This window comes from Streptomyces sp. NPDC046915, assembly GCF_040644935.1.
GTDB lineage: Bacteria > Actinomycetota > Actinomycetes > Streptomycetales > Streptomycetaceae > Streptomyces.
The window spans coordinates 1-57,671 of record NZ_JBEYXB010000030.1 but is presented as its reverse complement, the minus strand read 5'-3'; the positions used below and the strand labels follow the sequence as shown (position 1 = coordinate 57,671).

Sequence of the window (57,671 nt, the reverse complement as noted above, 5' to 3'; positions counted from 1 at the left end):
AGTTCCGGTCGGCCCAGCGCTGGCACGCCTTCCGCGCCGCTACCACCTGACCTGCATCGACTCATTCCTCCGGCCGTAGCCGATCGGCCGGGGCTCATCGTCCCCCACCCGCTTCCTAGGGAGAGCCATGCCTGAACGCGCCCATCAGAAAGACGCCCACAGCTGGGTGAGATCCGATCCGAGCCCGACGGACGTACGGATGCCAATCAACGACCTGGAGCGGCTGATGGCCGAGGTGTGCGCCGCCGCCGGCGTACCCGCAGAAGCGTCCAGTCAGGTGGTGTGGCACTACCTGACAGGGGAACTGCGGGGCAAGCCGTCGCATGGAGTCGCGAAGTTCGTCTTCGAGTCCCGATTCTTCCCCGAGCGCCAGGCCCCGCCCGAGGTTGTCCGCCAGCGGGGCGTGTTCGCAACTATCGACGCGCACCCCGAAGTCGGGCCGCTCAGCACGGACTTCGCCGTCTCTGTGACAGTGGAGCGAGCCAGGCTGTTCGGTGCAGGCGTCGTCGGGATGATCAACACTCAGCGGTACGGCATCCTCGCCGACTGGAGTGAGGCCATCGCCCGGCGCGGACTGATCGGGATCGCCACGAATACCACGAAGAAGACGGCTGCCCGAAAGCCGACTGCGAAGAAAGCAGCTCCCGCGACGAAGACCAGCCCGAAGTGGTCTCGGGCTCATTGGCCACGACGGCACGCTCCTTATACCTCGGATGATGCTGCCGGATGCTACCCACCCGTACACCGCGATAGTTGCTGTCCAGCACAATTGCCACCCGAGCGGGATCGCGCAGGCTCCCCATCGGCACGCGGGTTGAGCATTTCGGCACTGTGCCGCCTGTGACTCCATCTCCCGCAATCACCCCGGTCCACGACCGAGTGCTTCCGTAGTACGGCTTGCGGCCCCCGTTGCACACCGTGGCACAGCAACTGCCCACGGCTTGAGAAGCGTCCCGCCTGCCCGAACGGAGTGCCGTGGCGCATATGCACCCCACGGCCGGGACACCCGTCCTGACCAGCGCAATAAAGTGGATCTGTCGTTGGTTGCGACGAGGGAGGGAAGCCATGCCGAGTTCTCAGGACCACTGGAGTGAGGACGCCGCCTGCCGAAGTTCCGACCCGGATGAGCTCTTCGTGGACGGTCCGCACCAGAAGCGGGCCAAGGCGGTCTGCACAGGGTGCCAGGTGCGCATCGAGTGCTTGGCCGAAGCCCTCGACAACGGATTTGAGTTCGGCGTCTGGGGCGGCATGACCGAACGCGAGCGCAGAGCACTGCTGCGCCGCAAGCCGAACGTCACCTCGTGGCGGAAGGTCCTGGAGGACGCCCGCCGCGAGAGCGAGCGGCCACGGGCCGGCTGAGCGATTCCGTCGCGAACCCACAACCAGAGGCACGTCCGCAACGCGGAACGCCGCGGATGTTGGCATAGCCCCAGCTCCCGCCGCAAGGGACAGCCAAGACCATAGACACCCCGGCCTTCCCCTGTGATGGTGGGCACGCGGTTATTGATCACGCGGCGAGCGTGAGTTTAGCGGTGTGGTGTCGGCGTTCGTATTCGTTTGGGCTGAGGTGGCCGTTGGCGGAGTGCCGTCGGCGGGTGCTGTAGCGGGTCAGCCAGGCGAATACGGTCCGTCTGCAGGTGTCGGCGTCGCCGTAGTCGCAGGCGCCTTGGAGCGTCTCGCGTTTCAGCGACGCGTGGAAGCTTTCGCAGGCTGCATTGTCGGCGCTGGTGCCGACCGCGCCCATCGAACGGGTGACCCCGAGCTGGTCGCAGAGGCCGGCGAAGGCCCGCGACCCGTACTGGGCTCCATGATCGGAGTGGAACACTGCCCCGTCCAGGCCGCCGCGGGTCGAGGCCGCCATCCGCAGTGCGTCGGTGACCAGGGCGGTGCGCATGTGGTCGGCGATGGACCAGCCGACGACTTTGCGGCTGAAGCAGTCCAGCACCGTCGCGAGATAGAGGAACTCGCCGTTCGCGAGGGGCAGGTAAGTGATGTCGCCCATGTACTTGCGGCCCGGTTCGGCGGCGGTGAAGTCCCGCTGGAAGAGGTCCGGGACCTGGGAGGCGGCCGGGTCCGGGACGGTGGTGCGAACCCGTCTGCGCAGGCGGATGCCGGTGATGGAGAACGTCCGCATGATCCGGGCGACCCGCTTCTCGTTGACCCGACGCCCTTTCTCACGGAGTTCGGCGGTCACGCGCGGGGAGCCGTAGGCGCCGCCGGACTCGCCGTGGACCGTGCGGATCTCCTCGGCCAGGACCTGGTCCCTGCGCTGCCGGGCGGCCCGTGCCTCGGCGCCGGCGAGCCACTTGTAGTAGCTGGACCGGTTCACGTCCAGGACGTGGCAGAGCCGCTTCACCTCGTAGGTGTCCCGGTGGTCGTCGACGAACTGGAAGCGGCTCCTCACCAGTTCGTCTCTCCGGCGAAATACTTGGCCGCCTTGCGGAGTATGTCGCGTTCGGTCGCCAGTTCGCGTTCACTCGCCTCGAGCTCCGCCACCCTCGCCTCCAGCTACCGGATCCGCTCGTCCGAAGCCTCGGACGGCGCCGGTGTCCCCGATGGGACGGCCGGCTTCGCAGCCGTGGCGGTGACACCGCGGCGTTCACGGTCCCGCAGCACCCACTCGCGCAGGGTGGCGCGGTTGATGCCCAGGTCGGCGGCGATGCTCTCGTATGTCGCCCCGGGTGTGGACTCGTACAGGGCCACGGCATCGGCCTTGAACTCGTCCGAGTAGTCCTTCATCGCCATCGGCGGTTGTCTCGCTTCCTCCGGATCAAGCAGATCCAGTATCAGCGTGTCCACCACTCAGGGGGAGGCTCCGGGGCGTTGGCGGCGTTCACCAACCCGATCTTCTTGGGGCGCGCGACCGACTGATACTCAGCCAATCACCCTCGCAGCGCCCGTGCTCTCATGACGTCCCAGAACCGCCTCAACTCCCACCGGGTCATCCTTTGCCAGGGCGCTGCGTGCCTTCGGACAGCGCCTGCTCGGCTCAGCGAGGTCCGCTGGGTCCTGCAGAATGCCGCAGGAAGCTCTGCCTGGCGGGGGAGCATTCCTGGGCTCGGATAGGGGCACAGGCTGAACTGGCATGACCTGAGACAGGTGGATCCAGCCAAGGGTAGCTCGCCCACGGCTGGGAGGTCTGGGAGAAGTGGGGACCGGTCAGATGTCAGGCATGGAGGGAGATGGTGCCCCAGCGTGCCCGACAGCCTGCTTTCGATTTCAGCAGGCCGCCCCTCTCTTTCGGTCAGGTTCAGCAGGAGCACTACGTCGGCCATGAGCTGCTGGGCCCGCCGATCGAGAGCCTTCCAGCCGGTAGACACGGGAAGCCACACGTCGCTCAGGAGGAGCGCGGGTGCCTGAGCGGACCCGACCCTTGAGAGGGTTTCCCGTTCGTCAAGCCAGATGAAGCGTGTCGGCTGACCGATTTCCAGCGCACGCACTGCGAGTTCCGCCGCCTCTCTGACGAACGGATGGAGCAATTGGGTCGGAATTCTGCGTGTCCAATCGTTGACTGTTTCCTCTGCCGCACGTCGGTCCATCCCATGGCTCTCGAGATCGTCAGGCAGTGCCCATAGGGCCAGGGCCTGAATGAGGGTTACCTGGGAGAACCAGTGGGCTGCGCCGGCGAGCATCTGGAGGGCTCGCTCCATCAGATACTCTTTCGTCTCACGCGATGTACGAGGGTGCCGAAGGCGGCGGTTCGCCGCATACTTGAACCCCTGAGCGAGTGCGATCTCTTCGGTCATCCTCAGATCCTGACCGTGAACGAGCCACTGCATGAGGTCTTCCCGTGCTCGCAGCATGACGGTCTGTGCTTCACTGTCGCCCCCGCGGCCAACAACCGAACCGGCGAGAGACGGGGCGAGCCACGCGCTCACTGTTCTGGCCCGGTGTTCTTCGTCGCTTCGCCTCTCTCGCTCCGCCGAAGCAGCGCGCCGGCGCAGGGGCGAATCGGCACTTCTCCCACCCCTGTTCTCTCGTCGTTGCCCGCAGGCGGCCCGACAAGTGGAGCCGAGGACCGAGTCCAGCGCCGCACGGGCGACATTACCTCCGTCAGCGATTTCACGTGAGGCCGCGAGACGCACGGAGGCGAGATTGTCGCGACCGCTGATGGACCACAACAGACGGTATCCCTGTCTGGCACGTTGGCCACACGTCTGTTCACTTGGCTCAGTCGCCCGCAGCGCCTCGCCGAACCGGCGCACGAACTCTAGCTTGTTTACTTCAACGTTCTCTCGGAGGCTGGAGCGGATGTCCGGCCACATCACGGCAATTTCCTGGGCGATAACGGCTAGTTGCGACCCGCCGCTCACGTTGTCGATCTCAACAGCCGTGACCCATACATCCAGGCCTCGGGCGTCCGCACGTCCGCGCGCGGCCACACGGAGCAGTTCGACCACATGGAAGTCATGCGGTGGCGCGGCCGGGTCTTCTCGCGTGGCCCGCAGGGCCACCGCCCTGGAGTGCAACACCAAGGAGATGAGGAGCTCGCGACTTGGACAGCGCAAAGCTGAGGCCATGTAGAGAGAATCACGCGTGGCGACGTCCATCAGTCGTGAGCCAAAATATGCCTGCAGGAGGCTGTTTCGGAAGCGGACGCTTGCACCTTGAATTTCCACCAGCCCGAGCGCCTCGGCGTAGGCAGCACCCATTGGGGCATCGATGTTCTCTGCCCCTTGGACCCGAAGCCTCCTCAATACTTCACCGATGATGGGCACGTCGACCTCAGACGCCATATCGAGAGAATCGAGCGGCACGGCGACTGTATCGTCTCGAAGGCCGATGCACGCATATACTGACAGCCATTCCAAGGCAGCCCAACGCTCCGCTTCACTCAGTGCGACTTCAGGATGAAGGCGACGCACCAGAGCCGACTCCCACGTCTTCCACAGACTGACTCTCACCCTCGAACGGTCGCGCCATGGGCCTTCCGCAAATTCGAAAGTACCGCTCTCAAGCAAGCCTGACCTGATAAGCTCCCCGGTGAGCCGTAGATAGAACGGCGCTTCTGCCATCTGTGCGGTTCTTACCAGCCACTCCCCTTGCAAGCGCTCATGATGCCAGTCGCTCATGTGGAGGAGCGTTGCGACCTCCCCCTCGTCGAGTGGCTCTAGTTCGGTAACGGTCACATCGATGGCCCGGAACAGAGGACCGTGAGGCAGAGACGTGACAACGAGGGGCAATCGCTGCCACCTAGCGCGCTGGAGGGCCGAGCGGACCACAGATTCACGCCCCAGCGCCCCAACGCTGCCGAGGGCCTCCTGCAAGTCATCCGCGAGAACGACAACCTTGTCATCTTCGACCAGTCTCCGCCATGCTCGTTCCCGGTCATCCTCCGGTAATTCGACGGTTGCTGCGAGAAAGCGACGGTGAGCCAGTTCGAGAAAGTCCAGCGTGGAGTCACTGCCTCCCAGTTGGACGGGTACAGGTAGCAGTCCCCGTCGGGCAAGGTTCTCTGTGAGCAGAATCAGAACCGACGTCTTTCCCGCGCCGACGCCGCCCAGCAACAGCTGCGGATTGCGGGATTTCCTGTCGCGCAATTCGCATTCGATTTCTTCGCATATACCTTCACGTCCGACGATTGCACCGACGATTTCATACGGCCCCCCTTGGCGAAGCCATTCCGAGTAGCTCTTCAGCACTCGCCCCACCTTACGGCTCTCCACAAGCTTGACGAGGAAAGCCAGTAACGCTGCGGTAAGCGCGTTTGCAGCCCCAAGGGTCTCTCCCGTGGGCCGCCACACGGGAGAGAAAGCGACAATATTGAGCAGCACCAAAATGCCGCCTGCGTACAACGCGGGCTCGTCCGTGGCACGACGCCAGAATCTGCCTGATATCATGCCGTTAGTCTTTCGTGGCGCCAGTCTGGATGCAGCGAGCAGTAATCTCTGGGAACCTACACGGTCCCGACTTCAGCACGATGGTGACTCTCGTGCAGGCGGCAGTTCCGGCACTCATGGCTCCACTGCGCGTAGAACGTAAGGTCCGTTTGGAACGTCCGCCTAGTAACCAGCCTGTAGCCGCGAATCCCGATCCGCCACTGCGGAACCGTGCGGTTGTCGACAACAGCGAACAGGGGAGGCCGCCAGCCGGGGATCTCCCGGCCCACCGCCGGGTCGCGGGCGATGGCCACCAACGCCTCCCGGACGACGTCTCGCTTCCCCTCCGTTAGGTCGCCGAACGCCTTCCTGGCGGGCGCGGCCTCCTACAACGGGACTCCATTCAGGTGCCGCCGCTCCCGGATCGCGCGTCTTCCAGCGTCGTCATGATCTCGAGCGAGTTCCGGATCAGGACCCGGTGCCACCGGCCGGACCAGGCAGTCGACATCTTGGAACGCGGCCGCGGCGGCATGCTCGGCGAGGCACTCGCCCGCGACCGCACCGACCTGTAGCACCTACTCGACGGGAACGCCGAGAAATGCGCCGCGGCCGAACGCTGCCTACCCGCCGCTGCTGCCGTCCGCGCACTTGAGGCGGGAGAAGCGGCACCTCGACGCCGAACGGCTCACCAGCCTCTGAAGCCTGCAGCCACCCGCCCAGCGAGGGCGGCTGCCACCACCGCGACTCTGATCGGCGCCGTGCGTCGCAGGGCTCGTCGCCAAGGCGCGAGTCGATTGGGCCCGGTGCACGGCGGCGGCTCTCCGGCACCGCCGAAGGGCAGCTCGCAGAAGTCGCAGGTGTGACGCATCGGTATCGCCCGTCCGTACACGCTTCACTTCGTGTGCATCCACACATCCAACGTGCCCAGGAACAGGCCCGACGTGAAGACCTAACGGAGTCCTATTAGGGCACGGTGAAGAGAACCTTATCCTCGTCCGCGGCGGGGTCCGCCTGCTTGAGCCTGGCCCTGATGCTGGATCCGAGCTGGAGATCCAGGCCGTTGGTCGAGACGACCTTGGCCAGCACGGCGGGGTCGGCCAGGAACACTTTGCCCTCGCGCGGCCTGCCCCGCTCCGCGTCGGTGTCGATGACCGCGGCGTCGAACACCTCGCCCACGCGGTCCTTGAGCACCGCGGCCTCGGCCAGGTCCACGGTCTGCCGGTCCGCCATGCCGCCCTTCCCCCGTGCCGTGTCGCACGGGATGCAGGACAGGGCGTCGAGCACCCAGTTCGGCGGGGCCTTGTCCGCGCACGCCATCACGCACAGCTCACCGGTGTACCGGTCGACCAGACGCCGCAGCGGAGCCGTGCAATGGGTGTACGGGGCCGCGATCGCTGCGTGCATCGTGTACGCCGGCTTCTGGTTGTCGCGGAAGACGGTGTACTCCGCCTTGAGCATCGTGCTCGTGGCCTCGGTGAGGAAGGCCATGTGCTGCTGGTTCTGGGGATCGAGCTTGCGGACCAGCGTGGCGTACGAGACGCCAGGCCGCCAAACGATGCCCAGGGCCTTCGCGATGTCGTGCAGGCGCTTGATCACGTTCTGATCGGCCTGCTCCTTCTGGGTCCGCAGGATGCCGGTCCCCGTGTCGAGCATGATCTGGGCCGCGGACATCCCGGTCATGAGGGAGATCTGCTCGTTCCAGCCCTCGACCGGCAGCGTCGCCACGTAGCGCAGCCGGAACGATCCGTCCTCGAGGGTGACCTCCTGGTCCGGCAGATTCACCGAGATGCCGCCGCGCGCGATTTCGACGGCCTCCCGCAGCTCGCCGATCTCGCGCAGCAGGGCGAGGGACTCCTCTGCCGTGCCGTTCTCGATGGCCTGCTGGGCGCCAGCGTAGTCGAGCTGGGCCCGACTTCGGATCACGGCCCGGCTCACGGACGAGTCGGTCAGATTGCCGTGGGCGTCGAGGTCGTGCTGCCACAACAGGGCGGGGCGGTCCTTGTTCGGCAGCAGGCTGGCCGTGCCCTCGGAGAGGACGGGCGGGTGCAGGGGCACCTTGAGGTCGGGGAAGTACAGCGTTTCGATCCTGTCGTGCGCCTCGATGTCCAGAGGGCTGCCCGCCCTGACGAAGGTCGCCACGTCCGCGATGGCGTAGTACACGCGGTAGCCGCCACCGGGCCGCCGTTCCAGGTGCATGGCCTGGTCGAGGTCCTTCGAGGTCGGCGGATCGATCGTGAAGAACGGCAGGTGGGTGGCGTCCTTGTCGGGCAAGCGCGCCTCACCCGCGGCCTTGTCGGCCGCTTTGAGTACGCGCTTGGGGAAGCTCAGGGGGACCTTCAGCTCCGCGCGGAGTTCCTCCAGCGCGGTGCGCAGAGCGTCCTGGACCTCGGCAGACATGTGCATCAGGCGGCGTTGCATGCCCCGAGCGTAGGGCGGCGGTCACGAACCGGCGCGGCGAGCGGGGCCGGGCGGCGGAGGGGACCGGGGCGACGGCGGCCGCGCGGGGAGGGGACATCGCCGGAGGGCGCGCGACGACAGCTACGACACCTCGCCGCGTTATCGGATCGCCCGAATACGCCCAGTATGAGGACGACCCTCCGCCTTGCGATGCCCCGCATCTGACGCCGCGCGCTGATCCACCGGGGATTACGGGACAGCCCCCTGGCGTTCAACGACCCGCACCGCTCGCTGCCCGCGCTGCGCGACGGTCTGCGTCCCGGCGCGCCTCCGATCCTCTCGCTCCTGCACACCGACCTGCACGGTCGCGGCCCGTCGACCGCGGTCGCACCGCGCGAGCAGATGATCCTGCTCGGGGACGATCCGCCGCTGGCCACCCAGATGTGGGTCCTGGCGCCGCAACTGTGGGAGGACCTGCTCACCGAATACGGCTTCCGCGTCGAGGCCATCGATCTGTTGCGCCATCCCGATCAGAGCACGCCGGTCGTGCAGCAGCTCATCCGAGTCCGCCACCTTGCCGCCCGTCCCGCACGCCTCTCCAGCTGTCCCCGCAGTGCCCAGCCCCCGGCGCCGCACGCGGCCGTCGGGGTCGGTGTGATCCTCCTCGGCGAGCAGGGGGTTCTTCTCGGCCGCCATCGGCGCGGCACCATCGAACTGCCCGGCGGTACCGTCGAGGCCGGGGAGTCCTTCGAAGCGACGGCGGTCCGCGAACTCCGCGAGGAGACGGGCCTGATCGCCCGCCTGGACGACGTCAAGCTACTGGGCACGCTCGTCGACCACGTCGGGGGCGTCGTGCGCGTCACGGTGGGCGCCCTGGTCCACGCGTGGCAGGGCCGGCCCGCCACACAGCCGGACGAGAGCGTCGGCGACTGGGCCTGGTATCCCCTGGACCAGCTGCCCGACGGCCTGTTCGTGTGCAGCGCGCAGATCCTCACCGCCTGGCGCCCTGGCCTGCCCATCGACCACTCCCCTGCGCACTTCGCACACCTCACTCCCGTCCGCGGCGGACGGCCTCGCGTGACAGCCACCGCAGACTCGAGCCTGTAGCGACACCGCGACTTCCGCGCCAACTGGACGGGCCAGGTCAGCACTCGACCTATCCATCCACGCCGACCGGGACCCAGGGCGGGCCGCGCAGCGCTTCGCGACGGCAGTCGCCGGGCACAGCGACGACTACGCACGCTCGCGCGGCATCTCCCGTACAAAGCTGGCTTCCCTGGTCATGGCGAAGGGCGACCCGCTGCGGGCGATCGCCATCGGCCACCAGGCGCTCGACGACGTCGGCCGGCTCACTTCGCGGAGGGCGGCCGACGGCCTTCGAGAACTTCGCCGATTCACCTCGCAGCACCGCACGTTGGACGAGGCGGCGTACCTGCGCCAGCGGATCACGGCTACCTTGCAGGCACGACGCCCCCGGCCTCACCCGCCCGCACAGCACTGGAAGAAGCCTGCGCCCTCGCAGGCTTCAGCTCCACGGGCGCCGAACCCGTCCGGATCGCCGAGAACGAAATATGGCGCCTGCCAGGCAAGATAGTCGTCCGTATCGCCCGCGCAGGCCAATGGAAGGCGGCCGTGCGTGAGGTTCGCGTGGCCCGCTGGCTCGCCGACAACCAGGTACCAGCCGTCCGCGCACTGCCCGTTGAGCAGCCCGTCGAGGCCGCCGGGCGTCCGGTGACCTTCTGGGTCGAGCTGCCGCCGCACGTGATCGGCACCGTCCGGGACGTCGTCACCCTGCTGAAAGCAGCTGCACCCGTTGCCCCTGCCGGACTTCCCGCTCGACCGGCTCGACCCGTTCGTACGGGTCACCGAGCGCATCGAGGCGGCGACATCCCTGTCCGAGGACGATCGCGGGTGGCTGCGGCGCCGCGCATCAGAACTCCGGGAGTGGTGGGAGCGCAGACCTGCAGGTCTGCCGGAGTGCGTCGTGCACGGTGACGCGTGGGTCGGCAACGTCGCCCGCATCGCGCACGGGGCGCTGCTGCTCGACTTCGAGCGGGCCTCCGTCGGACCACCGGAGTGGGATCTCGTCTCCACCGCGGTCAAGGTGACTACGACCGGCACGGTCACCGACGCCGAGTACGCAGAATTCTGTGCCGCGTACGGCGCGGACGTCACCCAATGGGAGGGGTACGAACTCCTCGCCGGGGCCCGCGAGCTACGAATGACCACCTAGGCGGCCCAGCACGCGGCCACGCGCCCCGAGTGGCAGGCAGAAGCCCAGTACCGCGTCGACTGCCTGCGCGGTCGCGTTGAGCCGCGTCCCTGGCGGTGGAAGGGGATCATGTAGGGTCCGTGCGGCCGCGACGCTCAGGCGTTGTAGCCCTTCTGGCGTACGGTCGGCCCCCACTTCACGACGGCCTTGGCGAAGCAATCGCGACACAGCGCGACCGAGCGCGGCACCCCGACGACACCCGGGGTGCCGCGCTCGGTCGGCGTCGGCCGGAAGGCGCCGTCCAGCCGAGTGCCTTCGCTGCGGCACGGTCCAGCCGATCTCGGCGACGACTCGGTGCCGTTCCCTGTTCATGATCTGCTGGGCCCTTCCTGCGGTCGGCAGGACGAGTCGGGGAGGTCGGCCAGGCGCCGCGCCCAGAAGGAGCGGTCGGTCCAGCGGGCCTCCTGGGCGTGGATGACACGGCGGCCGCGCAGATACGCGCTCCGTGCGGCCGCGACCTTGTCCGCGTATGCGGCGAGGGCCGAGTCCGCGCCGTAGGGGGCGCGACCCAGGCGGGTGTCGACGGCCAGTCCCGCGCCCAGCCCGGTGTAGAGGGCGGTCAGCACGCCCTGGGAGGAGAGCGGGTCGAACGCGACCGCCGCGTCCCCGGCGGCGGTCCAGCCGTCTCCGTACACCGTGTCCAGGTGCGCTGTGTGCGCGGCGGCCCGGCGGGGCGCGGCAGGTGATGTGGGCGGGGGTCCGTCCCGGTGGATCCATCGGGACACGTGGCGGGTGGCCGTCATCCGTCGGCGGAAGTGGAGTGCGGTGTGGGAGGCGGCGGGCAGGTCGGCGTCGGTGAAGTAGGCGACCAGTCGCCCGCCGGGGGGCTGCGGGGCGGTGTACCACCAGCCGTCCTCGTCGGACTCGACGAGGGAACGGCGGTCGGTGTCCAGCGGGTCCGCCTCCAGGGGCATGTACAGAGCTGTGAGCCGGTCCCCGACCCGCCGCCGGGCCCCGCAGCGGACGGCGATCGCGGCGGCGCGGCCGGTGGCGTCGATCACCCAGCGGCAGCGCACCGTACGTTCGCCACCGGACCGGGTACCGGGAGGGCCGGTACCGCCGCGCAGGACCAGGGTCCAGCCGCCGTCCGGCGTCCGCGCGGGGTCGCGTACGGCCGAGCCCTCGGCGACCTCGGCCCCCGCCGCGCGCGAGGCGTCGCGCAGACGCCGGTCGAACAACCGCCGGTCGAGGTGCCAGCCATGGCCGTGCGGGTCGTTGATGAAGTCCACGGCGTGCAGGTCGGCCGAACCCCACGCCGAAAGGCTGCCGTAGCAGGGCAGATGCCCCGAGTCGAGAACACGGTCGGCGACGCCGAGGTCGCCGAGCAGTACCCGCCCGGCGGGCACGAGCGTCTCGCCGACCTTGGGCGGCCCGGTGCCGGCGTCCGCGAGCAGAACCGTACGGCCGGCACGGGCGAGCACGAGCGCGGCGGCGCAGCCGGCCGGGCCGCCGCCCGCCACCACGACGTCGTAGGTGTCCGTGCCGGGAGCGAGTGCGGCGCTCATCGCGCGTCGCGGAAGGGGTCGAGTATCTCGAGATATCCGGCGGTGATCTCCTCCTCGCGGTAGCCGGTCGCCCGGGCGGCCTCGCCGATGACCCGTGCCGCGGACTCGGCCTCGGCGGTTTCGGGGGAGAGCCTTCCCTCGGGCCGGAGGCCCGCCGCCGCGGACAACACGTGCGGACCCGCCTCGGGCATGTGCAGGTTGACGAGGTTCGCCGTGTCCGGTGCCTGGTCGAGCGGTTGTCCCGGGCGTGACTCCACCAGGATCCGTTCCGGGAACTTCCCGTCGCCCACTGTGTAGTCGCGCACCTCGACGATGCCGAGCTTGGGCCAGTCCTTGATCATCTGTGTGCGCTGCTGGTTCATGGTGCCGTCGAGGCCGCGCAGCCAGGTCGCCCGCCGCTCGAACGCCTCTTCCCGGGCGCTGTCGTCGCTCCCGGTCGACGGCGTGTTGACCTTCTCGAAGTCCTCCAGCTTGAGGACATGGTTGGGTACCTGCGCAGGCCAGAAGGTCGGCAGGTAAGGGCTGTACCGGGGCCCCAGGTTGGCCAGCACCTCATAGCCGGAACGGCAGCTCGCGGTGTCCGCCTGCCAGGGGGCGGCCATCCAGCGAGTGAGGTCTCCGGGCCCCTGTGCGTGCAGGGGCCCGTTGGCGGCGACCGCCTCCTGCGGGGTGAGGGTGGGCCCGTAGTCGGGTTCCGCGGTGCCGGTGGCGCGGTGCCGGATGCGGAAGGGTTCACTGAACATGCTCGGGTGCCTGATCGGCCAGGTGACCTCGCACCCCGGGTGGAACGCGTCAGCGGCGCAGTTCTCCAGGGCCGCCCGGTCCAACAGCCCCGGCTGCTCGCCGACAGGGGCGTCGTCGACCGTGGGGCGCGGCTGCCGCAGGGGTCCGGCCAGGAAAGCCCCGTCCGCCCAGCGCTGCAGCATCCAGTCCTGGGCCGGCGACAGCACCAGGTGCTGACGCACGGACTTGGGCGTGCTGGCCATGGCGTCGCCGTAGATCCACGGCCACGGCAGCGGGGACTTTCCGTCCCGGTCGTAGTCGCGCAGGGCGGCGTACGTCTGGCGGCGCAGTTCCCGGTTCCGGCCGGACGGATCGGCGAGCCTCTTCCGCATGGCAGGCGAGAGGAAGAAGTGGGGGCCGTTCCAGCCGAACTGTGCCGCGAATCCCTGGTTGACCCACTGCAGATCGCAGAACCGGCGGAGGATCGGCTCGATGTGATCGGTGAACGAGATCCTCTGCGGGCGGGTCAGCGAACCGGCCTGGACGAAGACGTCGAAGAGCAGGTCGTGGAGGGTACGTATGGACTTCACGCCGGGGGCGTAGTGCGGAGGCCCGACCACGACCCAGGCCGGGGCGGCGGTCAGATCCTTGCCGTCGATACGGACCGTCGCCGTCACCGGGCCGTCGGACACGTCGTCGTACCAGGTGTTGTTGTTGGCGACCCCGGTGATCGGCTGGTTATTGTAGGAGGCGGAGTTTCCCCGGCCACCGAGCACCAGCAGGCGGCCGTCGGAACGGGTGGAGATCTCGCCGAGGTACACCGCCTTGCCCATGATCTTGCCGGTGTCGAACTTCTGCGTCTCGGTCTTCGAGCCGCGGACGGTGCGGCTTCCGGGGTCGTTGACCAGCTTCTTCCTCTCGGCGCCCACGACGTCGGCGTTGCGCAGAGCGTATTGCTCTGCCGCGAGCGTCTGGCCCTCGGGTATGTCCAGCGCCAGATGGAACTGGTACCAGGCGGCCTTCTTGTTGGCCAGATGCACCGTCCACTGGATCTCGGAGACACCCTCGGCGCCCGGCTTCAGCTCCCTCACCACCTCCCCCGCGGCGTTGTAGCCGTACACACGGAACCGTGCGGCCTGCCTGCGGAGCGCCCCGGAACCGTCCTTGTAGGAGCCGGGGTCCGCTGGTTTCTGGTCCGGTGATTCCGGGCCGATGAAGGGTGCTTCGAGACTGTTGCCGACCCGGGCGACACCGATGGCGGGGTGAATCTTCACCTTCACGATCTGACTGTCCATCGAAGAACCTTCCGTTGGGGCCGTCGGGATGCGGTCTCGAACGTAAGACGTGCAATTCCGCCCGGGGGTCACACTCCGACGGGGCTGATCGACGGCCGATCATCATTGACCTCCTACCAACTGCTGCCGTACGCACGCGAGTTCGCCCCGGTCGGAGGTGTGTGGCCGCACCTGAGGAGATCGTCGGCGGAAGTCACCGGACGCGGTCTCGATCAGCTCACCGCGCCGGTGAGGACCCGGCGCGCACGAAAATGCCGTACCGCCCCGCCTCATCGACGGCCTCCTCGCCACGACCTGCCTCGAGCTTCCGGCCGCCGTGACCTCGGCCATGGAGGTGGACCTGGTCGAGGAGAACGCCCTCGCGCGTCAGGGCGAAAGCCGGCACGGTACGGCGGCGCGCGCGTACTGAGAAATGAGGACTTCCATCAGCCGTCCGCACTCGCTCCTATGCGGCGAAACGCCACCGTCCAATTCCTGACCAGCCCGGACAACAGGCCTACCCGTCCGTTGCGCCACGGCGTGGTGCGCAGAAATAAACCCGGACCATGCACTGGGCGGACGAGGTCCGCAATCCGGGCAGGGAACTGCCTGTCATGTCAGCGGTGGCTGTCAGGATGACGTGCATGGCGATCAAGGATGTTGCCCGGCATGTCGTGAGCGAGCAGCGCATTGCGCAAGCGTTGGAGGGCATCGAGCGGCGGGCGCACCGCCGCTGGCACACGATGCAGTACGACTGTTACTCCGATGAGGAGCTGCAGGCGATGCGGGACGAGCTCCTAGACCACGCAGCTGCCCGCACACTCACGGACCCCCAGCTCAGCACTGCCGCGTCGCGCATAGCCCTGCGCACCGCGGCGGAGTGCGCCCTGGGTTTCTTGGAACTTGGCTGCTATCCCAACGGCGATCAGGAAATCTTCTTTCCCCTTATCGACGAGAGCATCAGCAGCGAGGACAAGGACTTCGAGGCCGTGGTGGAGCACGCATCCACCGCGAGAGACTGGCTGAGCGCCTTCGCTCTGTGTGTGATCAGCGGCATGGTCTGGGAGCGGGACCGGGCCATCGGACTACTCCTGCATGACCACGCGTCCACAATCCACGACGGGGTGCCGTACTCGCAGCTGGAGTCCAAGTCGGATCCAGCGGAACTGGCGGAGATGGACACCCTTGCCTGCTACCTGGCCAAGGCCCAAGGGCATCTGCCGGGCGACTGGCCCTCAGTGGCGATGCGCATGCCGGAGGTCGACGAGCGTCTCGATGCCGTCCTGGAGCTGAATGCTGTGGGTGCCTTGACGCCGGATCAGCAACTGCTGCGCATTCTCTTGGAGGATAACCAGCTGGCCTTCGAACAGGCCCTGGCGCACCGTCTTGTCCAGCACCAGCAGAGTGCACCCTCCGATGCGGCGCCCCGCAGCCTGCTGCCGCACAAGACCATCGCCCTGGCCGCTCTGGCAGTCCAGGTGCACGGCTGGGACTTGCACGTCCAGTCTGCCTACCTGCCGCAGGCCCTGCTGAATGCTCCGGAAGGCGCGCCGTCGGTTGAGAGGCCGACCCGGCCTGCAGCGGCGCCGCGCAGGGGCCGGACGAACCGATAGCTTGTCACCGCAGCACGCCACCGTCTGCCACGGCCACCTGATGGCGGGTTCGTTGCCGACCGCTGCACCGACACTCGAGGTCGAAAAGCGTGAGTGCCGGACGGACCGGGACAGCCGCGAGCGGCTGCCCTGGTCCGTTCTGCTGTGCACCCTGCGTGTATGGGGCCGCGCCCTCGCTCTGCTGCCGGCCCGCACGTACGCATCCCCGCTCGGCCGAAGCCGCGCGTCCGGGAGGTCGTATGGAGGTTCCAGCCGCTCCACCGCGCCCCGCTCTTCCTCCTCGGTCCGTAGCTGCGGCATCGGTTCAACCAGCCGCTGCAACCGGGTGTGAGCTGAGTCGGCATCGGCGTCCTCGCCAGCAACCTGCCCGAGCGCGCGCAGTGTCGCCCGCGCCTCTTTGCACGTGAGGTACAAGCAGTACACGCCCGCATCCGTGTCCTGACGCAACTCCTCGAAGGCTTCCTTCATCGTCTTCACGGGCGCACCAACGGGAAGAGGCGTGCCCCGTCGCGGCCTCGCCAGCGCTCCCACCCAGCCGGCCGAAGGCTCAGTAGAACTTCTTGGAGGACTGGGCCGTCGGGCTGGGGCTGCCACCGGATTCGAGTTCAGCGACGTGCTGGTTGTAGTCGTCGACGCTGCCCGGCTTCAGCACGTAGTCCTCGATCTGGCCGTCCGACTGCGGCACCTGGAGAGTGAGAGCGTCGCCGTCCAGAGTGCCGTTGAGGACCGTAGTGCCCAGCGTGAACTTCACCGTGAGGGTGACCTGGGCCCCCTTCAGCGTTCCCGTGACGATCGCACGCTGATGCTCCGGGCTGTTGTACTTCACCTCGGTGTCATCGAGGGTGCCGGTGATGGTGCCATTCTGCGTTTGGGTCTCGAGAAAGCTGACGGAGTTGTAGTCGCTGCCCACGAGGGCGTGAGGCAAGCCAGCTGCGATCGCTGGCACGATGGGATCGGCACTGTGGCCGGAGGCTTCCCCGGCGCCGCAGCCAGCGGTTGTAAGTGCGCAGACGGCAGTGGCGGCGACGGCCGCACGTTTGCTGATCATGAAGCCCCCCAGGCTGTCCCGCGAAGACTCTAGCCGCGGCAGACTCCTAACGGCCCGCCTTCCAGTCGGTGTCCAGGATCGCCGCGTGGACAGCCGCGATGATCAACGTGAATACCAGCACGCCACCCGACCAGTTCTTCGCTTTGCCCGCCAGTGAGGCGACGATCGGCGTGCCCCAGGCGAAGACGGCGTAGAGAGCGGGCACGTACATGGCGACGACACGCTTCTTCGCTGCGATGAAGAACAACGGCGGTGCCAACAGCCCTGCTGACGCCACCACGACTACGACCCAGATCACCTTGTGCGCCGTGGCTGCGTACATCCAGGCACGGATCGGTGCGTTCACGTACGGATTGCTCATACCCCCCTACCTCAAGCGGAGCACAAGTTTGACCTACAACCACCCGAGACGTAAGGGATGCGTAAGGATTGATCAGCTCCCCCAATCGTCTGGACCGCCACCCCGCCACTCGATCAGCCCTAGCTCGGCGTGCGCCGCGACGTCCAGCTCGTCCCAGCCTTCCAGGCCGGCGCGCTCCAAGAACACCGCGAGGTCGTGCAGCGAGTAGGCCGTGCCGAGGGTCGCGCCGTCGACGCGCACTCGTCGACCGCCAGACTCGGTGGGCGGGTACACGACGACACGTGGATTCTCGATCACGCCTTCAGGGTGCGCCGCGCATCGGGAGCACGCATGCGGGGCGCCAGCACCCTTCGTAGGCTGGTGGTGCTCGGGGCTACTGCGGAGGTCTGCCATGCCCCGAACCGTCTGGTCAGGTGCTATCTCGTTCGGTTTGGCATGTTAACCGAACTAATCCTTGAGTATTCGCAGGTCAGCGGCCTCTTCTGCTAGCTTCCCGGGATGCTTCAAGGCGACCTCCCCGAGAGGGACTTGACCGCGTTCGTCCTGCCCGAGATCGGCAGACTGCACGGGACCGGAGAGTGGTGGACGCCGTACCAGTTACTGGGCTCCAGCGGTGCCGTCGTCGAGCCCGTCCAGGTCTTCTTCACCGAGCTTCAGGCCGAGGACAAACCTGCCTCCACGATCCGCTCCTACGGCATGGACCTGCTGCGCTGGTGGCGGTTCCTGTGGGCACTCGACATTGAGTGGAATCGGGCGACGCGCACAGATGCACGGGACTTCTCCCGGTGGATGCATGTCGCGAACAAGCCGCAGCGCCTGCACTGGCGGCATCGCAAGGCTGGCTACACCGCCGAGACGGCCCCACAGACGGTGCGTAAGAAGATCGCGGGTACGCCGAACGCGATCACCGGCAAGCCCTCACCTGGCCCGCGATACGCGGCACGGACACGGGCTCACTGCGAAACGGTGCTCCGCACCTTCTACGACTCCCACCTGGCTGAGGGCACGGGACCGATCATCAACCCGTTCCCGCTGGGCCGCTACCGGCCAACGGTCCCGAAGCGGGCTCCCCGGCGCATCCCCGATGAGATGTTCAACGCGCTGTTCGCCGCCCTGCGGCACCACCGGGACCGTGCTCTGCTGGCCTTTTGGGTCTCCCATGCGGCCCGGGCCGAGGAACTCCTCACCAGCCGGCAGCGTGATGCTCTGCCCGGCGAGCAACTGCTCGGCGTGGTCCGGAAGGGAACCCACGCCTACCAGCAAGTTCCTTGTTCTGCCGATGCGTTCGTCTGGCTGCGCCTCTACCAGGAGGAGAACCGTCGTGACGGTGTCCCGCAAGGCAAAGCCCTGCCGTTGTGGTGGACGCTACGACGGCCTTGGCGGCCGTTGAAGTACGACGCGGCCCGGGCAATGTTCAACCGGGCGAACGATCTGCTCGGGTCGAACTGGACGCTGCACGACCTGCGTCACACCGCGGCCTACCGGATGGCCCGGGACCCGAAGGTGTCGCTGACGGACGTGCAATGGGTGCTCGCACACGCGCACCTGTCCACCACGCAGATCTACCTGCAGGCGGGAAACGACGAGGTGATCGAGACCATCCGCGCCCATCACGCCCGGCGGAGCGCCGCAGCTCAGCGCCCCTCCGTGCCGGCACCGGGCTACCGCCCAGAGAGCCTGCGCACCCTGTTCGGAGAGTCCCGGTGACGGCCCGCACCGAACAGGCCGTCACGGGGCCCGCAACAAGGAATGCACGGCTGTCGGGCGAGGCCCTCAAATCGGTCACGGAGCGGTTCCCGCCGCGGCCAGTGGCGCTGGCGCCGGCAAGCGTCACGGCCCGTCTCCGGCGCACGCGCGGGAGCGGCCATATCGAGACCACCAAGGACCACACCGTCGATCAGCTCGGTGGAAGCAGCAGCATCTTGCGACAACGCCGTAAGCACGAGGATATGGACCGGCTGATGGCTCAGTACCGACCCTCGACGACCTCCACCAGCGGGAACGCGTCCTGAAGCAGGTGGTGCAGCTGGTCTTCAGCCTCCAGCTGCTGCATGGTGCGCGGTTCGGTCATCGACGAGGTGACGTCCAGTGGTTGTGACGGAAGACGACGGCCGGCCCGATCCGGGTGAGGCCGGCCGTCGGCGGGGTACACAGGTAGGTTCAGCGTTGCAGGGTGAGGACAGCCGGCCGCCAGGGCAGTTGGTCGTAGGGGCCGCTCGCGGAGGGGGACTTGCCCTGGTAGAGGAACTGCAGGTTGCAGGGGTCGATGGTCATGGTCTGGTCGGGGTTGTTGCGGACCAGGTCGCCGTGGCTGATGTCATTGGTCCAGGTGGCGCCGCTGTTGGCCTTGCCCGCGAAGGGGTTGCCCTCGGTGGCGGCCTGCGGGGTCCACGTACCGCTCAGGCTGGATGCCGTGAACGAGCGGAAGTAGCGCTGCTCGTTCGCACCGCGCGCCTCGACGATCATGAGGTACTGGTTCTGGCCCTGGACCTTGTAGACCTGCGGCGCCTCGAACAGGTTCTTCACCGTGTCGCTCATGACCGTCGTGTACGACGAGCCGAAGTTGCCCGGGAAGTTCCCGATCGGCATGCTCGCACGGTAGATCTTGCCGTTGTCACCGGCGAAGAACAGGTACATGTTCTGGCCGTCGGCGATCAGGGTCTGGTCGATCGGGGCGGCGCCCGGGAGGCTGCCGGTGAACAGCGGCTGCGGCGCGGACCAGCCGTTGGGGTTGGTGGGGTCGCTCGACGTGCGGTAGATGAACGGCCACGCACCCCACTGGTACGCCAGCACCCAGATGTTCTTGGGCGCGAAGTAGAACAGTGTGGGGGCCACTGTGGACTGGCTCATTCCGGTCTGGCCGGCCGATGCCATGTCCGACCAGTTCGTGAAGGGCTTGAAAGCCATCGAGCCGTACGACGATCCCGACACGTTCGACGCGTAGACCAGGTGCTTGCCGTTATACACCACGTTGGTGAAGTCCTTCAGCGAGACCCACCCGTTCGCCGGCTGCGCCAGCGCACCTGTCGACGTCCACCGGTAGGTCGACGGCAGAGAACACGTGCCGTCCGGCGGAGTCGGGGTCCCGGACAGGTTGGTCCACTTCTGGTTGCTGCCGCCGTTGCACGTCCAGATCTCCACCGCCGTGCCGTTGGCCGTACCGGAGCCCGTAACCTCCAGGCACAGCCCGGACTCCACGCCGACGACCGTGCCGTCGGAGTTCACCCGCCACTGCTGGTTCGCACCGCCGGAACAGGTCCAGGTCTGCACCCGGGTACCGGCCGCGGTGGCGTGGCCCGGAACATCCAGGCACTTGTTACCGTACACGGTGAGCTGGTTGCTGTCCGTCAACGTCCACTGCTGGTTGGCCCCGCCCCAGCAGTCATAAATCTGTAGATACGTGCCATCGGTCTGGCTGACCCCCGGCACATCGAGACACCGGCCGGAGCCAACACCGCGCAAGGCGCCGCTGGAAGCCGCCTGAGCCGGGGCGGCGACGAGCATCGCCGCCAACGCGGCCAGGGCCGCAACCACGGCGGCGAGCACCACAGACGGATGCCTGCGGCTGAAACTTCCTCTGCTCATGGATGCTTCCTCAACTTGAGTAGGCGGTTCCGGTTGGCCTCGTCAGAGGCTGGCCGGACTGTCGGTGTGGTGCGGTGTGCAGCAGTCCGTGAGCACCACGACGGCAACAATTGACGGGGTCATGACATACACATGCGGCATGACCCTTGCGGCTCCGACTTCGGGCGGTGCTACCTGGAGTGGCCTGCTGTGCAATGGAGCGGCTCGAAATGTTCGTCATACCGAACAAGAGTCGAAGTGTCGAGCAACCCGAATGATAGGGAACCGGTGAACGGCGTCAATACCTCCCGCATGCATCGCCGCCAACGTCGAAACATTCGCACACTACACACCGGCCAGCGCACGCCATACCGTCAAATGGCTGGCCCGCAAGCCACTTGCCCCCGGAAGGAAGCAATTACGGACGGTGCAGACACTCGGTCGACCCTGCCTCCAACGTCCGTGACGCACCAAACTCTCCGTACGCCGCCGACGACGGAACCGGGGGGCCACCGTCCGCTCACCGGAAGCTCGAAAGTTTCGTAAGACAATCGGAAATTTTTTCCGCGAGGAGTATTGACGATCCACGGTCACCACCTCAATCATCCCTGTCTGAGAAACCGGCCCCGGGCCGAGCCTCCGGGTATCAGCCTGGGCAATCCATGCCGCACGGCAGATCAGCGACCAGCTGCACGACAGATCCGCGCCACGACATCACCTGCGCCACCCGTTTCGTTCCGGTGAGGTTCGCACCAGCGCGTCCTGGCTCTTCCCGCAGTTGGAGAGGTATGCGACGCCGCGTGACGGTCCCCCGCTGAGCCGCGATGGAGTACCCCATGCCTGTGTCGAGACGTGGAACACCGCCGCCGGCCGTACGTCACCCGGCGGCCGACCGGGTGCTGCCCGTGCCGGTTGGGGTCGTCCCGGTCCCATGACTGCGGTGTCCGGTGATTCCGTGCTGCCCGGGCTCCGGCTCACCCCGTCCATCTGCCGAACGGGGCCGGACGACGTAATCCCCTGCGCTTCAGTCGAACCGCGATTTCTACCTCGGAGGCACAGTCATGGGCTCGTATGCCCTTCCCAGATCCGTTACCCGCCGGAAGATCCACGGCCTGCTGCTGGCGCTGGTCGTCGGCGTCCTCGGTGCGGTCACCGCACTGATCGCACCGCCGACCGCACACGCCGCCGAGAACACGCTCGGCGCCGCGGCGGCACAGAGCGGCCGCTACTTCGGCACCGCCATCGCCTCGGGCAGGCTGGGCGACTCGGCGTACACGACGATCGCAAGCCGTGAGTTCAACATGGTGACGGCCGAGAACGAGATGAAGATCGACGCCACCGAACCGCAACGGGGCCAGTTCAACTTCAGCGCCGGCGACCGCGTCTACAACTGGGCAGTGCAGAACGGCAAGCGGGTGCGCGGCCACACACTGGCCTGGTACGCCCAGCAGCCCGGCTGGATGCAGAGCCTCAGCGGCAGCTCACTGCGCCAGGCGATGATCGACCACATCAACGGTGTTGTGGGCCACTACAAGGGCAAGATCGCCCAGTGGGACGTCGTGAACGAGGCCTTCGCCGACGGCAATTCGGGAGCTCGGCGGGACTCCAACCTGCAACGCACGGGCAACGACTGGATCGAGGTCGCCTTCCGCACCGCGCGCGCCGCCGACCCGGCGGCCAAGCTCTGCTACAACGACTACAACATCGAGAACTGGACCTGGGCCAAGACCCAGGCCGTGTACGCCATGGTCCGGGACTTCAAGCAGCGCGGTGTGCCGATCGACTGCGTCGGGTTCCAGTCGCACTTCAACAGCGGCAGCCCCTACAACAGCAACTTCCGCACCACCCTGCAGAATTTCGCCGCCCTCGGCGTCGACGTGGCCATCACCGAACTCGACATCCAGGGCGCCTCGGCCTCGACCTACTCCAACGTGACCAACGACTGCCTGGCCGTCCCGCGCTGCCTCGGCATCACCGTCTGGGGTGTGCGCGACACCGACTCCTGGCGATCGGGGGACACGCCGCTGCTGTTCAACGGCGACGGCAGCAAGAAGCCTGCCTACACCGCCGTCCTCAACGCACTCAACGGCGGCGGCTCCACGACGCCCCCCGCGGACGGCGGACAGATCAAGGGCGTCGGTTCGGGCCGTTGCCTGGACGTGCCCGGCGCCGGCACCACCGACGGCACACAGCTCCAGCTGTGGGACTGCCACAGCGGCACCAACCAGCAGTGGACGTACACCGACGCCGGCGAGCTCAGGGTCTACGGCAACAAATGCCTTGACGCCGCCGGCGCAGGCAACGGCTCCAAGGTCCAGATCTACAGCTGCTGGGGCGGCGACAACCAGAAATGGCGCCTCGACTCCGACGGATCCATCGTCGGCGTCCAGTCCGGCCTCTGCCTCGACGCCGTCTCAGGCGGCACCGCCAACGGCACGCTGATCCAGCTCTACTCCTGCTCGAACGGCAACAACCAACGCTGGACACGCGCCTGAGGGGGCCTGCCACAAACGAAGGGGTGAAGCCGTGACGGCCACCCCGGGCGGCTTCTCCTGCCCCTCCGGGAGGACATCGTTGACGGTCCCGGGTCGCCGCCGTGGTGGCGGCGACCCTCGCGATCGGCATGCTCGGCGCGGTGAATCCGGCGCCCGCCGAGGCGGCGACGGTGAACACCGATGCCTGGTACGTCGGTCGGCTCGCCCGTCCTCCATAGGAAACCGAAGAGAACCAGCAGGTCAGACGCTCTTCACGGCGGGCTCCAGAATCGCCACGCATTCCACGTACGAGGTCATCGGAAAGGTGTTCATGATGCAAAATCTTACGTAATCGCAGTTCACAGGCCGTTCTCGACGTAGTTGATGAGCCCCTTGGGTACCCGGAGCGTCAAACGAGCGTCAGCGACCAGCCTGAGCAGCAATTCCTTACCGAACCGCTCCAGCGAGGTCCGCCAACAGGACGTCGGCCACCAGTTCCTCGACCACTGCGGTGCCATGTTCGGTCATGGCGCGCGTCAGTTCAGGATCCCAGGGTGCCTCGGTGAGTCGGCCGGGCTGAGGGCCCTGCGGTGTGCGCGCGACCGCGGCACGGTAATCCGCGGCCGTCATGCGCCAGGGGCGGGCCGGCGTCTTGTCCAGGACATACGCGGCGATGCGAACGCCTTCTCCGTCGAAGTCGCCGTGGTACCAGAGGGTGGCTCCCTGGTGGGCCAGAAGGCGGAGGAGATGGATGGCCGCGCTGTTGGGCCAGCCGGACGTGCACACGAGCGGTGGGCAGTCCGGGCCGAAGCGGCGTACTGCGAGAGCCAGGATGCTGGGGTTCTCCACGGCGTGGACGACGGGCGCGGGAGCAACGGCCAGAGCGAACTCGCCTGGGGAGCGCAGTTGGGCGAGGGTCAGGCTGGCGGCTTGTCCGGCCTCGGCGCACACTCGGGACACACGGGCGAGCGGGCCGTCGCCGAACAGGCGCAGGCCGGCGACGAGAACAGCGGCGGACAGGTCGTCATCGGCGACACCCGCGCGAGCCCACAACGCACGCCGTTGCGCGGCGGACTGCGGCACGGCGGTGTCGTAGAGGGTTGCCAGGGCGCGCAGGACGAGGGCCGACAGTGGAGTGCCGTCGTCGAGTGCGTGTGAGTGACCGTTCAGGACTCGGGCGGCGAAGACGGGCAGTGGCTCCGCCCGGGTGGGTAGCTCCCCGAGCACGGTGAGCGCGTCTGTGAGCAACGCTCGGGTGCGTTCCGGTGAGGCTCCGACCAGTCCAGCAGCTCGGCAGGAGGCAACCCAGTCGGACAGCGCGGGCTGGGCCCTCACGGTGTCGTGGCCGGTCAGCCAGGTCCACAGCCTGGTGCGCTCGCCCTCTTGGCGGCGCCGATCGCCCGCTCGGTCACCGACAGGGCCGACGAGGTCGGTGACGGCTTCCCGGACGGTACGGCCGCACAGCTCGGTGACGGCTTCTTCCAGCCGGGCCAGAGTGACGGAGGGCCTGGCGTCCGGCAGCCGGTCGAGACCGAGGAGGTCGGCCAAGGCTTCACGCTGGGCCTCGTCGAGCGGTCCGAGCCGAACTCGGGTGACAGGGCGGCCGGAGGACAGGCGGTCGTGGACCGTGTCCCAGAGCGAGCGGAGTTCGGGGCGGCGCAGGGTGCGTTCGCCCGGGGCCGGATCCGGGTGAGTCATCCTGCCTCCACGTCGGTGCCGTTCCAGACGAAGCGCGCGCTGGTGACCGCGTCGTCGTCCCTGTCGGTGAGGAGTTGGTGGACGGCGATGCCGGGCAGCTCGCCGTAGGTGCACCACTCGTGGTCGGAGGTGACCATGAGGTCCAGGTCGAGTGCGGTGAGCAGGGCGAAGACCTGTCCGCGGTTGACGGTGTCGACGCCGACGAAAACCTCGTCCAGCAGGATCGGCCGGGGTGCCAGGGGTACGGCCTCGTAGTGGGCGGCGACGGCGGCGAACAGCGGCAGATGAAGTGCGATGGCCTTCTCTCCGCCGGAGAGCGCTCCGTGCAGCTTCTTGGTCAGCGGCTGCCAGCCGGTCCCGTTCGCCCGACCGAGGCGGACGGTGAAGCGGTGCCAGGCGGTGTAGTCGAGCACCTCGCCGAGCTGCTCCTCCCAGCTTGCAGCCGTGTCGCTGCCCTTGGCCTCCTCGATACGGGCGCGGAAGAAGGCGTGCAGGGCCTCCCGGTCGGTTTCGGTGACCCGGCCGGGGTCTTTCAGCAGCAGCTGACGGGCGGTGCGGGTGCTGTCCGGGAGGTCCGGACGGACGTCCCACACGAGTTGGACGGCGACGTTGGAGGCGGTGCGGACCCGTTCCAGGTGCCCGTTCATGCGGTCGACGAGTTCACCCGCCTGACGGATCCGCGCCGCGAGATGGCGGCGGATGTCGCCGGTGAGGATCTGGTCGAACAGGCGCCGCTCGGAGGTCGTGATGTCGTCCTGGCTGCGGTCTCGCTCCTGGGTGAGCGTGGTGAGCAGGCCCGTCGCTCCCACGCGTACGCCGTCGAGGGTGGCGGTGAGGAGCTGGATGTCGTCGTCCGGTTCCAGGTCCAGGTCGGCGCGGGCGCCGAGGCGCTGGCGGGCCTCGTGGACCGCTTCGGACAGGCGGGTCGCGGCGTCGCCCAGGTTGCGTGGAGCGTGTGGGATGCCGGGCCACTTCGCCGCTGTGGCGCGGGCGGCCTCCAGGGTGGCCTTGGTGCCGTCTGCGGCATCGAGTTGCGGTGTGATGCCGGCGTCCTCGGCCAGCCCGGCCAGGCACAGGTGACGGAACCGCTGTGCCGCGGCGTCCCGGGTGGCGAGGGCCTGTTCCCGTCGTTCGGCGTCCTGGCCGCTGGTGGCCCGGAGTTCTCCGATGCGTCCTTCCAGGCGCAGCAGGAGATCAGCCGCCCGGCCGGTCTCCTCGCGGCAGCGGCGCAGCTCGGCGCGCGCCTCGGCGACGCGTGCGACGATCTGCCGGTAGTCCTCGCCGACGGTGGCTTCCACTGCCTCCAGGCGCGCCTTCAGCCCCGCCGCCTCCGCTTCGGCGGCGGCCGCGTCCTCGGCCTGCGCCTCGGCGGTCCGGCGCGAGCGGTCTGCCTGTGCGGCCCTTTGGTGGGCCCGGTCGGCGGCGGCGGTCGCGGCGAGGCGGGCGTCCACCCAGCTGTCGGCGGTGTCCCGGAACCTGTCGGTGGCGGCGGACAGTTCATGCAACCGGTCGCGGTCGGTGGGCAGCCCGTGTTCCGCGGCCCGGCGGTCGAGCGTGCGCAGAGCGCCCGCCACCTCGTTCTCGCACCGCGCCAGACGCCCGGCGGCGTCGCGCACGGCGTCGTCCCGGGCAGCCACCCTGTCCTCGGCGCGGTCCCGGTCACGCCGCCGCGCGTCGAGTGCCCGGTGGTCGGGGCGGGCGGCACGGTCGGCGTCCAGCCGGGCGCGGCGAGCGGCGAGGCCCCGCAGCTGGTCGTCGAGGCCGGCGAGAGAAACGTTCGTCTCGCCGATGCAGTCGGTCAGTTCGCCGATCCTGCGCTGCCGGGCTCGCTGCCGTGCGAGGGCACCGATGTGGGCCGGCTCCGGCTTGCTCCAGGTACCGGTGGCGAGCGCGAGACGCCAGGCGCCGTCGGCGGAGACGGCCGCAGGGTGCCCGTCGGACAGAGTCGGCCCGTACGCGATGCCGGTGAGGATGCGGGTCACGGTGTCGGCCGGGACGGGGATGTCCGCCTCGGGCTCCAGTACCTCCAGCAGGCTGGCCCCCGGCGCAGTCACGGCCAGGGCCGCCTCGGCGCGGGTGTCGTGCCCCGGCAGCGTGATCCCGTCGTAGGGGCTGACCCAGGCGTCCAGGAGGCCCGACGCCTCCAGTGCGGCCTCGACTGCGGCCTGGGCGGGAAGCGGGACCTCCTCGCGGAAAGCGACCAACCGCCACAGGGGTGCTCCCGCCGTCGCCGTGCGGACGGTGGTGCGGGTGGGCGGGGGTACCGGCGGCAGGTCGGTCTCGCCGCTGAGCCGTCGTACCTCCTCCTCCAGTCGGCTCCGCTCGTGCCGCAGGCCCTGACGTGCGGCTCGGGTGGTGGCCTCCGTCGTGGTGATCTCCTGTTCCAGCGGGCGCGCGGCGGCTTCGGCCAGGACCGTCACCCCGGCCTCGTCCGCCGCTCTCGCCACCAGTTCCTCGGAGTCGGTGATGCTCAGTTCCGCGCAGCCCTCGGCCCAGGCGAGCAGCCGTTCCGCCTGTGCGGCCAGAGCGTCGTCCCAGGCGCCGGCCGCCTCGTCTCGCCGGGCGATCGCCTCAGCGAGCCGGCTGCGGGCCTCGTCCAGCAGTTCCTCGGCGGCGCCTCGGTCGCGTACCGCGCGATCGTGCTCGTCGATCGCCTCGGTGACGAGGGTGACCTGCTGACGTCGGGCGGTGACCGCGCCGCGCAGCAGCCGACGGGCTTGTCGCGCTCCGTTCTCGGCCGTCGTGCGCGGGACGCCGAGACCCTGGTCGCGTCCCCTGCTCTCGGGCAGGACCACCGCGGAGCCCGCGTCCAGGATCGTACTCGCCTCGTGGTGGAGCGACTCCAGTCCTGCCGCCCGGGCCGACCGGTGTGCTTCCCCGGCGGCTTCGCGCGCGTGCTCGTCGAGTGTGCGGGCCTGGCCCACCGCCTCGTCGGCGTGCCGCTGGTCCTCCTCCGCCTGGTGCCGAGCGGTCTGGGCGGCGGCTCGCTGCCGCCCGGCAGCCGCCGTCACGTCTTCGGTACGACGACGGAACCGGTCGAGTTCCTCGCCCTGCTTGTACGCGTCACTCTCGCGCAGGCCCTCGATGGTCTCCTCCAGGGCGTGTGCGCGAAGCTCCAGTTCCTCGCGTCGGTCCTGGGCCGACGCGCGCTCCGCCAGCGCCTGTTCGAGTTCCTCGGCGCTCTGACGGGCGACGCGGGTGAGGTTGTCCATCTCGGTGGTGGCCGAGATCAGCGCGGCGGAACCGGCGCGCAGGACCCGACGCGCGTAGGCGCGCTGCCGGGATGCGACGGTCTCGGCCGCCGCCACCTCGTCGTCGAGCCGCTTGAGGTGTTCGCGCTGCCGGTCCAGCCGCTCGAAGCCCTCGGCGAGTTCGGCGATCTCTCCCTCGCCCAGCGGGGGCAGAGCGCGGGACAGCAAGGTGGAGAGCAGGGACGGGTCGAGCCGTTCGGACAGTTTGGGCTGACGCAGCTGGAGCAGGGCCGACAGCAGTGACTCGTAACGCTGCTCTCCCATGCCGGCGAAGAGTTCACGCCGTACGGCGGTGCGGTAGTCGGTGGCCGAGGCATAGATGTCCCCGCGGTCGCGCAGCGCTTCGGCGAGGGCGGCCCGGGTCAGTGGCTGTCCCGCCTCGTTGACGAGGAGCACACCCTCGGGGTCGGCGATTCTGGAGCCGGTGGTGAAGTAGTCGGCGTGCACCGTGGTGGTGTGCACGCTCGCCTGCAGGCGCGCCCCGCAGCCGAACCACCGCTCGGTGCCGTCGTCGCCGACTCGGCGGAACTCCATCCACACGTACCCCACGCGGGTCTTGCCGGAGGCGCCCTCGCCCAGCAGGTTCCAGTGCATGGTGCGTTCCGAACCGCCGAACGTGGACAAGCGGTTGGGGCGGAGGCTGGCGTCGAAGAGGAACGGCAGCAGAAGCTCCAGCGCCTTGGACTTGCCCGAACCGTTCTGGCCGCGCAGCAGCAGGCGGCCCTGGTGGAAGGTGAACGTCTCGTCGTAGTAGCGCCAGACGTTGAGGATGCCCGCGCGGTGCGGCCGCCATCGGCTGATGGCGTCGTCCGTCGCCGGTGCCTGGCCCGGCTCGACGGACTCCGACCGCCGCGGGCGGGGAAGCTCGGTGACGCTCACTGCTGTTCTCCTTGACTGCCTTCCGGCTCGGAACTCGTCGTCTCCGTCAGGCGGTAGCGGTACGCGGCCGGGCACGCGACAACACGGCCCCCGGCTCGGCGCGCCAGGCCGAGGTCACGCAGGACGCGTACCGCGTCGTCGGCCAGCCGCGCCGCGCCGTCCTCGGACTGATACGCCCGGGCCCACCGCGGGAAGCGGCCCAGCAGATCCGCTCCGGCCTCGGCGAGCTGTTCGGGCAGCAGACCGGCGGGCGCGGCGCACAGCGGCTCCAGGAGAAGCAGCGCTGCGACCCGGGCGGTGGACGTGTCATCGGGGAAGCGGACATCGGTGGCGAGCCCGTCCGGGTCCACGAGCAAGTAGCCCTCGGCTCGCTCCTCCAGGAGGAAGCCGGCCTGCTCGACCGAGCGGCGCAGGATCTGGCGTCCGGTCAGGGACGTGACGTACGCCAGCTCGTCGTCGGTGAGGTCCGTCCGGTACAGCACGGGGTCGTCGAAGAGTCGGCGCAGCACCGAGTGGCGCAGCCGCAGGTTGCGTTGCGCGTCCGTGGCGGCGGTCTCCTCGTGCGCCTCGTCCGTCGTCCCGTCGGCGAGCGCGCTGCCGTAACGGCGCTCCCGCACGAGACCGGTGAGGAGGGACTCGAACCGCGTCGGCACTTCGTCCGGGGGTACAGCGAGCCGGGAGGCGCCGACGGGCGCGGCGGGCAGCCGCATGAGCAGCGTAGTGTCCACGCGGTAGAGGACCTTGGCCTCCGCGGACTCGACGTACGCCTCGGTGGTGCCGTCGACCGCGCGCAGCACGTCGTACGACTCCAGCAGCTTCAGGACGTCGACGAACGCCATCCGCTCCGGCTTGTGAACCGGGTCGAACGCGGCCAGCGCCCGGTCGGCCGCCGTGGCCTGTACGACGCGGTCGGCGAGCATGCCGATGGTCGTCATCGGCATCGACAGCAGCTCGGCCGCGGTCACGCACAGCAGCACGTAACGCCGGCGGTCGAACGGGGCCCGGCCGGAGCGCACCCTGCGGGCCGGGCGGGAGCCGTCCGGATCGGCGCGGACCTTGGTGAGTCGGGCGTAACCTCGGCGGGGCTCCACCACCAGGCTCCAGCCGCAGGTGTAGTCGAACCACTGGGCCAGCGGTTCGCGTCGGCGGCGTACGAGTTCGAAGCCTGCCGGATCAGCGGCCTCGGTCAGCAAGGGCCTGGCCAGCAGGAGACGGATGGCACGGGCGACTTCCTCCCGTTCCGCGGCCGCGAGCTGGTTGGCGAGGGTGCTCATCCGGCCGCCTCCCGCCGCGCGGCGCGGCCGCGCGGGATGGCGCTCGCTCCGCCCACCGTTGTGATGTGGACGACGTAGTCCGGTCCGGCCAGGGTGCCCTTCGTCGTGCGCAGTACGGCGCTACGCTCGTCGGGAGGCGGAGACAGCGCGATCTCCACCCGGCCGTCCCCCGTCATGGCGCGCCGCAGGCCGCTCGCGTCCGGGCGGGCGGACAGGGCCCGGCCCAGCAGGTCGAGCAGTCGGTCGAAGACGGCGGGATCCAGCGCGCCAAAAGAGGAGAGGCGGATGGAGGTTTTTGTCTCCAACGCCTCCCAGGCACGTGCGAGTTCCGCTCGCTCTGCGCGCGCCCGCTCCACACGCTCGGCCCTGATCGCCGCGACGTCCCGCACCTTGGCCGTGCGGGTGAAGCGTTCCGTCCGTCCGCTGGTCCGCAGCAGCGCCGACACCTCTACGGGCGGGGCCTCGGACCAGGAATGGGACGATGGGATCAACTCCGGGTCGGGATGGGCAAGGTGGGCGTGACGTGCCGGGCCGAGCCCGAAGGCCGCCGACCACAGCCGGTGCAGGTCCTCCTCCGCAGGGGCCGCGGCGAACCAGCGCGCCAGTTCCCGGAAGTCCTGCACCGCGCTGGAGGAGCGGCGCCGGGACTCGTTGATCCGCTCCAGGACCTGAAGGAGCGAGACGATGGCCCGCCGGGCGATGTCGTGCAGCTGCTCGATCCGGGGCCGTGCCCCGTCGTCCGGCAGGAACCATGCCCGCAGCCCCGCCCAGCGCGCCCGCCTGCTCTCCAGCCAGCCGGACGCGGGATCCGCACCGCCCACCGGCGGCAGCTCGGCCCCGTTCAGGGCCCGCTCGCGCAGCACGGCGGTCCCCCGCTCCTCCACCCGGGCCACGGCGGCGGCGACCGCCTGCCCGCGCCGGTCGAGGTTGACGAGGAACTCCTGCAGGTATGCGACGGTGGCGGCTTTGACTTCGCGGAACACCTCCAGGTCTGCGCCCTCGGCGCGCAAGAGCCGCTGCAGTTCGCCGTTGAACGCCTTGGTGTTCTCCACGAGGGCCTCCAGATGCCCCTCCAGCTCGCGCAGTGTGCTGAAGATCCGGCGATCGGCCGAGGCGGGTTCGCCGGACAGCAGGCAGAGCTCGTCCAGGCGGTCGGCGATGGCCTCCAGCACGGCCGTCTGCAGCGCCCCTGTGGAGGCCAGCACCTCGAGCGCGTGCCGTATTCCGGCGAGGGCGGCCTCGCCCCGGCGGGTCAGTGAGTACTGGAGGTTGCGCCGCTCGTACTCCTCGGCCGTGCGGTAGTTCTCCGCATGGTTGTGCACGACGTCCAGAAGCGCCCACTGCACGAGTTTCCTGAGCGCCTCATGCAGGTCCTCGTCCTCGACCGCCGCCGCCCAGCCCACCGCGCGCAGCCGCCGGCGCACCGCGTCGAGCCCCAGCGCCGTCTCCAGATGCTCGCCGGCCACGCCGAAGGCCTCCAGCACCGCGCCGTACAGGTCGGACCTCTCCACCGTCGTGAACCGGAACATCTCCGGTGGCACCCTCCGCACGCCTGCGCCCCTCCTCCCCCAGCGCCTCAGCAGCATCCGGAACTCCACCGTAAAGGTCGACTCCGACATTCGGAGCCAGTCCCGGACAACCGGCGAGATCGGCCGCCGGGCGGGGCCAGCGGCGCAGCCGGGCGGGTGCCCCAAAGCGGCGCCGCATTCAGAAACGGCTCGGCTACCTCAGCCCGATCGAGTACGAGGAGAAGCATTACGCCGACCAGGCAGCGACCGAACAAGTGAACCTGAAACCACGTCAACCCGCTCTGACCAGCTAGTCAGCCACTCCCGCACTGCGGGGGAACCTCAGCGACCCCGGATTGGCCTGGACGGTCAGATGCGTGTGCCGGTCAGTGGTTGTTCGGTCCACACGGTCTTGCCCTCGCGGGTGTAACGGGTACCCCAGCGTTCGGCCATCTGGGCCACCAGGAACAGGCCGCGCCCGCCCTCGTCGGTGGCACGGGCGCGGCGCAGGTGTGGCGAGGTGTGGCTGGTGTCGCTGACCTCGCACACCAGAGACCGCTCACGGATCAGCCGCAGGGTCGCGGGGCCGCTGGCGTACCGGTAGACGTTGGTGACCAGTTCGCTGGCGATCAACTCGGTGGTGAACGCCAGGTGGTCCAGCCCCCATTCGGTGAGCTTGGCCGAGGTCAGTTCCCGGGCCAGGGCGGCGCTGGCAGGCTCCAGCGGCAGATGCCAGGAGGCGACATCGTCCGGTGGCAGCATGCGGGTGCGGGCGATCAGTAGAGCGACGTCGTCACTGGGGCGCGAGGCCACGAGCGAGTCGACCACCGCTTGGCAGGTTCGTTCCAGAGCGTCCGCGGGGCGGGTGAGCGCTGCGCACAGCCTGGTCAGGCCGACGTCGGCATCGATGTGGCGTTCGCCGATGACTCCGTTGGTGTAGAGGCACAGCAGGCTTCCCTCGGACAGTTCGATCTCCCGGGCCTCGAACGGCAGCCCGCCCAGGCCGAGCGGTGGGCCGGCGGGCAGGTCGAGCGGAGCCGCCTGTCCGTCCGGAGCGGTCACCACCGGCGGCGGGTGACCGGCGCGGGCCACGGAGCAGCGCCGGGACACCGGGTCGTACACGGCGTACAGGCAGGTGGCACCGACGACCTGCTCGCCCACGGGCCGTCCGTCCACTGCTTCCTGTTCGACCGCCAGCAGGTTGACCAGGTCGTCCAGGCGGGAGAGGACCTCGTCCGGTTCCAGGTCGAGGGTGGCGAGCGTATGTACGGCGGTGCGCAGCCGGCCCATGGTGGCGGCGGCATGGATGCCGCGTCCCACCACGTCGCCGACGACGAGAGCGACCCGGCACCCGGACAGGGGAATGACGTCGAACCAGTCACCGCCCAGGCCCGGGGACGCACTGGCCGGCAGGTAGCGCAGGGCCACCTCGACGGCCGACTGGTCCGGAACCGCCCGGGGCAGCAGGCTGCTTTGCAAGGTGTACGCGGTCTGCTGCTGCTGGGAGAAGCGTCGGGCGTTGTCGATGGCGACGGCGGCGCGCGAGGCGAGTTCCTGGGCAAGGGTGAGATCGTCCGCCTCGAAGGGATCGGGGCGGCGCGAACGCCACAGGGTCATCACGCCCAGCACCAGGCCACGCGCGGCAAGAGGTACCGCGATCAGCGAGTGGACGCCCAGGTCCGGAGCGTGGGACCCCTGGCGGCCTTCCGCGGAGAACCAGTCGGGCGGGAGAACCGCTTCCAGGACGGGCCGGCCTTCGGCCAGGCATCTGGCCTCGGGTGTGTCGGACCCGAACTCCACCGGCTCGCCCTGCGAGTGGGACGGGCCGGTCTGCTGGGCACCAACGCTGCAGGCCCCCACCCGAACCACAGGCCCTGCCAGCGCCCGCACCGGTTCCTCACCGCGCATAACCGGCTGAAGCAGGTCCACTGACGCATGGTCGGCGAGGTGAGGCACCATCACCTCGGCGAGTTCCCGGGCGGTCGCAGCCATGTCGAGGGTGGTTCCGATACGGCTGCCGGCCTGGTCGAGGAGCGCGAGCCGACGCTGGGCCCGATGGCGTTCGGTGATGTCCTCGATCAACTCGGCGACCCCAAGGATGCGGCCGGAGGGGTCCTCCATCCGGAAGGACGAGACCATCGCGACCCGCTCTTGAGCCGGATCCCGTTCCAGGCGGACGAACTGCTCGGAGTAGACCAGCGGTCTTCCGGTCTCCATCACCCGGCGCACCCGGTCCACGGCCTTGCGTGCGTCATCGGGGACGAGGAAGCAGCCCGTGGGCAGCCCCTGGAAGACTGCTGCGGGGAGGCCGGTGAAGCGTTCGATGGCCCGGTTGACCCGGAGAAGGGTCAGGTCGGGGCCGTGGACGACCAGGCCGATCGGGCACCGGCGGTACAACCCGTCGAGAACCGCCCGGTCTCTTTGCCATTCCAGGACGCCGACCGCGAGCGCCCCGGCAAGAATCCACTCACGGACCCCGTCATCTCGTGAGAGCGCATGGGCCCTCAGCCCCATCTCCACGAGCCGCCCGTCACGGTGCCGCAAGGTGAGCACGCCGAACCAGCCGCCGACTCGCCTGCAGCTCGCCGCCGCCTCCGTGACAGCCGGCAGATCGCGAGGATCGACAAGGACCTCGTACGCCGGACGACCGATCACAGCCGTGTCCGGATAGCCGAGCAGTTCCTGGGCCCGCCGGTTCCATCCGGCCACGACTCCCTGGTCGTCGAGCACCGCCAAGGCGGCGACGTGCAGGGCGAACGGATCGTCGTGGCTTTCGCTGAACTCCTTCACCCGCTCCTCCACCGCTGGACACCACCTTGTACTCGGTCACCGATGTTCTGCCGTCCGTCCTGGCCGCGGCCGGTGACCGGCATGACGGCGTCCGGGCGGTGGCTCGGCGTTCCCCATGCGCGCTGACCTGCTGATGCCATGTGAGCCCATTGAACCCGGTGGAGGCCCGCGGTCTCGCCCGCCTCGCGGCACGGCGTGGCGGGCATGAGGGATGACGGCGGGCGCGGCGGCCAGCTCATGCCAGCCCCCGTGGAGGTGCCCCCAGCTCGCGTGCCGCCAGGGCCCAGCTGAGCTCCACCGCGGTGTCCGGAGCGTCCAGGCTGATGCCGGTCAGCTCCTCGAAACGACGCAGCCGATAGCGGACGGTGTTGACATGGACGTGTGCGCTGCGGGCGACTTCACGGATGTTCCGTCCCCTCTCCAGGTACCCTCGCACCGACTGCTCGATGAGCGCACCGAACTCCCCCTCCGCCTCCAATGGGCGCAGATAGCGTTCGAGCAGCAACTCGGCGAGTTCCGGTTCGGCGACGATCGCCATCCGCCAGGACAGGTCGCTCAGGTCGTACACGCCGCGCAGAGCGTATGCACGGGCGGCTTCCAGCAGCCTGCCGGCGGCACGGAAGGAGCGGTGCGCCGCCGCCAGGTCCGTCGGTGGGCCGAGCCCCGCCACCACCCCCAGGTCACCGACCTCCGGCTTCGCCTCGACGACTCCGGCAACAGTGTCGTCCAGCAGGGTGAGCAGCGCGCCCCGGCCATGTCTGCGGCCGTGGAACTCCAGGGAGCGTTCCAGCGCGTCCGGAGCGACGTCGCCGTTCGGGACCGCCCTGATGGCCCGGTACGGCCGTGACGGGTCCAGTCCGTAGATCGCCGCACCGCTGTGGATCTCCGCCGTGCTCAGCGTCCCGTGGAGCAACCCGCGAAGGAAGTCGGCGCGGCGGCGGGCGTCGAGCAGGGCGGAGGCGGCCTCTGCCTGCCGGTGGACGGCGTCGATCCGGACGCTCGCGACGTCCGTGAGCTCCCACAGGCATGTGGTGCGGTCGACGATGAGGCCGGGGTCCAGCTCGCGTCGGGTCGCCTCCGCGATGAACAGATCGCGTATCGCGCTCAGCGCCCGGCGGAAGGCGCGGAGCCCGTCGCTGAGCGGCACACCCTGGGCGGCCCGGTCCCGGGCCACGTCGGCTTCGTCGAAGTCCTCCGGCGCGGGCACCGTCCCCGCTCGCAGCACCGTGAGAGCCCGCTGGAAGTGCCGATGCCAGATCTCGTCCAGGAGTTCCCGCGGGACCGCGCGGTAGGACGGGACATGGTCCGCCAGATCCGCGGGCAACCGCCCGCCCGCGTGCCGCTGCTTCGCGGCCATCGCGGCGATGACCCGTTCGAGGGACGCCGTCGCGTCCGACTGCCCGGGCCTGAACCGCACCTCCGCCCCTGTCGGCACCAGCCGTTGTGCGATTGAACAATATGCCGACCTCCGGCCTTGGCCGAGGAGCCGTCGACTACCCGGCGCCGCCGCCGAAAGCACAGTGGCACGGCGGCGGAAGGAGCCCGCATCGACCCACCTGACGAGGCGTCGATCGACCGGGCTCAGACCCGCCCACGTGCCACCGACCCGGCCTGACGAACAGTGCGGAGACCACCATGACCGACGAGCACCATCACCGACCCGACCGCGCCGCCGACGACGCCGGCCCGCGCCTCGCGCCACTGCCCGAGGACGGCTGGGACCCGTCCACCCGGGAGCTGCTCTCCCCGGTTCCCCGGGACGCCGACGGGCGCCTCGCCAACATCATCACAACCATGGTGCGGCACCCCGGCCTCTTCCAGCATTTCCTGCCGTTCGGCAGCCATCTGCTGCGCGACGGCCGTCTGCCGGACCGGACCCGGGAACTGCTGATCCTGCGCACCGCGTGCAACACCCGGGCCGGCTACGAATGGGGGCGGCACGTACCGCTGGCCAGGGCAGCCGGGGTCACCGACGAGGAGATCCGGCGGGTGGGCGCGGGTCCCGACGCCCAGGAGTGGACGCCGGCCGACGCCCGTCTGCTGCGTGCCACCGACGAACTGCACCGGGACGCACGCCTGTCGGCCGCCACCTGGTCGGCGCTCGCCGCCGACCACGACGAGGCACAACTGATCGAAATCACCATGCTCCCCGGCCGGCCTCCAACGGCTACAAGTCGGCTTCCCTGGACGCGGCGATCAGCGGCAGCCCTGGCTTGGGTGGCGTCCCGCCATCAAGATCGTCACCGCGCTCAAGACCGCTGCCGATCAGCCTGGTGGACCAAGGCTTGTCACTGCCCGAGCCCGATCCAGTCGAAGACAGCCGTTCCGGCGAAGTCGACGCCGAGGTTCGAACCGGCGGCTTACCGCCCCGGCGTCGCTTCCGACGATGTCCGCGCTAGAAACCGGTGCCGGCTCCTCGCCTGAACGGGAGCGCGTCACCGAGGAGCTGCCCGCCGTCGATCACCATCGTCTCGCCGGTGATCCAACTCGCGGCGTCCGAGACGAGAAACGCGACCGCCGAGGCGATGTCTGCAGGCTCCCCGATGCGCCCAAGAGCCGTCGCATCGGACACGACCTGCTCGTGCTCCCTCCACAGAGCTTCGGCCAGCTTCGTGCGCACCACACCCGGTGCCACCGCGTTGACGCGAACCTTCGGCGAGAGTTCCAGGGCCAGTTGTTTCGTGAGGTGGATCAGTGCGGCCTTCGACGCGTTGTACAACCCGATGTTCGCCTCGAAGGCCATGCCGCCGACCGACGCGGTGTTGACGACCACGCCGCCGTGGTCGCCCATCCAGGCCCGCGCGGCCAGACCCGTCCACAGGACGGGAGCCCACAGGTTCACGTCGAAGGTCTTGGCGGAGTGGGGTCCCGGGCTGACGAACCTCGAGTACGCTGGCCCACGCCTCCGCCCGATCACTGGACGATCTGGCCGACGCCCTCATGGGCAACGCCGGCCGCGTCGCAGACCGGACGGACGACATCGCGCTGCTCCTGACCCAGTACACCCCTGGCCTGCCGCCCGCGTCCGGCGGCTGATCCCGGCCTCTCGACACCCCACGCCTCTCCGGTGAGCCGGCCTGCCCCTGGCCACGACCACTACTACGCCACCAGCGACCCGGCGATCTTCGAGAGCTCTCCGGACGCCGCGCCATCATTCGCCAACAGGAGCTCCTGTGCCGGGTCACCGGCAGGCGGCGTCCGAGAGACTTCGGGAGATGCCCTTCTTCTGCGTCCAGCAGGAGGCTGGTCTGTCGATCACCGGCCGCAGCCGGCCTCCGGCAGCCGGATCGCCGACCCGCGACGCCCTGGCTGGGCCGACGCAGTGGCGCCTCGGTACAGGCAGGTCGTACCTGCCGACGTCACGCTGCACATGCGGGAACGGTTCACGAGAGGTCGGCGAGAGGAGCGCTCGGTTGCCAGGCAACGGGCAGGACGATGTCGACACCGTCGCGGCGGGCCAGGGGCAGCAGCCGGCTCATCGTGGCGTCGATGTCGTCCAGGAAGTAGGGCATCGGCCTCAGGGGCCGGTGCAGACCGAGGAAGAAGTCGTCCCAGTGCACCAGGACGACCCGGCGGGCCCCGGTCGAGACAACGACCTCGTCCCAGTAGGTGCGCAGGAACTCGGTCGGCTGCTTGCCCAGGTTGCCGATGCCCAGATAGATGACGTCGGCGGGCCGACCTCGCAGGGCGCCGGGGCGGAAGTTGGCACTGGCATGCAGCAGGATGCGGCCTGCAGGATGGGTGACGAGGACACTGAAGGCGGTTCCGGTCTTCCATGCTGCGGCCCGGGCCGGTGGTACAAGGGGCTTGTCGACAGTGCCGGGATAGTGGTCACCGGGGCTGTGCACGGAGTCCAGGAAGGTCAGGTCGAAACGGCCGTAGGAGACGGTCTGCCCGTCCGCGACCACCCGCAAGGACGACTCCGGCACTCTCAGGCCGCGGCCGATGTTCGCGGTGGAGGGCGATCCGACCAACTCCGCGCCGGTCTCCAGGGCCCACACCGGCGCATCGAGGGCGTGATCGTAATGGGAGTGGGCGCAGACCACCGCGGCCAGACTCTTCACCCGCAGTCGATCGATGGCCGCGCGCACGACAGAGCGGTCGGGCGCGATCCTGCCCAGGGCGACGCGCAGCAACCCCGGCCGGGTGACGAACCCGTCGCTGAGCACGGACGTCTCCCCGTCCGACAGGAGAACGGAACTGGTGCCCAGAAAATGCGCGACCAGCCCGTCATCGCTCGTCATGGGGGGCTGTTCGTACGGCAGATACGGACGCAGGCTCGCATGACCGACAGACATTCTCATACCGGCATCCTGACGTGTCGCGGACGGCTGGGCGGCGTGGGGCTGCCGCGGTCGCCCGCCGACCACCGCGAGGCCCGCACAGCAGGATGGCGCGTCCAAGGCAGGGCTCATGGGAAACGAGTACTTTTCAGACCGCTCCCCTACGAGGCCCTTGACTCCGCTGCTGCACAAATGGCGAGTGGTGTCCATCTGACCTTCTTCGGCAGCTTCGTGTTAACGGCGTGTAGTCCGGCTGCTTGGTGAACGCCCCGGCCATGGGACTGGCCGCGCTGCCCTTCTGATCAGGCGGTGAATGCGGCGGCTCACCGGACGTATGCCGGACTCCGCCGATGACCTCGGCTCGCTCGGTGTGAACCACATCGACACGGCCGCCTTGGGCTGCTCCTCCCCGCGCTCCGCCAACGAACTCGTCAACAGCTCACTGACCCCGTACCCGGACGACCTGGTGGTCGCTCCCCCGGCGGGGGACCTGGGCGCGACGGCGGCGGTCAGGGCGCGAGCCGCCCAGGCTTCCGCCGGCCGGGGTGGTGCCGGCGGGGCGATGTTTGCTTCGAGGCCGGGTGAGTCGGCGGCCGGCGTAAGGCAATTGGGCGGTGCCGAGCAAGCAGTCGTCACGATGGGCGAGTTGGCACCAGCCCTCCGTTCTCGACCCCGTGGGCGCCCGGCACGACATCCTCCAGACCGTGGAGCGTTCGCCTCCGGGTCATACCGCCCCCTCGTGCGGCTTCGTGGGGGCTGCGGGCTCAATGACGAGCGGGCTCAGCACGCTGCTGGACGCTGCCCGCCCGAAAGTGGGTCAGGCCCGTTCCTTTTTGACAGACCCGACCCTGGGCCTGCTGATCGTCTGCGCGTTGGTCGTCATCGTGTCCGGGCACATGGAGCGCCGCCGCGCGAAGAAGCATGGCGTGGAGGGCCGTTGGCTGTCGCTGGCGGCCATCGGGGCTGGCTGTGCATCGTGTACGCGGTTCTGGTCAACGTCGTGGTCATGGGCCTGGTCACAGGGCTGGCGGTGCTGTTCGACTCGGCGGGCTTACAGGGCGCCTCTTCCGCGAGCGCCGCAGCTGCCGACACTGATCGGACCAGGTCCAGTGGTGACCACAGAGCGCGGCCACCGATCATAGGGACCGAACCAGACGAACTGTAACCGGGGTCTATGAGCAGCGGGGAAAGACCCGAAAACACCGTCTGCACGAGCTCGTTGACATCCTTCAGGCGAGAGTCAACGACCCTCACAACTCTCCGTCACCGCCGAATGTGAGACGGGGCCGCTCGTTTGACAGAGCTCCTTAATACGCGCGTCCCGGGTTGAGGCGGCCCTCGGGGTCGAAGACGGCCTTGATGCCGGTCATCAACGCCCGCTCGGTGGGGCCGAGTTGTGCGTCGAGGTAGCGTGTCTTAAGCGAGCCCACGCCGTGCTCGCCGGTGATCGTGCCGCCGAGAGCGAGCGCCGCTGCCACGATGTCGTCGAAAGCGGCACCGGCACGGTCGGCGGCGTCACGGTCGGTGGCGTCGTAGACGACGGTCGGATGCAGGTTGCCGTCGGCGGCGTGGCCGAAGGTGCCGACCAGCACGTCGTGGTCGGCGGCAATTCGCTCGATCACAGCAAGCAAGTGGGGAAGGTCCTGGACCGCGACGCCGACGTCGTCGAGCAGCGTGGTGCCCAGCCTCTCCAGAGCCGGGTACACCATTCGTCTGGCCTGCATGAACATCTCGCCTTCCGCCGGGTCGGCGGTGTGCAGCGCCTCGGTGGCGCCACCGGCTTCGGCCAGCCTGGCACAGGTGGCGGCCTCCTGATCGGCGGACGGCCCGTCGCACTGGACGAGTACGAGTGCCCCGGCCGACTCGTCCAACCCCATACGTGTCAGGCGATTGACGGCACGAATGCACGTGCGGTCCATGAGCTCCACCGCCGCAGGGTCGGCGACCGCCGCGATCCGCAGCACGGTGTCGACTGCCTGCTGGGGTGTCGGGAACGCGGCCACTACGGTCGCGGTGGCCGCCGGGAACGGTCGCAGTCGCACGGTGGCGTTCACGATCACCGCCAGGGTGCCTTCGGAGCCGACGAGCAGCCGGGTGAGGTCGAGCCCGGTGACATTCTTGCGGGTCGGCGGACCTGTACGGATCACGCGACCATCGGCGAGTACGGCCGTCAGCGAGGCGACATGGTCGGCGGTGACCCCGTACTTGGCGCAGCACATGCCGCCTGCGTTGGTCGCCAGGTTGCCGCCCATGGTGGAGATCGCCTTGCTTCCCGGGTCCGGCGGATACCACAGGCCGTGCTCGCGGGCGCGGGCGTCGAGATCGCCGGTGAGCACGCCCGGCTCGACCGTTGCCGTGCGGCCGGGCACGTCCAGGGCGAGGATCCGGTCCATCGCGGCGAGCGAGAGTACGACGCAGCCGTCGATCGCATTGGCCGCGCCGGCCAACCCGGTGCCGGCCCCCCGCGTCACCACCGGCGCATGATGGTCGCCGGCTGTGCGCAGCGTGGTGATCACGTCATCGGTCGAGCGGGCGCGCACCACCGCCGCCGGGCGCCCCGCGGGAGCCAGCAGGCACTGGTCACGGCGGTAGGCCTCCATCGCGTCCCGGTCGGTGACCACCCGGCCCGGCAGCGCGGCGGCGAGGGCGGTGGCGACGTCCGCGAGCACCTCGGTCATGGCGTCTCCGGCTCGTAGAAGCCGCGGACGTGAGCCACGACCAGCTCGGCGGCACGGTCGGTCTCGCCCGCGTCCAGCGCGTCGACGATCGCCTGGTGTTCGGCCAGCAGACGCCCGAGCACCGTGGCCGGATCGGCCACCGCGGCGAGCGCGTCGAGCAGGTAGCCGGCGATGCAGTCGCGCAGCACGCCGATGACGAACCCCAGCGCCTGATTACCGCCGGCGTAGGCGAGTTGCACATGGAAGTCCACGTCAGCGGCGTGGAAGGTGTGAATGTCGGCGTTCTCCACCGCTGCCGCCATGGTCACCAGGCAGGTCCGAGCCGCATCCGGCACGGACGTGGTCTGCCGTATCGCCTCCGCCTCTAGCAGCGTGCGCAGCGCCACCAGGTCTGCCAGCGGGATCGCGCCGACCTGCAAAGCGGTGCTCAGCGCCAGGCCCGCCGCGCCGGCCGTGCGCTCGTGGGTGACGCGCGGACGCGCGGTGGAAACCGTGTCCGCGCCGCTGATCAGACCGTGCGCCTGCAACACCCGCAGCGCCTCGCGGATGGTGGACCGCCCGACGCCGAAGGACTGGGCGAGTTCGGATTCCGTGGGCAGCTCGGTGTCGGCGGGGAATGTGCCGTCGAGGATGGCCGCCCTCAGGCGCTGAGCCACGTCGAGGCTCAAGGGCACGCGCGATACCGGCGAGATCGTCATGCCGCACACGATAGCTTCTTGTCTGTTTGTCGGACAAGCAGTTATCGTGCTTCTCGCTGTGCTGCAGGACACAAGGCCTTTACCTCAAAGACGCGGAAATCAGGTGTCGCCATGACCGAGAAGCTCGAGCTCGACCCGGCCAAGACCGCAATCGTGCTCATCGAGTACCAGAACGAGTTCACCAGCGACGGCGGTGTGCTGAACGGGGCGGTCGCCGACGTGATGCAGCGCACCGGAATGCTTGCCAACACCGTCGCCCTGGTCGACGCCGCCCGGCAGGCCGGAGTGTCGATCATGCACGCGCCGATCACGTTCGCGGAGGGCTACGGTGAGCTGACCCGTCACCCGTACGGCATCCTCAAAGGCGTCGTGGACGGGAAGGCGTTCGTCAAGGGCAAGTGGGGCGCGGCCATCGTCGACGAGCTGACTCCGGTGAACGGGGACATCGTCATCGAGGGCAAGCGCGGGCTCGACACCTTCGCCAGCACGAACCTCGATTTCATCCTGCGCAGCAAGGGCATCGACACGATCATCCTTGGCGGCTTCCTCACCAACTGCTGCGTGGAGTCGACCATGCGCACCGGTTACGAGCACGGCTTCCGGGTGATCACCCTGACCGACTGCGTCGCCGCCACCTCGCAGGAGGAGCACGACAACGCCATCTCCTACGACTTCCCGATGTTCTCGCTGCCGATGACCTCTGCCGACGTCATCGCCGCCCTGTAGTCCCGCGCCGTCGCCCCGCCCCGGGGGCTTGGCCGGCCAGAGTGCTCTCCCTCGGCTTCGGTCGCCCGCCGTCGGTGGTCCTGACGCGAAGGCAGTTGACATCGCCCGGAGCGAACGGCGCGAGACCCACCGGCGCTCGTGCTCCAGGCGGTGTCCGACCGTCTTTCCGGGCATGTGGGGTGAGGCGGGCGGTGGAAAGGTCACGGCAGGTGATCAACGGCATTCTGGTGCGTCGGCGCTCCGGGTCCCGCGGCGGGATCCGCCCCCAGCGTTCGGGCAGTGGAACACCGTCCGCCGGCAGCACTGTGCAGCCTCGCCGGCCGCTGTGAGGCGGCCATCGCAGGCCCGCCGGCAGCCGATCCGCACAGCCGCCCGCCCCTTGTGCACCTCACTCACGGAGCGCGACATGCCATCTGACCGGATGCGGGAGCTGATCAGGCGGGGCGCCGCGGTGGCTGCGCGCTCTCCGGAGGAGTGGCTGCGCGAGATCGAGGACGCCACTTTGTCGGCGGAGTACCTGCAAGCCCTGACCGATGACCCGGAGCTCACCGCTCAGATCCGCCGCACCAGCCGCGCCAACGTCCTGCCAGGGCCGAGTCGAGGCCGACCGGCCCGCACTCTCGCCCCGGCGCCTGACCCGCTACCTGCTCACCCGCCCCGACCGCCTCAAAGACCACCAGCGGGAACGCATCGAGGCCGCCCTCACCGCCTGCCACGAGATGATCGCTCTGACCGACCTCATCCACCACTTCGCCGCACTGCTGGATCCCGCCGACGGCAATGCCGCCCTGCTGAGCACCTGGATCACCTCGGCCCAGGCCGAGGACCTGCCCCACCTGCATGCCTTCACCCGGGGCCTGGAGAAGGACCGCGCCGCAGTCGACGCCGCCCTCACCCTGCCGCACCACAACGGTGGCACCGAAGGCGTCAACAACAAAACCAAGCTGACCAAGCGTCAGATGTACGGCCGCGCGAGCTTCCCCCTCCTCCGCCACCGCATCCTCCTGGGCTGACCACACCCTCCGTCACCACCGACTACGGAACAGACCCGAACGATTTACAGTCCCGCTCGACGGCTCGGCGTATCCCGGCCCGGCGGCTCGACCAGTCGCCGGCCCGGCTCCAAGATCTCCAGGGCCCCGCCGACGCCTCCTCGCTACGCGGTCGCAGGGAGGCGTCGGCGGGGGCCACGGACGCGCCGATCACAGGCGAAGCGCCTCGAGGGACTGCTCGGCCCAGATGGACTTGCCGCGTTCGTGGTAGCGCGTACCCCACAGCTCGGCGAGGTTCGCGACCAGGAACAGTCCGCGTCCTCCTTCGTCCGTCTCCAGGGCGCGCCGCACGTGCGGCGAGGTGCTGCTGCTGTCGGAGACCTCGCAGATCAGATTGCGGTCACGGATCAGCCGGAGCCGAATGGGCGGCCGGCCGTAGCGGATGGCATTGGTGACCAGTTCGCTCACCAGCAGTTGGGTCGTGTCTCCCAGTTCACCCAGCCCCCAGTCGTCCAGCTTGCGGGATGCCATCTCGCGTGCCTGCCCGACGACCTCCCACTCGTCGGTCAGCTCCCAGGCGGCGTGGAGGTCCGGCTCCAGCCCGTGCACCCGCGCGGCCAGCAGCGCCACGTCCTTCTGCGGGGGGTTCGGAAGCATCCGACACAGGATGGCGTCACAGAACTCGCCGAGATCGGACGCCAGCCTGTGCGGCTGGGAACGCCGGACACTCCCGAGGGCGGACAGCACCTCACCGAGCACTTCGAGGTCGGCCCCGGCCCCGTCCTTCTGCGGTTCGGACAAGCCGGCGGTGTGCAGGACCAGCACATCGCCGTCGTCCAGCGTCACCTCGACGCACTCGAACGGGACTCCCCCGGTGCCCAGGGGCGGGCCGACTGGCATGTCCATCAAGGTCGCCCGGCCGTCCGTGGTCATCCGTGTCGGCCGGGGATGGCCGGCGCCGGCCAGGGCGCACCGGCGTGAGACAGGGTCGTAGACCGCGTACAGGCACGTCGTTCCCGCTGCCCCGTCCGGCCCTGCCCCCTGATCGTCTTGGAATCGCCGGACCTGCTCGTCCAGCCCGGTGAGAAGTTCCTCCGGTGAGAGATCCAGGTCGGCGAGGGTACGCACCGCCCTGCGCAGGCCACCCATGGTGACGGCCGAGCGCAGTCCGCTTCCCGCGGCGTCCCCCACCACCAGGCCCACCCGGGCACTCGACAGCCGGATGACGTCGAACCAGGCACCTCCCAGGACGGCCTCACCGCCCGCGGGCAGGTAACGTGAGACGCCCTCGACCGCCTTGAGGTCGGGCAGGCGCTGCGGCAGAAGGCTGCGCTGCAGGGCCGAGGCCGTGGTCCGTTCGTAGGTATAGCGGCTAGCGTTGTCGATGCACACTCCGGCGCGCGCCACGAACTCCTCGGCCAGCAGGATGTCTTCGGCATCGAACGGATTGTCCTGCGCACGCCGGATGAACACCACCGTGCCCAGCGCCGCCCCGCGGGCGTGCATCGGCACCAGCAGCCAGGAACGGACACCCCGCTCGCGTGTCAGCGCCGCCCGGTAAGGGACGGCCGTCACGAACTCCGTGTACAGCTCGTCTCCCGTCAGCAGCAGCGGCGCGCCGCTGGCCAGCGCCCGAGCGCTCCGGGAGTCCGGCGCGGAGGCGATGGAGTCGATCGCTCCATCGGTCACCCCCAGATCCACCACCCCGCCGGGCCGCACCGACTGCGCCGCCCGGCGCAGCGGTACCGCCTCGACGCCGGTGCCGGTGTGGGGGTACCTGCCCCGGAGGACGGTGTCGAGCAAATTCACGTAGGCGTAGTCGGCGAACCGGGGTACGGCGACGTCCGTCAACTCCTTGGCGGTGTGCATGACGTCGAGGTCACTTCCGATCCTGGCACTGGCCTCGTTGATCAGGTGCAGCCGCTCACGTGCCCGGGCTTCCTCCGTCACGTCGAGCACCAGGTGTGCCAGCGCGACCACCTTCCCCGAGCCGCCGCGCAACGGGACGATGGTCTCCGACCAGACGGCGTCCCGCCTCGGGGACTCCGGGACATGCCCGTGAACCTCGGTGGCGATCAACGCCTCGCCGGTCGTCAGCACATGCCGCTGACGCGCCTCCAGAGCATCCATGTCCAAGAGACCGGACGGTGCCGCCTCCCGCATCGTGCGCCCGACAACCTGGGAAGCAAAGCCACTGGCGCGACGCTGCGAGCGATTCTGCGCCAGGAAGCGCAGCCGATCGTCGAAGACGTCGATGATGTACGGCGACTCGGTGAACAGCCCTCTCAACAGGGCACGGCGGAGGTCGCCAAGGTGCGCGGCCTCGACGGTTTCCGTCTGGACGAGCCATTGCGGCTCGCCGTCCAAAGCGTCCAGACGGTGCGCGCGCAACCGCACCTCGACCCCGCCGCCGTCCCGGTGGCGCAAGTGGACGGAGGTGAGGAACACCGCCTCGTCCTTGCGGCAGCACTCTCTGAACCGGGCGACATCGGCCTCGGACGCCAGGAGGTCGGTCCAGCGCAACCCCGGAAGCTCCGACGGGCCGTACCCAAGCAGTCGCTGCATCCCTGGGCTGCAATTCAGCAGAGCGCCATGCTCGTCGACCAGGGCCACAACAGCGTCGGCGGAAGCGAACGGATCACCTGGAGTTTCGAGAAGTACCGCTTCGCACGGGTCGCACGGGTCCATGGATCTCATCCGCTCGCTCTACTGCCTCTCGGCACGCAAAGTGCTCCGTACGGTCAGGATCTACCCGCGCTCATGCGTACGCCATTTCTTGCCGGTACGGGCTGCCCTCGCATCAGGGGCAGGACGGCCCCAAAGCGAAGACTCCGACGGGGTGGCGGCGCGACCTGCGCACTTACCGGGCGGGAGAGGAATGGCGACGTTAGCTGCCAGCCGGCGTCGGTGAGCACCGGCAGGAGCGCCTGCCAGGCGAACGCGCCGAGCACCAGGATCGCCCGCAGCGTGGGCCGCAGCAGTTCCAGCTCGCGGGCCAGCCATGTCCGGCAGGTGTCCCGCTCACCGGTGGTGGGCCGGTTGTCGGGCGGGGCGCAAGTGCACCGGCACGGTGATCCGCACCCCGTACAGCTCCAGCCCGTCGCCCTGGTGGGTGGCGGTGGGCTGCGAGGTCCGCCCGATGTCGTAGAGCACGGCGTACAGTAGCGATACCAGTTCCTGCGCTGGGGGCAAAGCGCCCTGCGGAACCTGCGCGTCGTCCCCCCGGGAACCGGAATCTGCCACCAGGTCAACCTCGAGCACCTGGCCCGGGTGGTGTTCGCCGAGGACGGCACCACCTTCCCCGACACCGTGGTCGGCACCGATTCCCACACCCCCATGGTCAACGGGCTCGGCGTGCTTGGCTGGGGCGTGGGAGGCATTGAGGCGGAGGCCGCGATGCTCGGCCGGCCGGTGAGCATGCTCATCCCCAAGGTCGTCGGCGTGCGGCTCACCGGCGGGCTGCCCGAAGGGAGCACCGCCACGGACATGGTGCTGACCATCGCCGAGCGGCTGCGTCAGCACGGCGTGGTGGGCGCCTTTGTGGAGTTCTACGGACCTGGCGTGGCCGAGGTGCCGCTGGCCAACCGGGCCACCATCGGCAACATGAGCCCGGAGTACGGCGCGACCTGCGCGATCTTCCCGATCGATACCGAGACCCTTTCCTACCTGCGGCTCACGGGACGGGACCCCGGCCAGGTAGCGCTGGTGGAGGCGTACGCCAAGCGGCAGGGACTGTGGCACGATCCCGGCCACACCGCTGACTACTCGCAGACAATCGAAGTGGACCTGTCGGCCATCGTCCCGTCGATCGCCGGGCCCAAGCGGCCGCAGGACCGCATCGCCCTCACGGACGCCTCACGGGTCCTGCGCGCCGTCCTGGACGGCGACGTGACCTGCGACGCGGCCCCGGTCGGGCTGGACCAGAGCGGGGTGGAGTCCTTCCCAGCATCCGACCCGGTGGCCGTCACCGGCAGCCACCCCGGCGACCAGCCGGGATGCCTCGATGCGACCGGACCGGGCAAGGCCCGGCCGCCTGAGCGCATCTGGGTGACGCTGGAGGACGGCAGCAGCTTCGAGATCGGGCACGGCGCCGTGGTGATCGCCGCGATCACCTCGTGCACCAACACCTCCAACCCACAGGTGATGGTCGCCGCCGCACTGCTGGCCAAGAACGCCGTCGAGCGCGGCCTGCGGTCCAAGCCCTGGGTGAAGACCAGCCTCGCGCCGGGGTCGCGGATCGTTATGGACTACTTCGAAAGCGCGGGCCTGACCCGGTATTTGGACACGCTTGGCTTCGACCTGGTCGGCTACGGCTGCACGACCTGCATCGGCAACTCCGGTCCGCTGATCCCCGCGGTCTCGCAGGCGGTCGCCAAGGCAGACCTCACCGTGGCCTCGGTGCTCTCCGGCAACCGCAACTTCGAAGGCCGCATCCACCCCGAGACGCAACTCAACTACCTCGCCTCACCACCGCTGGTCGTCGCCTACGCGCTGGCCGGATCCATGGCCGTCGACCTCACCCGCGACCCGCTGGGCACCGGCAGTGACGGCCGGCCCGTCCACCTGCGCGACATCTGGCCCACCCAGGACGAAATCCAGCAGGTGATCTCCGCCAGCCTGCGGCCGAGCATGTTCACCGACGGTTACGCAGACCTGTTCACCAGGGACGAGCGATGGCGGGCCCTGACCACTCCCGTGAGCGACCTGTTCACCTGGGATCCCGCCTCGACCTACGTGCGTAAGCCGCCCTACTTCGAGCACATGCCCCGCACGCCGCGGCCACCGCACGACATCACCGGCGCCCGAGTGCTGGCCCTGCTCGGCGACTCGGTCACCACCGACCACATCTCCCCTGCCGGCGCCATCAAACGGGACTCACCGGCGGGCGAATACCTGCAAGCCCACGGCATCGCGCCCGGGGACTTCAACTCCTACGGCTCCCGGCGCGGCAACCACGAGGTGATGATCCGTGGCACCTTCGCCAACATCCGGCTGCGCAACCTGCTGGCCCCCGGAACCGAGGGCGGCTACACCCGGCACCTGCCCGACGGCGAGCAGACCACCATCTACCAGGCGGCGATGCGCTACGCCGCCGAGGACGTCCCCCTGCTCGTCATCGCCGGCAAGGAATACGGCTCGGGATCTTCGCGGGACTGGGCCGCCAAGGGAACCGCGCTGCTGGGCGTCAGGGCCGTCCTTGCTGAGTCGTTCGAGCGAATCCACCGCTCCAACCTGATCGGGATGGGAGTCCTGCCGCTGCAGTTCGCCCCCGGCGACTGCGCCAGTGCTCTGGGCCTGACCGGTGAGGAGCAGTACACCATCCACGGCTTGGCCGAGCTGCCCCATGAGGTCACTGTCGAGGCGGAAGGGGCTGGCGGCACCACACGGTTCACCGCACGCGTGCGCCTGGACACTCCAACGGAAGCCGACTACTACCGGCACGGCGGCATCCTGCCCTACGCCCTGCGCGCCCTGCTGCCCACATGACACCGTGCTGAGAACCGCACCGCTGGCTTCCCGAAGCATTGGCAACACACCGACGGCCGTGAACGGCATCCCCCGGCCGGATCCGCGGTCTCCGGTGGCGATGGCGCGGTCCGCTTCCCCGTTTCTCCCGGCCGACCCCGGGTGGGTCGGCAAGGATGTCGCCGCCCGCCCCGCCGCCGATGCAAGCGGTGCAGCGAAACGATGGCCAAGCCCGCAGCAAACCCCCACCTACGAAACGCCTCGTTTGTGGGCCACGGGATGGGGCCGCCAACGGGGCCCTCATCCGCAGCGGGCCTCGCCTCACTCCGCCTGTGTAGCGGCGTCCGTCACCTCGACGGTCCCACGAACGACGACGACCGGACACGTGGCGTGCATCGCACACTGCTGACTCACCGAGCCCAGTAGCGTTCGACGGAATCCGCCCATGCCTCGGCTGCCCACCACGAGAGCCTTGGCTCCTTCCGCCTCCCTGAGCAGCGCCGCGACGGGATTGCCCTCGACCAGACGCTTTCGCACCTTGGCGGCGCCGGACTCGCCGAGAACCTGGTGCACCTGGTTGACGAGACCCTGCTCCGCGATCGTTCGGTCGAACGTGGGATCCACCGCGGGCGCGGACCACCCGTACGCCCAAGGCAGGTTGCCGACGTGTTTGATCAGGTGCACCCCGACGGTCAGCGGATGCTCTTTTCGGCCACTCTCGATCGCGACGGACAGTCGGTGACATCACGGCGGTGGAGCCGGCGGACCGGGCGTGACCGGCTCGTCGTCCCAAGCAGATCGCGCAGGGCATCGATGGCTGATTGATCTTCCCCAGCATGCTCCTCTGCCAGCCACCACCCCTTCGGTCGCAGGGGTGGGCCAAACGCCGGACAACCGCGCAGGGGCTGGCCAGACGGGCCCGGATCGTGCTCGCCTGCGCAGAGGGACTGAACAACACCGCAGTGGCTGCACGGCTGGGGACCGATCGCGCGACCGTGCGCCGGTGGCGGACCAGATCTCTCCAATGTCGGCTCGACGGGCTGTCCGACGAGCCACGTCCCGGTGTGCCCCGCACCATCACAGACACCCAGGTGGAAGAGGTGGTGGTGCGCACTCTCGAAGAGGTGCCCGAGGGTGCCACTCACTGGTCGAAGCGAGAGCTGGCGAAGCGAGTGGGGATCTCTCCGACGAGCGTGCTGCGGATCTGGCGGGCGTTCGGGCTGCAGCCCTGGCGGACGGAGGATTTCAAGATCTCCCCGGACCCGCTGCTGATCGACAAGATCCGAGACGTGGTCGGGCTGTATCTCGCTCCGCCGGCGAACGCGGCAGTTTTCGCAGTGGACGAGAAGCCGCAGATCCAGGCCCTTGAGCGGACCGCTGCGGTGCTGCCGATGGTGCCCGGCACCCCTGAGCGGCGCAGTTTCGACTACGTCCGGCACGGCACAGTGGATCTGTTCGCCGCCCTGAACACCGCCACGGGCAAGGTGATCGGGAAGCTGTCGGCGACGCATCGGGCGGTCGACTTCCGCGACTTTCTCGATGAGATCGACCGCCAGACCGATCCCGGCCTGGCGGTCCACGTGATCTGCGACAACCTCTTCGCCCACAAGGCGCCGGTCGTGCACAAGTGGCTTCTGGCCCATCCTCGGTTCGAGCTGCACTTCACCCCGACCTACTCGTCCTGGATCAACCAGGTCGAGCGGTGGTTCGCCGAACTACAGCGGCGATGTCAGGAGCGCGGGGTCTTCTGCTCACTCGACGAGTTGAAGACCACGCTCAAGGACCGGATCAAGACCTGGAACGAGCAGGCTCGGCCCTTCAGATGGACCAAGACCGAAGACCAGATCATCGACCGCATCTGCCGCTACTGCGACAGGACCTCCGGACCAGGTCACTAGGCTCCCTGGCGCAGCGCGGCAACCTGCCGACCGATCGAGATGCCGCCGACGACCGTGGTCATCCGCAGCTGCAGTGCCTCGGCGTATGGCGCCAGCGCCTGGGTGACCTGTTGGGCCAGCTCCCGGGTGGGCACAAGGATCAGAGCGAGGGGCTGCTTCGGTTCGGCGCGCCGCCCGGCCGTACGTGTCAGCAGCGGCAGGCCGAAAGCGAGCGTCTTGCCCGATCCGGTGCGCCCGCGCCCCAGGACGTCGCGCCCCTCCAGGGCATAGGGCAGTGTGGCGGCCTGGATCGGAAAGAGTTCGCGCACCCCGAGTCCGCTCAGTGTCCGCAGCACCTCCACCGGCAGTTTCAGACCAGCGAAGAAGACGGCCGGGGTCGTGGCCTCGGGCTGGGTGGGACCGACCGAGGAAGGCCCGGCAGGATTGAACAGCGCACGCACAAGCGGACGAACAAGCAGAATCGCCCACCGCGACGACCGCGCAAACGCATGAAACTAACACAAGGCATAACATCGCACCCTGATACCGATCGCCCCTCCCGCGTCGGTGACCCGACGCAACACGGCAGCCCTTCCGGCATACCTGGTCCGGGCCCTCAACTCACCGAGATCCGCCGATGCATCACCGGGGTGACCGCGAGCGCGCGCCGCGGCCCGGCAGACGCCGATGTCGGCGGCGTCGAGCGACACATAGCGCAACCCGCCATCGGTCCGCTCTAGGAACCGGTTGGGCGACGGTCGGCGGTACTGCGCGGCGAGACGCCCTCGAGGATGAGTTTCGAGGGCGCACGGATCCCGGCGTGTCCGGCGTATTCGATTCGGCTTGCGTCGGAAATCGGCAAAGGAGCGGAAAGGCCACCCCTTCTCTCACGCCTGTCATTCGCGGTGCTCTGCGTGTTTCATAGAGGTGAGGTCTGCGGTGCGCGACCATACGGACACGGCACAGCACATTTTCCAGCCTGTGGGCACCATGGCACGCTGATGTGTGGGGCGACGTGCTCGACACCAGCAAAGCCAACGAAGTCAAGAGCGGAAGCCGGCAGAAGGAACACCGAGACAGGAAGAAGGACGGGCATGTCCGGCAGTGAAAGCGAGAATCCAGCAATCCCTTCACCGACGCCCACGCCAACTCGGCGGCCCAGGACGAACCGGGACTGGTGGCCCAATCAGCTGGACCTTCAGGTTCTCCACCAGCACTCGCCCCGATCCAACCCGATGGACGAGGACTTCGACTACGCGGAAGAGTTCGCGACCCTCGACGTCGACGCGCTGAAGCGTGACGTCTTCGAGGTGATGACGACATCCCAGGACTGGTGGCCTGCCGACTACGGTCACTACGGGCCGCTCTTCATCCGGATGAGCTGGCATGCCGCGGGAACGTACCGCATCGAGGACGGCCGCGGCGGTGGCGGCAGCGGCGCACAGCGCTTCGCCCCCCTCAACAGCTGGCCGGACAACGCGAGCCTGGACAAGGCGCGCCGTCTGCTTTGGCCGGTCAAACAGAAGTACGGCCGTAAAATCTCCTGGGCCGATCTTCTGGTCTTCGCCGGAAACTGCGCCATGGAATCCATGGGGTTCAAGACGTTCGGGTTCGGTTTCGGGCGAAAGGACATCTGGGAGCCCGAGGAGATCTTCTGGGGGCCCGAGGACACATGGCTCGGAGATGAGCGCTACAGCGGCGACAGGGAGCTCACCGGTCCTTTCGGCGCCGTACAGATGGGACTGATCTACGTCAATCCGGAGGGGCCCAACGGAAACCCAGACCCGGTGGCTGCCGCCCAGGACATTCGCGAGACGTTTGGACGCATGGCGATGAATGACGAGGAGACGGTCGCACTCATCGTCGGCGGCCACACATTCGGCAAGTGTCATGGCGCGGTCGAAGCCAGTTATATCGGCCCGGAACCCGAGGCCGCCCCCATCGAGCAGCAGGGCCTCGGCTGGCGGAACACTTACGGCGGCGGCACGGGCCCCCACGCGCTCACCAGTGGTCTGGAGGGCGCTTGGACCACCGAGCCGACCAAGTGGGACAACGGGTACCTGGACAATCTCTACGGGTACGAGTGGGAGCTGACGAGCAGCCCCGCCGGCGCCCACCAGTGGACTCCCTCTGATCCCGCGGCCAGGAACGCCGTACGCGACGCCCATGATCCGTCGAAGCAGCACGCCCCCATGATGCTGACGACGGACCTCGCGCTGAAGGTGGACCCGGTCTACGGCCCGATCACGAAGAGGTTCCACGAGAACCCGGACGAGCTCGCGGTGGCGTTCGCGAAGGCGTGGTACAAACTGCTGCACCGCGACATGGGACCCCTCTCGCGTTACCTCGGCCCGTGGATTCCCGAGCCGCAGCTGTGGCAGGACCCCGTTCCCGACGTCGACCACGAACTGATCGGGGACGAGGACATCGCTGCCCTCAAGGGCAGGATCCTCGCCTCGAACCTTTCCGTCTCCCAGCTTGTCACCACGGCCTGGGCATCGGCGGCAAGCTTCCGCGGCACCGACAAGCGCGGGGGGGCGAACGGAGCACGAATCCGGCTCGCGCCGCAGAAGGACTGGGAGCTCAACGACCTTTCCGAGGTGACCGAGGTACTGCGCACGCTCGAGCGGATCCAGCAGGACTTCAACCTCTCCCAGACCGGCGGAACGCGGGTCTCCCTCGCCGACCTGATCGTCCTCGGCGGGTGCGCGGCCGTTGAGCAGGCCGCCAGGAACGCCGGGTACGACGGCACGGTTCCGTTCGCACCGGGGCGTACGGATGCCTCGCAGGAGCAGACCGATGCGGCGTCGTTCGCCGTGCTGGAGCCCAAGGCGGACGCTTTCCGCAACTACCTTCCGGCGGGCGAGAAGCTGTCGCCGGAGACCCTCATGCTGGACCGCGCCAACCTGCTGACGCTGACCGCTCCCGAGATGACGGTGCTGATCGGCGGCATGCGGGCCCTGAACGCCGGCTTCAAGGGGTCCCCCCACGGTGTTCTCACCCGCCGGCCGGGAATCTTGACCAACGACTTCTTCGTCAACCTGCTCGACATGGGCACGGAGTGGAAGGCGTCGGCTACGGACGAGAACGTGTTCGAAGGCCGGGATCGCGCCACCGGTGGGGTCAAGTGGACGGCCACCGCCGTCGACCTGATCTTCGGTGCGCACTCCCAGCTCCGAGCCGTCTCGGAGGTCTACGCGTCCCAGGATGCGGGAGAGAAGTTCGTACGTGACTTCGTGGCAGCGTGGAACAAGGTGATGAATCTCGACCGGTTCGACCTCGCCTGAGCCCGACGTCCCGGTCGGCCCTCATCGGCCGCCCGGGACGTGGCGAAGTGCGGTGCTCAACGGTGCTGAGCCGGGTGCTTGCATGATCGGCGAGCTCCACCGACCTGCCAGTGCCCCCGGCCCGTGACATCCACGAACATCGCGTGAGCGGGCAGCAAATCCAGGACGGTCGCCATCCGCCGGGTGTGCCCGGCACCGGGGACGGCCTCGCCCAGGCGCTCCACGATCGCCGTGCGGGTCAGGGGCTCCCGGGGACCTGACCAGTGTCCGGGCGACCCGGTGCAGCAGCGTGTCGCCGGGCGCCCCCAGCTCCGCCTGCCGCCACCGGTCTTCACCGCGCGTGTGCTGCGGTAAGTGCGCCCATCCGCGTCGAGACGTGCTCCAGCACCACGGGCAGCACCGGCTGCCGCTGCGAGGGGGCTCGCGGGCGCTTCCGCTGCCGCCAGTACAGCGCCCGCCCACCGCCGCGGCCACCGCCGTGGCGGTCGCCGGCCGCTTCGGATTGCTGAACTACACCGCTCCGCTGATCAGGTTGCTTTGAGATTCAGCCGGACGTCGGCCTGCCGCTCCAGGTCGGCCATCCGGCCCTCCGTCGCCCCCGCATCCCCCAGGGCCGCGCGCGGGGGCGACCCAGTCGGCGTCCGCGAGCCCGCTGTCGACCAGATCCGCGTCGGTCCCGATGATCGATCACCCCTGCCAGCAGTAGCATCGGCACATCCTTCTTGATCTCCGCTCGGCAGGCTGGCTTCCGGCTGCCTGCATAGACGCCTGATCTCCGCGATGAGCCGAGGGAAGCTTCCCGGGTGGCGGCGATGAACTGCGCGCTCACGTCCCAGCACTGGTCAGCGGTGTCAACGTAGCGGGGGTTCTGGACCAGCGTCGCGGCCACGATCTCGCGATGACCGAGCCTCCAGAGGGGCCGTGTCCGTCATGCCCCTGCAGCGCGTCATTAGCACCTCGAGTGCCTCGTTGAGATATTCGCGGAACACCCCGCCTTCCTCCGGGGGCAGCATCGAGGGCACCGCGTGGCCGAGTTGGGCGTGGCCCAGGTAGACGGTGTATGCGAGCAGTCCGCGGCGGCGGGCTTCCGGTTCTGGGAAGCCGAGGTCGGTTAAGAGCTGGGCGAGGTATGCCACCCTGCGGCCCGGGCAGCTGCTGTCAGCGAGACCACCGTGCGCCGGGGGATCGCGGAACTGGAAGCCGGCGCCGGGCCGCTGCCCGGCGGACGGATCCGCCTCGAAGGCGGAGGCCGTAAACCGGCCGAGGAGATCGACTCCGGCCTGGTGGAGGCGCTGATGGCCCGAACTGACCCGGCAGGGGCACCCGGTCTCGGCACCGACGGTGGGACGGCCGCTGAAGCGGGCTGGCTACCCCGGACTGCGGCCTGGCGGCCGGCACTCAAGCCTGCGGGGCTCCGGACCGGCGCCCCGCCTCCTTTCGCACCTCTGCTACGGGTGTCCTACTGGTTCGGCTTTGCCGCGCTGATGTCGCCGAGCGCCGACTGCGCGTCCCGTTCGATCGCCATGTCACCGAGGGACACGATGCCCACCGGGTGGCCACCCTCAATGACCGACAGACGACGGTCGGAGTGCTCGCGCATGAGCTGCACCGCACGATCGAGATCCTCGTCGGGCGTCACGGTGACAAGATCGTCGCTGCAGGCGGAGGCGACGGTTTTCTGTTCCGGGTCGCCGCCCTCCGCCAGAACACGCACCACGAGATCGCGGTCGCTGACCAGACCACGCAGCTCGTCGCCCTCGGTTACCAGGACGGCTCCGATGTTCTCGTCACGCATCTTCAGGGCCACCGCCGTCACCGAGGCCTGCGGTTCCACCGTCACCAGCTGGCTGGTCATGAGGTCACGTACATGCTGAGTCATGACGCCTCCCTATTCCCACGCTCTGGGCTGGCACCCACCGTGCTGCGCCGACCGGGTACCCGACGCGCGCCATACCGCACATGGGGCCATCCCGCAGGCACTAGTGACTTCCACGGCTGTGTGGCCAGGGCGTCCGTGAAAGATCATGGCTGCCCTCGACAAGACGGCGCTCGCGTTCCGGAGCTGCCTTGAGGCGCGTGCGCCTCAAGGCCTGTCCCCGTTCCGCGCCGGGCGGGCCGGGGGCGCGAGAAGGGTGCGGAGGGGTCGATGAAGCGGGAGCCACGGGCGGTGATCGCATCCAGGATCGGTGGCAGGGCCTGGGCGTCGATCACCTCGGTCTGTCCCTCGGGCGCGCTGACGTGCATCTGCAGGATCGCCCCCGGGCGCAGGGCATGCAACGCCCTGCGCACCGCGCGTTCCACGCTCATGCCGCCTTCGGTGCCCATCCACCCGTCGGAAGGGACCATGTGCCTCTTAAGCCCTGCTACGCGACAACCGTCCTTTGACGGCCGCGCCACCGACCAGGGCAGTTGTCTTCGAGGTGGCAGGTATCAATGCCATAGCAACTCGACCACGGCACGGAGCCTGCCTCGCCAAGGGAGTGCCCGAACGTTAGTCGACAGGGGCGGGCGCGGCCACAACCAGGCATGACGGCGGTTCGTTCCTGCGATGTGACCACTGCACGCCGCCGCTACCAGGCCAATCACCGGGATACCCATGATCATCAACAGCATCGGCAGAATGCCGCCCTCCACGCTGACCACGGCCTCGCCCAGGAAGAGCGTTCCGGCAACAACTCCCGCCAGAATCCGGCGGAGCAACCCATGAGAGGTCAGCCAGCTGGGCGCGAGCGCCAGTGTCACACCGAGCAGTAGACCCAGCAGCGCACCCGCGAAGAGGCTGCCGCCCACGAGGATCACTTCGGAGACGAGAGCCGAAGGCACGACGTGCCAGTGCCCCAGCACCAAGGCGTCCATTACGCCAGCCGTCCACACGGCGCCCCAGCCCAGCGCGCAGACGCCTCCGACGACCAGGCCGAACCGCAGACCTCGCGTCACTACGCCACGCTTCACCGATCCCCCTCCTCGCGCCGCAGCTTACGACCGCGGACGCACACGCGCGCCGCAGGGCAGGTCTGTCCGCGTCACACCCATGTCGATACATGGCGGAAGGCACCAGGGAACCACTCGGCCACCGATCAACACCCTTCCGACCACGAGTCATAACTTGGGTCCACTTCTTAGCTTGGCGTTTATGGTCTGCGGTCGAACACGGCCTCGAACTTGCTGATGGGTTTGGTTGTCCGCCGGACGTGAGAGCGGCCTTCGTCTGATC

The 57,671-nt window shown here is 68.9% G+C and carries 36 protein-coding genes and 7 pseudogenes (1 of these 43 running past the window's edge); 17 read left to right on the top strand and 26 right to left on the bottom strand.

From position 1 onward, the window contains the following. The 3 genes from ABZ915_RS43565 to ABZ915_RS43555 all read left to right on the top strand — a co-directional run. Positions 1–50 carry the 3' end of a phosphotransferase gene (locus tag ABZ915_RS43565; protein ID WP_361815347.1) on the top strand. It extends 700 nt beyond the left edge of the window, so only the last 50 of its 750 coding nucleotides appear in the window; the start codon falls outside the window, past its left edge; it ends in the stop codon at positions 48–50. 77 nt (positions 51–127) lie between these two features. Further along, the gene (locus ABZ915_RS43560; protein ID WP_361815345.1) at positions 128–844 is read left to right on the top strand and encodes an Ldh family oxidoreductase; all 717 of its coding nucleotides are present in this window, start codon (positions 128–130) and stop codon (positions 842–844) included. Positions 845–1,065: 221 nt separating this feature from the next. Beyond that, positions 1,066–1,359 (top strand): WhiB family transcriptional regulator, encoded by a 294-nt coding sequence (locus ABZ915_RS43555; protein WP_361815342.1) that lies wholly within the window; start codon positions 1,066–1,068, stop codon positions 1,357–1,359. A 148-nt stretch (positions 1,360–1,507) separates the two neighbouring features. Here ABZ915_RS43555 and ABZ915_RS43550 read toward each other — a convergent pair. Continuing rightward, a pseudogene (locus ABZ915_RS43550) lies at positions 1,508–2,745 on the bottom strand (IS3 family transposase). A 137-nt stretch (positions 2,746–2,882) separates the two neighbouring features. Continuing rightward, positions 2,883–5,840, bottom strand: a complete 2,958-nt coding sequence (locus ABZ915_RS43545; RefSeq protein ID WP_361815339.1) for an ATP-binding protein — start codon at positions 5,838–5,840, stop codon at positions 2,883–2,885. 425 nt (positions 5,841–6,265) lie between these two features. Between ABZ915_RS43545 and ABZ915_RS43540 the strand changes: the two genes are divergently transcribed. Continuing rightward, positions 6,266–6,391, top strand: a complete 126-nt coding sequence (locus tag ABZ915_RS43540; protein ID WP_361815336.1) for a hypothetical protein — start codon at positions 6,266–6,268, stop codon at positions 6,389–6,391. 391 nt (positions 6,392–6,782) lie between these two features. Here ABZ915_RS43540 and ABZ915_RS43535 read toward each other — a convergent pair whose 3' ends face one another. Then, positions 6,783–8,237, bottom strand: a complete 1,455-nt coding sequence (locus ABZ915_RS43535; protein ID WP_361815333.1) for an RNB domain-containing ribonuclease — start codon at positions 8,235–8,237, stop codon at positions 6,783–6,785. Positions 8,238–8,618: 381 nt separating this feature from the next. Here ABZ915_RS43535 and ABZ915_RS43530 point away from each other — a divergent pair, with 381 nt between their 5' ends. Then, positions 8,619–9,323: an NUDIX hydrolase gene (locus ABZ915_RS43530; protein WP_361815331.1), complete on the top strand. Its 705-nt coding sequence runs from the start codon at positions 8,619–8,621 to the stop codon at positions 9,321–9,323. A gap of 372 nt (positions 9,324–9,695) precedes the next feature. Here the strand turns inward: ABZ915_RS43530 and ABZ915_RS43525 are convergent, their stop codons facing one another. Next, positions 9,696–9,977, bottom strand: coding sequence for a hypothetical protein (locus tag ABZ915_RS43525; protein WP_361815328.1), 282 nt, complete (start codon positions 9,975–9,977; stop codon positions 9,696–9,698). A 52-nt stretch (positions 9,978–10,029) separates the two neighbouring features. Here ABZ915_RS43525 and ABZ915_RS43520 point away from each other — a divergent pair, with 52 nt between their 5' ends. Beyond that, positions 10,030–10,449: a phosphotransferase gene (locus ABZ915_RS43520; RefSeq protein WP_361815325.1), complete on the top strand. Its 420-nt coding sequence runs from the start codon at positions 10,030–10,032 to the stop codon at positions 10,447–10,449. Positions 10,450–10,796: 347 nt separating this feature from the next. On the opposite strand, the gene ABZ915_RS43515 is transcribed toward ABZ915_RS43520, so the two are convergent. Further along, positions 10,797–11,993, bottom strand: a complete 1,197-nt coding sequence (locus ABZ915_RS43515; RefSeq protein ID WP_361815322.1) for an FAD-dependent monooxygenase — start codon at positions 11,991–11,993, stop codon at positions 10,797–10,799. Beyond that, positions 11,990–14,011, bottom strand: coding sequence for a LodA/GoxA family CTQ-dependent oxidase (locus ABZ915_RS43510; protein WP_361815319.1), 2,022 nt, complete (start codon positions 14,009–14,011; stop codon positions 11,990–11,992). The genes ABZ915_RS43515 and ABZ915_RS43510 overlap by 4 nt, the downstream gene beginning before the upstream one ends. Positions 14,012–14,634: 623 nt before the next feature. On the opposite strand from ABZ915_RS43510, the gene ABZ915_RS43505 reads away from it, so the two are divergent. Next, positions 14,635–15,603, top strand: a complete 969-nt coding sequence (locus ABZ915_RS43505; RefSeq protein ID WP_361815316.1) for an immunity 49 family protein — start codon at positions 14,635–14,637, stop codon at positions 15,601–15,603. Between the two features lie 547 nt (positions 15,604–16,150). On the opposite strand, the gene ABZ915_RS43500 is transcribed toward ABZ915_RS43505, so the two are convergent. From ABZ915_RS43500 to ABZ915_RS43490, 3 genes are all read right to left on the bottom strand, one after another. Then, complete coding sequence (locus ABZ915_RS43500) at positions 16,151–16,651, bottom strand: hypothetical protein (protein ID WP_361815313.1); 501 nt, start codon at positions 16,649–16,651, stop codon at positions 16,151–16,153. A 46-nt stretch (positions 16,652–16,697) separates the two neighbouring features. Continuing rightward, positions 16,698–17,012 carry a hypothetical protein gene (locus ABZ915_RS43495; protein WP_361815310.1) on the bottom strand — a complete coding sequence of 105 codons (315 nt, stop codon included), beginning with the start codon at positions 17,010–17,012 and terminating at the stop codon, positions 16,698–16,700. 72 nt (positions 17,013–17,084) lie between these two features. After that, positions 17,085–17,309, bottom strand: coding sequence for a hypothetical protein (locus ABZ915_RS43490; RefSeq protein WP_361815307.1), 225 nt, complete (start codon positions 17,307–17,309; stop codon positions 17,085–17,087). A gap of 201 nt (positions 17,310–17,510) precedes the next feature. Between ABZ915_RS43490 and ABZ915_RS43485 the strand changes: the two genes are divergently transcribed. Beyond that, the gene (locus ABZ915_RS43485; RefSeq protein WP_361815304.1) at positions 17,511–18,719 is read left to right on the top strand and encodes a tyrosine-type recombinase/integrase; all 1,209 of its coding nucleotides are present in this window, start codon (positions 17,511–17,513) and stop codon (positions 18,717–18,719) included. A gap of 453 nt (positions 18,720–19,172) precedes the next feature. On the opposite strand, the gene ABZ915_RS43480 is transcribed toward ABZ915_RS43485, so the two are convergent. Further along, a complete protein-coding gene (locus tag ABZ915_RS43480) occupies positions 19,173–20,597 on the bottom strand; it encodes a non-reducing end alpha-L-arabinofuranosidase family hydrolase (protein WP_361815302.1) in 1,425 nt (474 codons plus the stop codon). A gap of 1,040 nt (positions 20,598–21,637) precedes the next feature. Between ABZ915_RS43480 and ABZ915_RS43475 the strand changes: the two genes are divergently transcribed. Beyond that, positions 21,638–23,071: an endo-1,4-beta-xylanase gene (locus tag ABZ915_RS43475; protein WP_361815299.1), complete on the top strand. Its 1,434-nt coding sequence runs from the start codon at positions 21,638–21,640 to the stop codon at positions 23,069–23,071. A 426-nt stretch (positions 23,072–23,497) separates the two neighbouring features. Here ABZ915_RS43475 and ABZ915_RS43470 read toward each other — a convergent pair whose 3' ends face one another. From ABZ915_RS43470 to ABZ915_RS43445, 6 genes are all read right to left on the bottom strand, one after another. Beyond that, positions 23,498–24,748 (bottom strand): TIGR02679 family protein, encoded by a 1,251-nt coding sequence (locus ABZ915_RS43470; protein ID WP_361815296.1) that lies wholly within the window; start codon positions 24,746–24,748, stop codon positions 23,498–23,500. Further along, positions 24,745–28,878, bottom strand: a complete 4,134-nt coding sequence (locus ABZ915_RS43465) for a TIGR02680 family protein (RefSeq protein ID WP_361815293.1) — start codon at positions 28,876–28,878, stop codon at positions 24,745–24,747. Before ABZ915_RS43465 ends, ABZ915_RS43470 begins: the two co-directional genes overlap by 4 nt. After that, entirely contained in the window at positions 28,875–30,152 is a 1,278-nt protein-coding gene (locus tag ABZ915_RS43460; protein WP_361815290.1) for a TIGR02678 family protein, read from the bottom strand. Before ABZ915_RS43460 ends, ABZ915_RS43465 begins: the two co-directional genes overlap by 4 nt. Further along, complete coding sequence (locus ABZ915_RS43455; protein ID WP_361815287.1) at positions 30,149–31,681, bottom strand: TIGR02677 family protein; 1,533 nt, start codon at positions 31,679–31,681, stop codon at positions 30,149–30,151. The genes ABZ915_RS43460 and ABZ915_RS43455 overlap by 4 nt, the downstream gene beginning before the upstream one ends. Before the next feature lie 348 nt (positions 31,682–32,029). Next, entirely contained in the window at positions 32,030–34,462 is a 2,433-nt protein-coding gene (locus tag ABZ915_RS43450) for a SpoIIE family protein phosphatase (RefSeq protein ID WP_361815284.1), read from the bottom strand. A 223-nt stretch (positions 34,463–34,685) separates the two neighbouring features. Beyond that, complete coding sequence (locus ABZ915_RS43445; RefSeq protein WP_361815281.1) at positions 34,686–35,867, bottom strand: helix-turn-helix domain-containing protein; 1,182 nt, start codon at positions 35,865–35,867, stop codon at positions 34,686–34,688. Positions 35,868–36,085: 218 nt separating this feature from the next. Between ABZ915_RS43445 and ABZ915_RS43440 the strand changes: the two genes are divergently transcribed. Further along, positions 36,086–36,874, top strand: coding sequence for a carboxymuconolactone decarboxylase family protein (locus ABZ915_RS43440; RefSeq protein ID WP_361815279.1), 789 nt, complete (start codon positions 36,086–36,088; stop codon positions 36,872–36,874). On the opposite strand, the gene ABZ915_RS43435 is transcribed toward ABZ915_RS43440, so the two are convergent. Both ABZ915_RS43435 and ABZ915_RS43430 read right to left on the bottom strand, forming a co-directional pair. Then, positions 36,846–37,367: an SDR family oxidoreductase gene (locus tag ABZ915_RS43435; protein ID WP_361815276.1), complete on the bottom strand. Its 522-nt coding sequence runs from the start codon at positions 37,365–37,367 to the stop codon at positions 36,846–36,848. The genes ABZ915_RS43440 and ABZ915_RS43435 overlap by 29 nt on opposite strands. A 466-nt stretch (positions 37,368–37,833) precedes the next feature. After that, positions 37,834–38,694 (bottom strand): MBL fold metallo-hydrolase, encoded by an 861-nt coding sequence (locus tag ABZ915_RS43430; RefSeq protein ID WP_361815273.1) that lies wholly within the window; start codon positions 38,692–38,694, stop codon positions 37,834–37,836. 403 nt (positions 38,695–39,097) lie between these two features. On the opposite strand from ABZ915_RS43430, the pseudogene ABZ915_RS43425 reads away from it, so the two are divergent. Continuing rightward, positions 39,098–39,205 (top strand): annotated as a pseudogene (locus tag ABZ915_RS43425) (aldo/keto reductase); the annotation flags it as partial. An 835-nt stretch (positions 39,206–40,040) separates the two neighbouring features. On the opposite strand, the gene ABZ915_RS43420 reads toward ABZ915_RS43425, so the two are convergent. Together ABZ915_RS43420 and ABZ915_RS43415 are read right to left on the bottom strand one after the other, a co-directional pair. After that, a complete protein-coding gene (locus ABZ915_RS43420; protein WP_361815270.1) occupies positions 40,041–41,411 on the bottom strand; it encodes an FAD-linked oxidase C-terminal domain-containing protein in 1,371 nt (456 codons plus the stop codon). Further along, positions 41,408–42,109 carry a GntR family transcriptional regulator gene (locus ABZ915_RS43415; protein WP_361815267.1) on the bottom strand — a complete coding sequence of 234 codons (702 nt, stop codon included), beginning with the start codon at positions 42,107–42,109 and terminating at the stop codon, positions 41,408–41,410. Before ABZ915_RS43415 ends, ABZ915_RS43420 begins: the two co-directional genes overlap by 4 nt. A 111-nt stretch (positions 42,110–42,220) precedes the next feature. Between ABZ915_RS43415 and ABZ915_RS43410 the strand changes: the two genes are divergently transcribed. After that, positions 42,221–42,835: a cysteine hydrolase gene (locus ABZ915_RS43410; protein WP_361815264.1), complete on the top strand. Its 615-nt coding sequence runs from the start codon at positions 42,221–42,223 to the stop codon at positions 42,833–42,835. Positions 42,836–43,422: 587 nt separating this feature from the next. Continuing rightward, a pseudogene (locus ABZ915_RS43405) lies at positions 43,423–43,848 on the top strand (transposase); the annotation flags it as partial. Positions 43,849–44,037: 189 nt separating this feature from the next. On the opposite strand, the gene ABZ915_RS43400 reads toward ABZ915_RS43405, so the two are convergent. Next, positions 44,038–46,515 (bottom strand): SpoIIE family protein phosphatase, encoded by a 2,478-nt coding sequence (locus ABZ915_RS43400; RefSeq protein ID WP_361815417.1) that lies wholly within the window; start codon positions 46,513–46,515, stop codon positions 44,038–44,040. A 200-nt stretch (positions 46,516–46,715) separates the two neighbouring features. Next, a pseudogene (locus ABZ915_RS43395) lies at positions 46,716–46,992 on the bottom strand (uracil-DNA glycosylase family protein); the annotation flags it as partial. On the opposite strand from ABZ915_RS43395, the pseudogene ABZ915_RS43390 reads away from it, so the two are divergent. Next, positions 46,993–49,314: pseudogene (locus ABZ915_RS43390) on the top strand (aconitate hydratase); the annotation flags it as partial. Between the two features lie 300 nt (positions 49,315–49,614). Here ABZ915_RS43390 and ABZ915_RS43385 read toward each other — a convergent pair. Further along, positions 49,615–49,977, bottom strand: coding sequence for a universal stress protein (locus tag ABZ915_RS43385; protein WP_361815261.1), 363 nt, complete (start codon positions 49,975–49,977; stop codon positions 49,615–49,617). 152 nt (positions 49,978–50,129) lie between these two features. Here ABZ915_RS43385 and ABZ915_RS43380 point away from each other — a divergent pair, with 152 nt between their 5' ends. Then, positions 50,130–51,191, top strand: a complete 1,062-nt coding sequence (locus ABZ915_RS43380; protein ID WP_361815259.1) for an IS630 family transposase — start codon at positions 50,130–50,132, stop codon at positions 51,189–51,191. Here the strand turns inward: ABZ915_RS43380 and ABZ915_RS43375 are convergent. Further along, positions 51,191–51,622, bottom strand: a pseudogene (locus ABZ915_RS43375) (DEAD/DEAH box helicase); the annotation flags it as partial. The gene ABZ915_RS43380 and the pseudogene ABZ915_RS43375 overlap by 1 nt on opposite strands. A 642-nt stretch (positions 51,623–52,264) precedes the next feature. Here ABZ915_RS43375 and katG point away from each other — a divergent pair. Together katG and ABZ915_RS43365 are read left to right on the top strand one after the other, a co-directional pair. Continuing rightward, positions 52,265–54,457: a catalase/peroxidase HPI gene (katG, locus tag ABZ915_RS43370; protein WP_361815256.1), complete on the top strand. Its 2,193-nt coding sequence runs from the start codon at positions 52,265–52,267 to the stop codon at positions 54,455–54,457. 1,118 nt (positions 54,458–55,575) lie between these two features. Next, a pseudogene (locus ABZ915_RS43365) lies at positions 55,576–55,828 on the top strand (ISAzo13 family transposase); the annotation flags it as partial. Positions 55,829–55,916: 88 nt separating this feature from the next. Here ABZ915_RS43365 and ABZ915_RS43360 read toward each other — a convergent pair. Together ABZ915_RS43360 and ABZ915_RS43355 are read right to left on the bottom strand one after the other, a co-directional pair. After that, positions 55,917–56,336, bottom strand: coding sequence for a CBS domain-containing protein (locus tag ABZ915_RS43360; protein ID WP_361815253.1), 420 nt, complete (start codon positions 56,334–56,336; stop codon positions 55,917–55,919). Positions 56,337–56,887: 551 nt separating this feature from the next. Beyond that, positions 56,888–57,409: a hypothetical protein gene (locus ABZ915_RS43355; RefSeq protein WP_361815250.1), complete on the bottom strand. Its 522-nt coding sequence runs from the start codon at positions 57,407–57,409 to the stop codon at positions 56,888–56,890. Positions 57,410–57,671 lie beyond the last annotated feature (262 nt).

Bases quoted from the DNA above. Each gene is read 5' to 3' on its own strand.
- ABZ915_RS43470 (WP_361815296.1), bottom strand. From the start codon at position 24,748: ATGACTCACCCGGATCCGGCCCCGGGCGAACGCACCCTGCGCCGCCCC.
- ABZ915_RS43535 (WP_361815333.1), bottom strand. From the start codon at position 8,237: ATGCAACGCCGCCTGATGCACATGTCTGCCGAGGTCCAGGACGCTCTG.
- ABZ915_RS43555 (WP_361815342.1), top strand. From the start codon at position 1,066: ATGCCGAGTTCTCAGGACCACTGGAGTGAGGACGCCGCCTGCCGAAGT.
- ABZ915_RS43380 (WP_361815259.1), top strand. From the start codon at position 50,130: ATGCTCCTCTGCCAGCCACCACCCCTTCGGTCGCAGGGGTGGGCCAAA.
- ABZ915_RS43505 (WP_361815316.1), top strand. From the start codon at position 14,635: ATGGCGATCAAGGATGTTGCCCGGCATGTCGTGAGCGAGCAGCGCATT.
- ABZ915_RS43440 (WP_361815279.1), top strand. From the start codon at position 36,086: ATGACCGACGAGCACCATCACCGACCCGACCGCGCCGCCGACGACGCC.
- ABZ915_RS43495 (WP_361815310.1), bottom strand. From the start codon at position 17,012: ATGAGCAATCCGTACGTGAACGCACCGATCCGTGCCTGGATGTACGCA.
- ABZ915_RS43420 (WP_361815270.1), bottom strand. From the start codon at position 41,411: ATGACCGAGGTGCTCGCGGACGTCGCCACCGCCCTCGCCGCCGCGCTG.
- ABZ915_RS43540 (WP_361815336.1), top strand. From the start codon at position 6,266: ATGATCTCGAGCGAGTTCCGGATCAGGACCCGGTGCCACCGGCCGGAC.
- katG (WP_361815256.1), top strand. From the start codon at position 52,265: ATGTCCGGCAGTGAAAGCGAGAATCCAGCAATCCCTTCACCGACGCCC.
- ABZ915_RS43530 (WP_361815331.1), top strand. From the start codon at position 8,619: ATGATCCTGCTCGGGGACGATCCGCCGCTGGCCACCCAGATGTGGGTC.
- ABZ915_RS43475 (WP_361815299.1), top strand. From the start codon at position 21,638: ATGGGCTCGTATGCCCTTCCCAGATCCGTTACCCGCCGGAAGATCCAC.
- ABZ915_RS43460 (WP_361815290.1), bottom strand. From the start codon at position 30,152: ATGAGCACCCTCGCCAACCAGCTCGCGGCCGCGGAACGGGAGGAAGTC.
- ABZ915_RS43455 (WP_361815287.1), bottom strand. From the start codon at position 31,681: ATGTTCCGGTTCACGACGGTGGAGAGGTCCGACCTGTACGGCGCGGTG.
- ABZ915_RS43415 (WP_361815267.1), bottom strand. From the start codon at position 42,109: ATGACGATCTCGCCGGTATCGCGCGTGCCCTTGAGCCTCGACGTGGCT.
- ABZ915_RS43430 (WP_361815273.1), bottom strand. From the start codon at position 38,694: ATGACGAGCGATGACGGGCTGGTCGCGCATTTTCTGGGCACCAGTTCC.
- ABZ915_RS43480 (WP_361815302.1), bottom strand. From the start codon at position 20,597: ATGAGCAGAGGAAGTTTCAGCCGCAGGCATCCGTCTGTGGTGCTCGCC.
- ABZ915_RS43485 (WP_361815304.1), top strand. From the start codon at position 17,511: ATGCTTCAAGGCGACCTCCCCGAGAGGGACTTGACCGCGTTCGTCCTG.
- ABZ915_RS43400 (WP_361815417.1), bottom strand. From the start codon at position 46,515: ATGGACCCGTGCGACCCGTGCGAAGCGGTACTTCTCGAAACTCCAGGT.
- ABZ915_RS43545 (WP_361815339.1), bottom strand. From the start codon at position 5,840: ATGATATCAGGCAGATTCTGGCGTCGTGCCACGGACGAGCCCGCGTTG.
- ABZ915_RS43360 (WP_361815253.1), bottom strand. From the start codon at position 56,336: ATGACTCAGCATGTACGTGACCTCATGACCAGCCAGCTGGTGACGGTG.
- ABZ915_RS43410 (WP_361815264.1), top strand. From the start codon at position 42,221: ATGACCGAGAAGCTCGAGCTCGACCCGGCCAAGACCGCAATCGTGCTC.
- ABZ915_RS43560 (WP_361815345.1), top strand. From the start codon at position 128: ATGCCTGAACGCGCCCATCAGAAAGACGCCCACAGCTGGGTGAGATCC.
- ABZ915_RS43515 (WP_361815322.1), bottom strand. From the start codon at position 11,993: ATGAGCGCCGCACTCGCTCCCGGCACGGACACCTACGACGTCGTGGTG.
- ABZ915_RS43510 (WP_361815319.1), bottom strand. From the start codon at position 14,011: ATGGACAGTCAGATCGTGAAGGTGAAGATTCACCCCGCCATCGGTGTC.
- ABZ915_RS43500 (WP_361815313.1), bottom strand. From the start codon at position 16,651: ATGATCAGCAAACGTGCGGCCGTCGCCGCCACTGCCGTCTGCGCACTT.